General features: G+C 71.1%; 41 protein-coding genes (2 of these 41 only partly in view). 15 read left to right on the top strand and 26 right to left on the bottom strand.

All coding sequences use genetic code 11. The features are described 5' to 3' along the window. Nucleotides 1-2,455, top strand: the 3' portion of a protein-coding gene (locus tag LZ198_RS08160; protein ID WP_253971320.1) for a hypothetical protein. It extends 2,018 nt beyond the left edge of the window; the window shows 2,455 of its 4,473 coding nt (coding positions 2,019-4,473); the start codon falls outside the window, past its left edge; its stop codon occupies nt 2,453-2,455. 96 nt (nt 2,456-2,551) lie between these two features. Further along, nucleotides 2,552-8,089 (top strand): RHS repeat-associated core domain-containing protein, encoded by a 5,538-nt coding sequence (locus LZ198_RS43180; RefSeq protein ID WP_267145461.1) that lies wholly within the window; start codon nt 2,552-2,554, stop codon nt 8,087-8,089. An 88-nt stretch (nt 8,090-8,177) separates the two neighbouring features. Here the strand turns inward: LZ198_RS43180 and LZ198_RS08180 are convergent, their stop codons facing one another. The 6 genes from LZ198_RS08180 to LZ198_RS08205 form a co-directional block, all read right to left on the bottom strand. Then, nucleotides 8,178-9,110, bottom strand: a complete 933-nt coding sequence (locus tag LZ198_RS08180; protein WP_253971321.1) for a hypothetical protein — start codon at nt 9,108-9,110, stop codon at nt 8,178-8,180. Nucleotides 9,111-9,150: 40 nt separating this feature from the next. Further along, complete coding sequence (locus LZ198_RS08185) at nt 9,151-10,716, bottom strand: hypothetical protein (protein WP_253971322.1); 1,566 nt, start codon at nt 10,714-10,716, stop codon at nt 9,151-9,153. Nucleotides 10,717-10,765: 49 nt separating this feature from the next. Then, nucleotides 10,766-12,034, bottom strand: a complete 1,269-nt coding sequence (locus tag LZ198_RS08190; RefSeq protein WP_323382150.1) for a DUF418 domain-containing protein — start codon at nt 12,032-12,034, stop codon at nt 10,766-10,768. A 134-nt stretch (nt 12,035-12,168) separates the two neighbouring features. After that, nucleotides 12,169-12,630 carry a hypothetical protein gene (locus LZ198_RS08195; protein WP_253971324.1) on the bottom strand — a complete coding sequence of 154 codons (462 nt, stop codon included), beginning with the start codon at nt 12,628-12,630 and terminating at the stop codon, nt 12,169-12,171. Nucleotides 12,631-12,758: 128 nt separating this feature from the next. Next, nucleotides 12,759-14,036 carry a hypothetical protein gene (locus LZ198_RS08200; RefSeq protein WP_253971325.1) on the bottom strand — a complete coding sequence of 426 codons (1,278 nt, stop codon included), beginning with the start codon at nt 14,034-14,036 and terminating at the stop codon, nt 12,759-12,761. 267 nt (nt 14,037-14,303) lie between these two features. Continuing rightward, nucleotides 14,304-14,492 (bottom strand): hypothetical protein, encoded by a 189-nt coding sequence (locus tag LZ198_RS08205; protein ID WP_253971469.1) that lies wholly within the window; start codon nt 14,490-14,492, stop codon nt 14,304-14,306. Between the two features lie 102 nt (nt 14,493-14,594). Here LZ198_RS08205 and LZ198_RS08210 point away from each other — a divergent pair, with 102 nt between their 5' ends. From LZ198_RS08210 to LZ198_RS08220, 3 genes are read left to right on the top strand one after another with little or no spacing between them, the layout of a single operon-like run. Beyond that, nucleotides 14,595-14,990 (top strand): hypothetical protein, encoded by a 396-nt coding sequence (locus tag LZ198_RS08210; RefSeq protein WP_253971326.1) that lies wholly within the window; start codon nt 14,595-14,597, stop codon nt 14,988-14,990. Between the two features lie 47 nt (nt 14,991-15,037). After that, nucleotides 15,038-18,643 (top strand): VIT domain-containing protein, encoded by a 3,606-nt coding sequence (locus LZ198_RS08215; RefSeq protein ID WP_253971327.1) that lies wholly within the window; start codon nt 15,038-15,040, stop codon nt 18,641-18,643. A gap of 30 nt (nt 18,644-18,673) precedes the next feature. Beyond that, nucleotides 18,674-19,018, top strand: a complete 345-nt coding sequence (locus LZ198_RS08220) for a hypothetical protein (RefSeq protein WP_253971328.1) — start codon at nt 18,674-18,676, stop codon at nt 19,016-19,018. A gap of 159 nt (nt 19,019-19,177) precedes the next feature. On the opposite strand, the gene LZ198_RS08225 is transcribed toward LZ198_RS08220, so the two are convergent. The 8 genes from LZ198_RS08225 to LZ198_RS08260 form a co-directional block, all read right to left on the bottom strand. Beyond that, nucleotides 19,178-20,578: a family 2B encapsulin nanocompartment shell protein gene (locus tag LZ198_RS08225; protein WP_253971329.1), complete on the bottom strand. Its 1,401-nt coding sequence runs from the start codon at nt 20,576-20,578 to the stop codon at nt 19,178-19,180. Between the two features lie 45 nt (nt 20,579-20,623). Next, nucleotides 20,624-22,021, bottom strand: coding sequence for a family 2B encapsulin nanocompartment shell protein (locus LZ198_RS08230; protein WP_253971330.1), 1,398 nt, complete (start codon nt 22,019-22,021; stop codon nt 20,624-20,626). Between the two features lie 53 nt (nt 22,022-22,074). Continuing rightward, entirely contained in the window at nt 22,075-24,339 is a 2,265-nt protein-coding gene (locus tag LZ198_RS08235; protein WP_253971331.1) for a family 2 encapsulin nanocompartment cargo protein terpene cyclase, read from the bottom strand. Nucleotides 24,340-24,567: 228 nt separating this feature from the next. Then, entirely contained in the window at nt 24,568-25,437 is an 870-nt protein-coding gene (gene ypfJ / locus LZ198_RS08240; protein WP_253971332.1) for a KPN_02809 family neutral zinc metallopeptidase, read from the bottom strand. A 139-nt stretch (nt 25,438-25,576) separates the two neighbouring features. Beyond that, entirely contained in the window at nt 25,577-28,333 is a 2,757-nt protein-coding gene (locus LZ198_RS08245) for a M16 family metallopeptidase (RefSeq protein WP_253971333.1), read from the bottom strand. A 230-nt stretch (nt 28,334-28,563) separates the two neighbouring features. Next, nucleotides 28,564-30,120, bottom strand: a complete 1,557-nt coding sequence (locus tag LZ198_RS08250; RefSeq protein ID WP_253971334.1) for a GMC family oxidoreductase — start codon at nt 30,118-30,120, stop codon at nt 28,564-28,566. Continuing rightward, entirely contained in the window at nt 30,117-30,728 is a 612-nt protein-coding gene (locus tag LZ198_RS08255; protein WP_253971335.1) for a hypothetical protein, read from the bottom strand. Before LZ198_RS08255 ends, LZ198_RS08250 begins: the two co-directional genes overlap by 4 nt. A gap of 123 nt (nt 30,729-30,851) precedes the next feature. Beyond that, nucleotides 30,852-31,745, bottom strand: coding sequence for a spermidine synthase (locus tag LZ198_RS08260; protein ID WP_253971336.1), 894 nt, complete (start codon nt 31,743-31,745; stop codon nt 30,852-30,854). A 91-nt stretch (nt 31,746-31,836) separates the two neighbouring features. On the opposite strand from LZ198_RS08260, the gene LZ198_RS08265 reads away from it, so the two are divergent. After that, entirely contained in the window at nt 31,837-33,960 is a 2,124-nt protein-coding gene (locus LZ198_RS08265; RefSeq protein ID WP_253971337.1) for an ATP-binding domain-containing protein, read from the top strand. Here the strand turns inward: LZ198_RS08265 and LZ198_RS08270 are convergent. Further along, nucleotides 33,926-35,653 carry an ATP-binding protein gene (locus LZ198_RS08270; RefSeq protein ID WP_407667384.1) on the bottom strand — a complete coding sequence of 576 codons (1,728 nt, stop codon included), beginning with the start codon at nt 35,651-35,653 and terminating at the stop codon, nt 33,926-33,928. The two genes, LZ198_RS08265 and LZ198_RS08270, sit on opposite strands and share 35 nt — an antisense overlap. Nucleotides 35,654-35,827: 174 nt before the next feature. Beyond that, the gene (locus LZ198_RS08275) at nt 35,828-36,511 is read right to left on the bottom strand and encodes a hypothetical protein (protein WP_253971339.1); all 684 of its coding nucleotides are present in this window, start codon (nt 36,509-36,511) and stop codon (nt 35,828-35,830) included. Between the two features lie 170 nt (nt 36,512-36,681). Between LZ198_RS08275 and LZ198_RS08280 the strand changes: the two genes are divergently transcribed. Together LZ198_RS08280 and LZ198_RS08285 are read left to right on the top strand one after the other, a co-directional pair. Continuing rightward, nucleotides 36,682-37,992: a pectinacetylesterase family protein gene (locus LZ198_RS08280; RefSeq protein ID WP_253971340.1), complete on the top strand. Its 1,311-nt coding sequence runs from the start codon at nt 36,682-36,684 to the stop codon at nt 37,990-37,992. 106 nt (nt 37,993-38,098) lie between these two features. Then, nucleotides 38,099-39,151: a metal-dependent hydrolase gene (locus LZ198_RS08285; RefSeq protein WP_253971341.1), complete on the top strand. Its 1,053-nt coding sequence runs from the start codon at nt 38,099-38,101 to the stop codon at nt 39,149-39,151. Here LZ198_RS08285 and LZ198_RS08290 read toward each other — a convergent pair. The 4 genes from LZ198_RS08290 to LZ198_RS08305 all read right to left on the bottom strand — a co-directional run bounded on the left by LZ198_RS08290 (nt 39,123) and on the right by LZ198_RS08305 (nt 44,214). Next, nucleotides 39,123-40,574: a DUF1552 domain-containing protein gene (locus LZ198_RS08290; RefSeq protein WP_253971342.1), complete on the bottom strand. Its 1,452-nt coding sequence runs from the start codon at nt 40,572-40,574 to the stop codon at nt 39,123-39,125. The genes LZ198_RS08285 and LZ198_RS08290 overlap by 29 nt on opposite strands. Nucleotides 40,575-40,579: 5 nt before the next feature. Beyond that, the gene (locus tag LZ198_RS08295; protein WP_253971343.1) at nt 40,580-42,196 is read right to left on the bottom strand and encodes a DUF1592 domain-containing protein; all 1,617 of its coding nucleotides are present in this window, start codon (nt 42,194-42,196) and stop codon (nt 40,580-40,582) included. Nucleotides 42,197-42,550: 354 nt separating this feature from the next. Continuing rightward, nucleotides 42,551-43,264 carry a ribose-5-phosphate isomerase RpiA gene (gene rpiA / locus LZ198_RS08300; RefSeq protein ID WP_253971344.1) on the bottom strand — a complete coding sequence of 238 codons (714 nt, stop codon included), beginning with the start codon at nt 43,262-43,264 and terminating at the stop codon, nt 42,551-42,553. Nucleotides 43,265-43,488: 224 nt separating this feature from the next. Beyond that, nucleotides 43,489-44,214, bottom strand: coding sequence for an outer membrane beta-barrel protein (locus tag LZ198_RS08305; protein WP_253971345.1), 726 nt, complete (start codon nt 44,212-44,214; stop codon nt 43,489-43,491). A gap of 180 nt (nt 44,215-44,394) precedes the next feature. Here LZ198_RS08305 and LZ198_RS08310 point away from each other — a divergent pair, with 180 nt between their 5' ends. Next, a complete protein-coding gene (locus LZ198_RS08310; RefSeq protein ID WP_253971346.1) occupies nt 44,395-45,285 on the top strand; it encodes a LysR family transcriptional regulator in 891 nt (296 codons plus the stop codon). A gap of 31 nt (nt 45,286-45,316) precedes the next feature. On the opposite strand, the gene LZ198_RS08315 is transcribed toward LZ198_RS08310, so the two are convergent. Then, nucleotides 45,317-46,699, bottom strand: coding sequence for a right-handed parallel beta-helix repeat-containing protein (locus tag LZ198_RS08315; RefSeq protein WP_323382162.1), 1,383 nt, complete (start codon nt 46,697-46,699; stop codon nt 45,317-45,319). 48 nt (nt 46,700-46,747) lie between these two features. Between LZ198_RS08315 and LZ198_RS08320 the strand changes: the two genes are divergently transcribed. Continuing rightward, nucleotides 46,748-47,116, top strand: a complete 369-nt coding sequence (locus tag LZ198_RS08320; RefSeq protein ID WP_253971347.1) for a Spx/MgsR family RNA polymerase-binding regulatory protein — start codon at nt 46,748-46,750, stop codon at nt 47,114-47,116. Nucleotides 47,117-47,194: 78 nt separating this feature from the next. Beyond that, complete coding sequence (locus tag LZ198_RS08325; RefSeq protein WP_253971348.1) at nt 47,195-48,076, top strand: GspE/PulE/PilB domain-containing protein; 882 nt, start codon at nt 47,195-47,197, stop codon at nt 48,074-48,076. A gap of 18 nt (nt 48,077-48,094) precedes the next feature. Here the strand turns inward: LZ198_RS08325 and LZ198_RS08330 are convergent, their stop codons facing one another. From LZ198_RS08330 to LZ198_RS08345, 4 genes are all read right to left on the bottom strand, one after another. Then, nucleotides 48,095-48,730, bottom strand: a complete 636-nt coding sequence (locus tag LZ198_RS08330; RefSeq protein ID WP_253971349.1) for an SGNH/GDSL hydrolase family protein — start codon at nt 48,728-48,730, stop codon at nt 48,095-48,097. Between the two features lie 474 nt (nt 48,731-49,204). Beyond that, nucleotides 49,205-49,960: an alpha/beta fold hydrolase gene (locus LZ198_RS08335; RefSeq protein WP_253971350.1), complete on the bottom strand. Its 756-nt coding sequence runs from the start codon at nt 49,958-49,960 to the stop codon at nt 49,205-49,207. A 1-nt stretch (nt 49,961) separates the two neighbouring features. Then, entirely contained in the window at nt 49,962-50,786 is an 825-nt protein-coding gene (locus LZ198_RS08340; RefSeq protein WP_253971351.1) for an amino acid ABC transporter ATP-binding protein, read from the bottom strand. Then, on the bottom strand, nt 50,783-52,234 hold the full coding sequence (locus tag LZ198_RS08345) for an ABC transporter substrate-binding protein/permease (RefSeq protein ID WP_253971352.1): 1,452 nt from the start codon (nt 52,232-52,234) through the stop codon (nt 50,783-50,785). The genes LZ198_RS08340 and LZ198_RS08345 overlap by 4 nt, the downstream gene beginning before the upstream one ends. Nucleotides 52,235-52,437: 203 nt before the next feature. Here LZ198_RS08345 and LZ198_RS08350 point away from each other — a divergent pair, with 203 nt between their 5' ends. Genes LZ198_RS08350 through LZ198_RS08360 form a run of 3 tightly spaced genes read left to right on the top strand, consistent with a single transcriptional unit; the run spans nt 52,438 to nt 55,746 of the window. Then, nucleotides 52,438-53,136: a response regulator gene (locus LZ198_RS08350; protein ID WP_253971353.1), complete on the top strand. Its 699-nt coding sequence runs from the start codon at nt 52,438-52,440 to the stop codon at nt 53,134-53,136. Continuing rightward, nucleotides 53,133-54,491, top strand: coding sequence for a sensor histidine kinase (locus tag LZ198_RS08355; RefSeq protein ID WP_253971354.1), 1,359 nt, complete (start codon nt 53,133-53,135; stop codon nt 54,489-54,491). The genes LZ198_RS08350 and LZ198_RS08355 overlap by 4 nt, the downstream gene beginning before the upstream one ends. 22 nt (nt 54,492-54,513) lie before the next feature. Beyond that, nucleotides 54,514-55,746 (top strand): cytochrome P450, encoded by a 1,233-nt coding sequence (locus LZ198_RS08360; RefSeq protein WP_253971355.1) that lies wholly within the window; start codon nt 54,514-54,516, stop codon nt 55,744-55,746. Between the two features lie 19 nt (nt 55,747-55,765). Here the strand turns inward: LZ198_RS08360 and LZ198_RS08365 are convergent, their stop codons facing one another. After that, complete coding sequence (locus LZ198_RS08365) at nt 55,766-56,401, bottom strand: DsbA family protein (protein WP_253971356.1); 636 nt, start codon at nt 56,399-56,401, stop codon at nt 55,766-55,768. A gap of 141 nt (nt 56,402-56,542) precedes the next feature. Here LZ198_RS08365 and LZ198_RS08370 point away from each other — a divergent pair, with 141 nt between their 5' ends. Then, nucleotides 56,543-57,671, top strand: partial view of an alanyl-tRNA editing protein gene (locus LZ198_RS08370; protein ID WP_253971357.1) — the 5' portion only. It continues 68 nt past the right edge of the window; only the first 1,129 of its 1,197 coding nucleotides appear in the window; the start codon lies at nt 56,543-56,545; its stop codon lies off the right edge, out of view.

Here is a 57,671-nt window from a genome sequence, read left to right on the forward strand (position 1 = left end):
CGCCGCGCCGCCGACCCTGGCCCGGTGGGCGGGCATGGTGGAGAAGGCGGACGCGTACGCCGCCAGCTACGCCAAGTCCGGCTTCTTCCTCAGCACCGCGCGCGACGCGCTGAAGACGGGCATCGAGGAGTACAAGAGCAACTTCATCAACGACGTGGTGACGACCCGCAAGTCGGCGCTGCAGAACGCGCTGCTCGAGTACACCAACAACCGCTCCGCGCTCATCAACGAGGTGCTGGGCGAGGTGGCCAACGCCGCCAACCAGACGACGGTGAAGGCCTCGTTGCTGCGGGCGCTGACGGAGTTCTACGGGCTCAACGCGGACCTGGTGGGCCTGCAGGACAACCTGCAGAGCCAGGACACGCAGTTCAGCGACTTCGCGGCGGCCTTCAACACGGTGCTGGCGAACGAGTCGCCCCACCTGGGCACGGACATCCAGCGCGGGCCGCAGCACGTGCTCGACGTCGGCGCGGACCAGGCGCGCGGCATGCCGGGCGCGACGTTCGACATCCACGCGCTCGCCGTGCGCGTCCCGGTGGGCGGCGTGGGAGGTCCCCAGCCCTTCGCGCTGGCGGCCACGCGCGGCGAGCTCGTCAACCTCGAGGTCTCCGGTGAGTACACGCCGAGCTGCGCCCTCTCCAGCGCCATGCTGCCGCATCCGTCCTCTCCGGGAGGCTCCGCCGTCGACCTGGGCAATGGCGCGGCCCTGACGGGCCCCGGGGGCTACATCGTGACGTACACCGGCAGCGGCTACACGGCGGAGAACGCCAGCCAGTCCATGTTCGCCAAGGCCTCCGTGCAGGAGCGCGCCTGCGTGGGCGTCAAGGCGGAGACCGGGCCGGACGTCTTCGGGCAGAGCGTGAAGGCCTATGCCATGGCGGAGGCCTGCGTGGATGCCTCGGCGGGCGTGGAGAGCACCGCGTCCTCGGAGGTGGGCGGTGAGCAGCGCAGCTCCGCCAGCTACTCGCTGGGCCTGAGGCTGCCGAACACCCCCTTCCCCGACGCCCCGGTGGGCAGCCTGCTGCTGGTGTCCATGCAGCCGGGGACCACGGGCCGCGCCGGCCTCCGCGACGTGCAGGTGCTCCAGTCGCCCAACACCTCCGTGGTGGTGAAGGCGGACAGCGAGCTCTACCTGGTGGTGAACGACACGGCCTCGTGCGCGGACGACGTGTCTCACCGGCTCACGGTGAAGGCCATGGAGTTGATGCCCACGGGCGCGGCGGCCAAGGCGCTGGGGCTGGCCATGGCCACGGTGATGACCGAGCTGCGCGCGGCGACGCCCGCCTTCGTGGCCCAGGGCCGCGTGTCGGGCATCGAGCTGGAGGCGTTGAAGCAGAACGCGAAGAGCCGCCTGCTCCAGGAGTACACCCTGCAATGCCCGGGCTGCGCGATGACGGGCATGCCGGAGGTGTTCAGCGCGCTGTTCGACACCTTCGTCGCCAAGGAGCTGGCGCGCGTGGCGCGCATGGTGGAGCTGCGCAACGTGCTCCGGGCCATCGAGATGCAGTTGCTCGAAATCCAGGCGATGTCGGACGACCTCGACTCCGGTTCGGAGAAGGCGCGCCTCCTGCGGCTGCTGCCCCTGTGGCGGCTGCGCAACCTGGACGGAGAGGAGCTGCGAGAGAAGTCCCGCGCGTTGACGGGCCTGGTCACCGAGTACCTGTACCCGACGATGGACCTGCGTCACCCGAACTCGCTCGCGCCGCTGCGCACGCACGCCAGCCTGGAGGCCCTGGTGCAGGCGGACTGGTCGGATGACTTCGCCGCCCTCTCCACCAAGGCCCTCACCGCCGTGAGCGCCATCGAGAACGCGCTGGCCCAGGCGCGCATCACCGACAAGGCCCCCAAGGAGGTGGCGCTCGCCTTCGCCTTCCCCAACCCGGCGTTCTACCTGGGCACCCAGTGGCGCTCGGCCAACCTGGAGCGCTCCGAGACGGTGTGGACCACGATTCTCCAGGGCAACGGCGAGGTCGCCATCACCCTCACGCCGGACGACCTGTACAGCCAGGGGGGCCAGGGGGGCGTGCTGCTGTGCCACCACCACATGCCCATCATCAAGAACCTGGGCGTGCAGGTGGTGCGTCCCTACAGCAGCACCAACGCGGCGGACTCCCAGGCGGGCATCGCCGTGCCCATCCGCTGGGCGGACACGTTCGCCTATCCCGCGGCCGGCGTGCCCAGGAACTACGTCATGCTCAACCAGGACTTCCTGGTGGGGGCGCCGCACCTGCTGTTCGGCAACGACATCGACGTGCTGACCACCTTCGCGACGGACCTGCAGCAGCCGTTCGCCACCGTCGCCAGCAATGGCCTGTCCCCGTTCGGCACGTTCATCGTCGACCTGGGCAACGTGAATCCCCTCCTCTTCTCCGACGCCTCGGCGCTCGTCGTCACCTTGAAGGTGGACGCGCTCGAGCTGGCGGACGCGGTCTCCGGCGTCTCCGTCTGCCAGTGACGCCGGTCCAGTAGCACCGGGAGCGGCGCGTGCGACGTGGGGAAGGCCCCCCCGCCGCGCCGCCCTCGCATCTCTTCCACTCCAACAGGTCAGACCATGAAACTCCCGACGCTCTTCCGGCGGCTGGTGGGCGGCACCGCCTTGCTCATCTCGCCTCTCGCGCTCGCCCAGCCCGCGGGCTTCACCGACGCGAAGATCCAACCTCCGCAGCTCACCGCGCCCCAGCGCGGCTCCCTGGTGGGCACGTATGCCCAGACGGCCTTCGGCGCCGCGGACGTGGCGCGCGGCGGCTTCGCGCTCGCCTCGCCCTTCTCCACGCCCAAGGACCGGGGGGAGCTGCTCGCCTCCCCGTTCCCCACCTATTCCTCCGACGCGGGCCTGTCCGAGTGGGGCCACGGCTGGCAGACGCGGTTGGAGATCCGCCGCTGGCGCGTGCGCGGCGACCTCGACTACGCGACGGACGAATTGACCAGCCCCTGGGGCCGACTCATCCGGGGCAGTGATGGCTACTGGTACCCCGCGGACATGACCCCGGCCGTGCGCGTGGAGCAGACCGCGACGGGCCTCACCGCCTACCACCCGGACGGCAGCGTCTGGAGCTTCGGTGACGGCGCGGGCGGCGTGGCCGGCTCCGCGCAGGTCGACACGACGAAGGGGACCTTCGCGTGGCACCTGCGCGAAGTGGTGAGCCCCACCGGCAGGAAGACGCGCTTCACCTACGAGGCCAACTCCACCGGGCGCCTGTTCGTGAAGACGGTGCAGTACGGCGGCACGGGCAACGACTTCCAGTACCAGGTGGACCTGGGCTACGCGACGCTGGCGAAGCCCATCGACGACTTCCGCTCCAGCAAGAGGCTGCGCCTGGACCGCCGCGTGGCCTCCGTGGCGGTGAAGGCGCGCAACGCGACCTCCGGCCTGTTCGAGCCGCGGTGGCAGTACCAACTGGCCTACGAGGAGCCCGTGGAGGGCGTGGCCTTCTACCTCACGCAGGTGGACCAGACGTACGGCGCCGCGCCGACACAGACGGTGGGCCCCACGGCGCGCTACACCTATTTCAAGTCCACGGACGCGCTCCAGGCCGCGTCCTTCGCGCGGGTGACGAAGCTCGACGCGACGCTGGCCTCCGCGGGCCAGGACGCCATCCAGCCCTGGCGGGCGACGCTGCTGGACGAGGACGAGGACGGCCGGCTCGACTTCGAGCACGCGCAGGCCCAGACGCTCTACGTCCAGGAGGACACGGGCTTCCGTGCCGAACCCCTCCCGCCGCCGGACGCCAACACGCAGACGGTGTGCCGTCCCACGGCCAGCGCGAGCAACGAGCCGCGGCTCCTGGCCAAGCTGAGGCCCAACCAGCTCAAGCCGGACGTGGTGGCCATCACCGCCGTGAGCGGCGCCACGGAGGTGAAGGTGTGCGACCGCGCCGGCGCGCTCCTGTCGCAGCAATCCCTCTCCGGCGCGTGGCAGCCCGGGCCCCACACCCGCTTCGTGGACCTGAACAGCGACCAGCAGCCGGACTTCGTCCGCGTCGTTCCCGGCGGGTTCCAGGTGCGCCCCAACACCAGCACCGCCGCGCCCTCCACCAGCTTCGGCGCGACGCTCACCGGCACGCTCACCCCGAGCGTCTCCGCCACCGCGTCGTGGGTGCATGACGTCAACGGCGACAGCCTCCCGGACATCGTCGCGCGGCTGTCCAACGGCCTGCACGTGTGGCCGGGCACGGGCCAGTTCTCGTTCGACTCGGCCTCCAGCCGGCTGTACCCGGTGCTCACCAAGACGGGCGCCAGCCTGGCGCAACTGAGCACGTACACGGTGATGTTCGTGGACGTGAACCGGGACGGCATGGCGGACATGCTGCTGTCCAAGCCCGGGCTGGCGCTGCTGTTCGTCAACAACGGGACGGAGTTCCGCGAGGTCACCGTCCCCGCGCTCACGTTCTTCAACGGCACGACGAGCGCGCTGGCGCAGGGTGACTTCGCCGGCAGCGGCAACACCAGCCTCACCGTGACGAAGGGGCTGGACGCCTACAGCGCCTCGCTCGACGGCCCGGAGACGGGGCTGCTGAAGTCGGCGGACGACGGCAAGGGCACCGTGCTGGGCTTCACGTACACGCGCCTGCCAGCGGCCCCCGGGGCGCGCTACCGCCAGCCCGTGCTCGCGTCGCTGACGTCCGCCTCGTCGGGCTACGACGCCGTCACCTATGGCTACGAGTACTTCGGCGCCAACTACCACTCCCAGGGCGGCTACCTGCTCGGCTTCGACAGCGTGGTGCGCAGCGCGCCCCTGGAGCGCCACGCGGTCGACTTCCTCAACGGCGACACCTTCGCGGGGCTCCAGTTGTCGGACACGCGCACGGACGCGCTCACGCCCTTCGTCAAGGAGGTGTCCTTCCGCCAGTACGAGGACGCGACGTTCCAGGGTGTCCCGTACAAGCGCCTGAAGGAGGAGGGACAGGGCTTCCAGGACGCCCTCGTCCCGGGGGCGGCGCTCACGGAGTCCACCCGGACGCTCACCTTCGACGGCGTGTGCCCGCAGCAGCAGTCGCGCGTCACCCCCTGGGGGACCCTCTCCACGAATCAATCCCGCGCCTACCTCCCGGCGCTGGCGAAGCACCTGCACTGCCTGCCCGCCACGCTGAGCTTCACCGGGACCCACCCGCAGGAGCCGACGCTCGACTTCAGCTACCAGGGCACCCTCACCCGCAACGCGGTGGGCCTGGTGGAGAAGGTGGAGGCGCAGGGGCCGCAGGGCGCCATGCCCCTGCAGACCGTGAGCTACTGGCCGGACTACACCGTGAAGACGGTGAGCGAACCGGGCCGGGGCACGACGTCGTTCGAATACGCGCCCGGGCGCCTGCTGCTCTCCAAGGTCATCCAGCCCGACGGCATGGTGGTGGAGGTCACCGAGCGCCACCCGCTGCATGACGGCATGCTCACCCTCGTCACGCGCCACGGCGCCACCGCGCACACCGAGCGCTTCCGCTACGACGGGATGGAGCGACTGTCGAAGCGCTGGGACGCGCTGGGCACCGCGAGCGAGGTGAACCCGAACGAGACGCTCAGCTACCGCTTCGCCACCGCCACGCGCCCGGCCGGCATCGCCGTGTCGTCGCTGGTGGACGCGGCCACCCAGGCCCGCCGCTATTCGGAGGAGTACACCACCGCCGCGGGCGAGGAGGTGGCGAAGGCCCGCCTCGTCCCCGAGGGGTGGGTGGTGGACGGGCTGAGGGTGTACAGCCGCCAGCAGCGAGAGAAGGCGCGGTACGTGCGCCCCAACCTCCCGGCGGACACGGACATGGCGGCGCTCGACTACGCCACCCTGCTGGGTGGCATCGAGCTGACCGAGCGCGTGCGCACCGCCGTCTTCGGCTACGAGACGGACAAGCTGCTGCGTCACCACCCGGACGTCGAGCAGACGCTGGCCACGGGCTGGTCGCTGGAGGCGGGCCGCCTTCGCGTCCAGACGCAGGAGAGCGGCGCCGGCACGCGCAGCCAGTACCTCGACGCGGCGAAGCGCGTGACGCGCTACGAGGACGAGTCGGGCAATACCTCCACGTATACCTACGACGCCCTGGGGCGCCTGCGCGGAGTGGGCCTCCCGGACGGCGCGGGCCACTGGCTGACGTATGACGCCTATGGCCGCGTGGGCCGCGTGGAGCGGGACGGCGTGGCGAAGGTCGACTTCGAGTACACGCCCGGCACCTGGCTCATGTCCGCCAAGCGCTTCCGCACGCCGGCCGACACGCTGGTGCGCAGTGAGCTCTACCAGTACGACGGCGCGGGCCGCCGCACCGTCATCACCCACGCGAACGCGGCGGGGGGAACGAAGCAGTTCCTGCTGTACTACGACGGCGCCACGCCCTCCGCCCCCGCGAACACGAGCCTTCCGGGCCTGCTCACCGCGACCGCCGGCGACGGGTACACCAAGCGGATGGAGTACCGGGCGGACGGCCTGCTGGCGAAGACGACGGTGTCGTTCACCGGCTGGCGCACCGTGGAGACGGAGGTGGCCTACACCGAGAACGGCGAGGTGGACACGGAGGTGACGCGCGTGAAGGACGCGGGCGGCGCCGTGCTGAACACCACGACGCTCGGCTACGACTGGGATGCCTGGGGCCGGATGAGCGCGCTGACCCTGAATGGCCAGCCCTGGGCGACCGTGCAGTACAACGGCGTGGGCAAGACGGCGAAGGTGGACTTCGGGGGCGGCACGTTCGTGGAGCTGGGCTACGACGCCCTCACCCGGGAGCGCACCTCCCTCGCCCAGAAGACACCCACGTGGGCCTCGTCCATCGCGTGGAAGCTGAACACGCGCGGCCTCACCGGCACCGAGTCCCTCGACGTCGGCGGCACGCCGCTCACGCGCCAGTACGACTACTCGCCGCGGGGCTTCCTCACGGGCGCCTGGGACTCGCAGCACACCTACGCGTATGGCTTCGACGCGGCGGGCTTGCCACGCTCCATCTCCGACGACACGGGCACGCGCACGCTCGTGGTGGGCGGCAACACGCTGGTGGCCGGCGGTGTGACGTACGTGATGGACGGGCTGGGTCGCACCGTGAGCCGGGACGACCTGACCCTGACGTATGGAGCCGATGGACAGGTGGCCACGGCGCAGAAGGGCGCCCACGGCTGGAGCTTCTTCCACGACGAGGACGGGGAGCGGCTCCTCAAGCGCGATGCGTCGGGGGCCCCCCTGGCGGCCTACTTGAAGGGCGGTGGCTACCTGGACGCGACGGGCCTCACCCTGCCGGTGCGCGTGGACGGGCAGCTCGTCGGCGCGCTCCAGAACGGGACGTTCCGCCTCTCGAGCACGGACCGCCGGGGCACGGTGCTGGCGGACGCGGATGGCACGGCCCGGCTGCCCTCACCGTTCGGCGACCGCGCCATCCACCCGACCGGCTCCGCCGCGCTGGACTTCGTGGAGAAGGCCTACGACGCGGACCTGGGCTTCGTGCGCATGGGCGTGCGTGACTACGATCCGCGCATCCACCGCTTCACGACGCCAGACCCGCTGTTCCTCGAGGACCTGGAGAAGTGCCGGGAGAGCCCGGTGGAGTGCAACCTCTACAGCTACGTGAGCAACCGGCCGTTGGACCTCGTGGACCCCACGGGCACCGAGGAGAAGAAGGTGACGTCCGGCGACCCGGTGGGGAACATGGTGAGCGTGGCCGCGCCCGTCGCCGTGGCCGCGGGCGTGCGCGTGGGAGGCCCCAAGGTCGTCTCCGGCGTCAAGGCGACCTACTCCCTGGGCAAGCGCATCCTCAACAACCCCGTCGTCTCCGCGGTCCGCAAGGGCAATGCCGCCATCAAGGTCGTGAAGTTCATCGGTGGCTGCATCGACGGCAGCAACCCCTTGTGCGCCGAGCCGCCGTCCCAGAGCCGCGCGCGCTTCATCCGCGAGGGCATCCAGGAGCTGCAGCAACAGCAGAACCTCATCCACCAGGAGCTGAAGCACTACCTGGACGAGGCGATGCAATCGACCCCGGACCAGGAGCGCATGGACTTCGTCCACCAGCGCATCCAGGAACTCTACGGCCAGACGCAGGACCTCCAGCAGAAGATCGACAAGGCGACGGAGAACCTGGAGAGCGCCGAGGAGGAGACGCGGGAGTTCTACCAGGAGCACCAGAAGTAGCCCCTCGCGCGAACGCCTGAAACACGAGGGGGACCGGCGCCAGCGGCATCGGTCCCCCTTGGCTCGTCACGAGACGGGCGCGTCGGGTCTACGGTGAGCCCTTCAGCGCCTCCAGCTCGCGCGCGTTGGCGGCGCGCGTGCGCGGCTTGCCCTTCTCCAGGGAGATGAAGGTGGCCTTGCTGCCCTGGACACAGGCGACCGCGCCCTCGACGGAGGGCGACGTCTTCAAGGTGTCACAGCGCCCCAGGAAGGCCACCTGCCGCGTCGCGGGGTCCACGCCCCAGGCGATGGCGTGGAACTTCCCCGCGGCCCCCGCCTGCCCTCCTCCGCTGACGACGGTGAGCCAGGCTCCCTCCACCAGTTCGTGCGTGTAGAGCACGTCATAGCGCTCCGGCACGCACTCCGGCGGGGTGCTCCCGGCCTTGCACTTCTGCGCCGAACGGATCTTCTCGAACAGCGCCGCGTCCACCCGCGCGGAGAACGTGGGCGCGGGCAGCTCGTAGCGCGCCGGCCCCACCTTCTCCATGCCCGCGCAGCCGCGCTTGCCGTCGGAGGCGGAGATGCGCAGCGTGAGCGACACGGGCTGCGCGCCCTGGCTGGTGGCCTGCACGAACGCCGTTCCCGTCTGCGCGAGCGACTCCGGGACGGTGACGGAGAACGCCCCGATGAAGTCCGAAGGACCGTCATCCTGGTCGGTCAACATCAGTTGCAGCGAACCACCCACGCCCACCGGCAGCCAGGCCCCCGAGCGCGTCTCCGCCAGCGGCAGGCTGTTCCAGGCCAGGACGGTCGAGTCCTCCAACCGCGGCCCGATGACGGCGGGCGTCGCGCCCTCCGCGTCCGCGACCATGGCGGTCAGCTCCGGGTCCGGGAGAGAGCCTTCGTCCCATGGCGCCCCACTCGCGTTCGTCTCCGCGACCTTCGACACCAGCGGAGACACGAACAGCTCCTTGCAGGCCCGGTAGTCCTCCGCCCAGGCCCGCGTGGAGACACAGAGCACCAACCACACCCAACGTCGCATCGTTCTTCCTCTCCCAGAGCCCGGCGCTCGTCAGCCGCGGCTACAGACCCAGCGCGTATAGCTTGTTCCGATCCGCCACGTAGACCCGGTCCTTCACGATGATGGGGTCACGCAACGCACCGCCCTCCGACGTCCCCACGAGCGCCTGCTTCGTCGCGCTCCACAACGTCGTCAAGGTGGAGACGGCGATGACGTGGAGCCCCGTCCGCGAGGCGATGACCAGCGTGGGCACGCTGTTGCCCGAAGCATCCTTCGTCCCAGAGGCCGCGGCAATCGACGTGGTGCGCTTCCCCGCGTATGGCGTGGTGGAAAAATCCAGCAAATCCCTCCCGTACCAGGGAACGATGACGTCGTAGACGCCCGGGAGCGTCATCGTCAGCGGCGTGCCGCCAGAGAGCGCATCGAACGAGTAGAGGACCGTCCCCGGGTTCGCGCCGGAGCTCTCCTGCGCGGCGACGATGGCGCGCCCACCCACGAGCACGGGGGCTTGATAACCGGTGATCTGGGACGACGGGAAGGGCGCGGAGCGATAGAGGCTGGCGCCGTTGTAGCCGCCGTTGCGGATGTTGAACGTCACCGCGCCCGTGGCCAGGTCCCGCTCCAGCAGGTAGATGCGATTGGTCGCGACGCTGATGTGGCTGGCGGGCTCCAGGCTCACCGGGTTCCAGCGCTGCGCGCCCGTGGCCAGGTCCCAACCGTAGAGGCCGGTGGCGAAGGGACGAGGCTGGTTGGGGTCGCAGTTGGTGGAGCACTGGAAGTTGTAGATGGCCGCCAGGTAGATGAAGCCGTTGTCCGTGGCGATGGAGCCCAGCCGGTCCTCGGCGGTGTCCCACTGGTGCAGCGGGAAGACCCGCGTGCCCCCGTAGTAGCCATAGGTGTTCAGCTCCAGGAGCGGGACGCCGCGCTTGTCGAACGAGCGCAGGCCCAGCTTGGGACCATGGAGATGGTACTGGTTGTTGAGCCACAGCCGCGTGCCGTCCGACAGCGACTGGCCCCAACTGTCGTTACCGCTCAGCTCGTACTCCGCATAAGGGATGGTGCCCCCGGAGTAGTAGTTCGCGCCGAACTGCTGGCTCCAGAGACGGGCGCCATCGTCGTTGCGGAGGACTCCCTGGCGGGTCTCGTAGACGTTGCCCCCGATGTTCTTCTCATAGGTGAAGAAGCTGGGCCAGTGTCCCCGGTTGTCGTTGAGGAGCCGGTCGACGCTCCACACGCGAACCCCCGTGTCGACCGCCACCTTGTCGATGGCGGGGCTCCCCGCGGAGCCGACGTGCGTGGGGTTGGAGTTCCACGTCACATAGACACCCGCGGTGTCCGCGATGGCGCGCTCCATGCCCTGGACGGAGCGGTCCACGCCGGCGACGGGCGCGTACTCCCACAGCTTGCGCAGCGGATACCAGGCGCAGCCATCGGACGCCGATGAACGCCGTGCGTCGTGGCCGAGCGTGCTCCACGCGCTCGTCCCCGTGCACGCGGGCACCACGGCCGCCTCGCTCACGACAGGAGATGGGTTGCTCGGAGAAGGCTCGACCGGAATGCCGCCTCCACAGGCGACGAGCCCCACGGTGGACCCCAACGACACCACTGCCCGGATGCTTCGCGTCATGACACGACCCCCACGTAGTGGCGTGCCGATACGGGCCACGCCAGGAGACTCAGGAGACCGCCGCCCCCACCGCGCCGCCACCCGCCCCCAGGCGCATGGGCTGCGCCTTCCCGTAGGTCAGCGAGCGCCACAGCCACTCGGCCGGACCGAAGCGGAAGCGCGCCAACCACCAGCGGCTGATGAACGTCTGCACCACGAAGATGCCCAGCGCCACGCCGACACTCCAGGACGGCGGCACCTTCGCGATGAACCCCAACCCCCAGCCATTGTAGAGCCACACGCTGACCACCGACTGCGTGAGGTAGTTCGTCAGCGCCATGCGGCCCACCGGGGAGAACCACCCGAAGACCCGCTGTGACCACGGCTCACGGGAGGCCAGGGCGAAGCCCGCCAGATACGCCGCCGCCAATCCCAGGTAGCCCAGCTCCTGGAGGGTGGAGGAGAGCACCATCCAATCCGCGCCCGACACGTCCACCACGCCCTCCGCGCGCAGACGGGACGTGACCACGAAGAAGCCATTGCCCAGGATGCCCACCAGGAGGCCCCAGCGCAGCAACTTCCCGTGGAAGGCCCGGTGGCGTTCGAGGTCCTGGAGCAGCAGGTGCCGGCCCGCCAGGAGTCCGAGCAGGAAACGCCCCAGGATGAGCCCCATCCACAGCAGCCGCTGGGGACGCAGCATCCCCTCCACGTTGAAGCGGGCCGTCCCCACCAGCGAGCCCCAGAACGACTCGCCCGAGAGCGCCTCCAGGAGCCGCGCGCGGCTCGCCGTCTCCAGGGCGCGCGTCGCCTTCGCGGCGTCCTTCGCCAGTTCGGCGCCGTGCAGCCAGATGGGCACGAAGCGGTCGACGACCGCGTAGACCAGGGGGACCACCACCAGCATCGTCACCGCCCAGTAGAACAACGTCCGGTCGGAGCGGGCACGGAACAGCAACAACACGAACCCCACCAGCGCGTACGCGTTGAGCACGTCGCCACACCAGATGGCGTACTGGTGCGTCAGGCCGATGCCCAGCAGCACCAGGAGGCGCCGCGAGTAGACGGGGACGACGGAGGCGCCGCGCGCCTGCGCCCGCGCGAGCTGGATGGAGAAGCCCAGCCCGAAGAGGAACGCGAACAGCGTCACGAACTTCTGGTTCACGAAGAAGTTGTAGAGGTGGGTGACAGCCGTCTCGAACGCGGAGGCGGACAACGCCTGGCTCTGGTCGCGGGGCATCATCACGCGCCCGCTGAACCACGACACGCTGTTGGAGACGAAGACGCCACACAGGGCGAAGCCGCGCAGCACATCCACCAGGGTGACCCGCTCGGAGACATCCACCGGGCGGGCATCACCATGAGAGGCTGACGCGACAGAAGCAGGGTCGGACATGAAACAAGCAGAGTCTCACGTCCTCCCGCCGTCAACCGGAGGCGCCATTTGCTGGCGCCCGTCCGGCCATGACGCACCGCGAACTACCCGTGGCGGTGACGCACCTCGCAGCGGTCCGCGCGCCACTCGCCATGACGCTCGCGCTCGCAGGCGATCCGCTCCCGCTCCAGCCGCTCGCGGCGCTCGCGCTCCAGCCGGGCCTGACGCTCGCGCTCCTCGCGCTCCCGACGCTCGCGTTCCAACCGGACCTGACGCTCCCGCTCGGCGCGCTCGCGTTCCAACCGGGCCTGACGCTCGCGCTCCTCACGCTCCCGACGCTCGCGCTCCAGCCGGGCCTGACGCTCACGTTCCGCGCGCTCGCGCTCCAGCCGGGCCTGACGCTCACGTTCCTCGTTCGTCCGGCGGTCGTTGTTGCGCTGACCTTCCGCCCACTGCGTCACGGTGCCCGTCGACTTGATGGGGGAAGCCGCATGCACCTGCGCGAGAACCGGAGAACCCACCGAGAGGGCACAAACCACGAGGACCCGCATCAGCTTGCCGTGCATGACTGCCTCCTTCGCGGCGCTCATCGCCGCCATCTGCACAGTCTGACGCGTCCCCCCGCGCTCTATTCAGCCACCAACGCCCCGCCCCCTTCGGCGTACATCGCGACGGGGGCGAGCCACACGGGTCGTCACACTCCCGCGCCAGGAGTGGAGGTGGGCCTCGACTCGGAGGGAACCAGCCAGAGCGCGGAGGCGGCGAAGACCGACACGACGGTCCAGAAGAAGAAGCGGAACTCGGAGCTGACGGTGAGCAGCAGGTACGACAGGCCGTACAGGAGCCCCGAGGCCGCGACCCAGAACATCCGCCCGCCATCCCGCCGCCTCCGGAAGAAGCCCACGACCGAGAGCACGAGGGCGGCCACCATCCACATCCAGCCCCGGAAGAAGGACTCGGGCCACGCGTCGCGCATGGCCGCCAGCCCACGATGCACCGCGGTGTGCGACCGCACCTGGAGGCCATAGTCGTTCGCGTCGATGGACCGGTGGTACAGGTGGAGCGAGCCCCCCACGCCCAACGTGGCCGCGAAGGCCGCGAGCCGATGCGACAGATAGGCCCTGGGGTACGTGCGCACCAGCCGCGACCATTCCCGAGCGAGGGGCTCTTTCGCATCGCGCATCAGCGCGGTGGTGATGGCGCCCTTCGCGGGGTCGCCCCACAGGATGGGTTCGACGGAGTACGGGTCATGGAGCCTGGCCGGTGTCGTCCGGTCCCAGTTCCAACCCAGCGAGAACAGCGGCGAGCCCTCCATCGCCTCGGGGGCTCGGACGTAGACGCCCACCGCGTCGAAGACGAACAGCGCGCTGCTGATCGAGGTCCTGCGGACCGACGCGGCCCGCTCGACGAGGCCGGGCAGCGCGGCCAGCAGCAGCAGCGCGCCCACGCAGGCCCCCACCCATCTGCTCGTGCGCGCGCGCACGGCGGGGAAGCCGGCGACGACCCAGGGCACCAACACGGCGCTGGCGATGACCGCGTTGTGTCGGGTCAGGGCCGCCGCGGCCAGGCACACCAGCGCCCACCCCGCCCGTCCTCGCGTCCGCAGCAGCACGCCCCACAGCAGCACCACCGCGGCGAGCACGTCCTTCCAGAGCGTCACCCCGAGGGCCCACGTCGTGGGGAGCCCGAGGAAGACGACGAGCAGCACGAGCGCCACCAGGCCCCGCCGCCCCGAGGCATCCCTCAAGAGCGCCGCGCATCCCAGGGTGAGGCCCAACACCTGGACACACAGCACCGGCCACGTGGAGCCCACCAGCCAGTAGCTCTTTCCGAGCAGGAACGCGACGAAGGGAGAGTGCCAATCCGAGTATTCGCCGCGGAGCCCCTCCGTCAGCATGGAGAGCGAGTCGGACGACATCAGGCCGGGATTGAACGCGATGAAGAGGAGCAGTGCCCAGACGAGCGCCACCACGGCCCGGAGCCCTCCACCCGAGAGCCATCTTCCCCACGGCCCCATTCTCCGCCGCGCGTCCGGGGCCTCGAGCCCTCTCGACGCAGGGGTCAGGGCAGCGGTGCGCGACGCGACTTCGGGTTCAGGCTGTTGCTGAATACCGTGCGCCATACGGGAGAGCCCCCGGAGTCCGTCAGAAAGCGCAGGACTTCAACCATGTCCGCGAGGAAGCGCAACCCTCACGGATGCCTTTGCCGCACGGATTCCGGGCGACCGGCCTGGCGCCCCTCAGCCTTCCGCGCGTCCCGGCGTCTTGTCCGGGTCCGGGAATGGGTGGCTGCGGGGTGGCGCCGAGTCGTCATCCCCCTCGGCCACCCCCGGGGTGTGGCCTGGGACTTCGTCCTCGTAGGACGCATCACGGTCCGGTTCCTCGGGGGCTGGCTCGCCCAGGTCCGGGCGTTCATCGATCTCGGGCATCACGTCCTCCCTCCTCTCGACGCTCCACGGGAAAGATAGGCAGCCATCGCGTTCGGCGCGCCCCGGTATGCGATGCTCCGAGGCTCGCTCACGGAGGACTGGATGACCTACTCGAAGGACTCATCGCGAGGCCATGCGCCCGGCACCTTCCTCCGGCGGCTGGGAGCCACCGCCCAGAACGCCTTCAACGCCGCGCTGTGGCTCTACGTGGCCCTGCGCCCCGACAAGAAGGCAGATGCGCGGGCCCGGCAGAACGCGGAGCGCATCATCGACGCGTGCCGGGCATTCCAGGCCCGGCATGGCCGACTTCCCGACGCGCTGACGGAGCTGGTCCCCGACTTCCTGCCCGAGCTGCCGCCCGCGAAGTACGGCGGGCCCCATTTCGGCTTCACCTACGACGTCCATTCCGAGCGGCACGTCCTGGGCTGGACCGACCGCATCCCATTCGGCCGCCCCTACTATGTCCTCGAGGAGGACCGCTGGGGCTACCTCGACTGACACCCCCGGTGCGCACCCCTCCGCTCCCTTGAGCTAACGTACCGGGGATGCGTCCGACCCGTCTGACCTCCGCCTTGCTGCTGTGTCTCCTGCTGGCCGGGTGTGAGCGGGGCGCCTCCCCTGCGAATCCGCCGCCCGCAACGCCCCAGACAGGCGGTGCGCCTCCCGAGACCTTCGCGAAGGCGGGGCTCGTCGCGCCCATCACCGTCCCCGGCGTGAGCGACCCGGGCCAGGTGGACCTCGAGGCGCTGCGCGAGGCCGTGGCCCATCCCCAGGTGCTGTCGGAGGCCGCCCTCGCCGACCTGGAATCACCCGAGGGTTCCCTCATCGAGGAGCGCTCGCGCCCCCGTGCCCAGCTCCCGTCCGCCGCCCCGAGCGGCGAGGCGCTCGGGGCCCCGGACGTCGAAGAGGTCGCGGCGATGGAGGGTGGCCCTCCCGCCTCCCCCGCCACGGCCTTTCAGGAAGCCGAGGTACGGGACGCCCCGCGCATGGCCAACGGGCCAGCCCGCCGCCCCAGCGCGAGTTCCGGTGCGGCCGGCGCCGCCGCCCCCGCCGAGAGTGACGGGCACGCGGACAAGAGGCGGGAGGTCTTCCAGGAGGCCGAGGCGCTCGCGCGGCGGGCGGCACCCGCTCCCGCGAAGAAGAAGGGAGGCCCGGAGGCCGAGGAGCCCCTCCCCACTCCCGTCCTGCCGAAGGTCGAGGCGGCTCCACGCGCGGCGAAGGTGCTCGTCCGTGACGAGTCCGGGCGCTTCCAGCCCTTGAAGACCCGTGCGATCCGCGTGGTGACCTACATCCAGGGAGCGCGGGCACGCACGGTCGTGGACCACCTGTTCGAGAACGACACCGGTCGCTCGCTCGAGGGGACCTTCTACTACCCGCTGCCGGGTGGCGCGACGGTGGCGGGCTTCGCGCTCTACTCCGGCGCGGTGCCCGTGACGGGCCCTTCCTTGTTCCAAGCCTCGGACCTGCTGCCACCGTTGGATGACGGCTCCGCGCGCGTGGAGTCCCTCACGGCCTCCGCGCCTCCGAGCCCGACCGGCGCGAAGCGCTCCTGGGGCGCCCCCCAGGAGGCCCGTGTCGTGGAGCAGAAGCGGGCCCGCGAGGTCTACGAGGACATCGTCCGCAACAACGTGGACCCCGCGCTGCTGGAGTGGGCAGGCGCCTCGACCTTCAGCGCGCGCGTCTTCCCCCTGCCGCCCAAGTCGCTCAAGCGGGTCGTCATCGCCTACGAGCAGACGCTCCTCCACGATGGGAAGCACCTGCGCTACACGTGGCCACTGCCGGCGGGCGCGGGCAAGGCCGTCCAGGTGTCCGCGCGCGTCCACGTCGACCCTCGACAGGCGGGCGCGGTGACCGTGTCCCCCGACCCGACACAGAAGGCGCGGAGCGTGGGGACCTGGCGCGCCTACGACTTCGCGAAGCTGGAGGGCGACGGCGGATTGTCCGTGGCGCTCGAGCCCCGCCGCCCGGAGGCGGACGTCCTCGTGGGGCGCGACGACGCGGGCTATCCCGGCCAGGCCTTCCACGCGCGCATCCGCCTGCCGAAGGACCTCACCAGCGAAGCCGAGGGGCCGCCCACGGGCCGCGCGGTGCTGGTGGTGGACACGTCGCTGTCCTCCGAGGATGGGAATGCCTGGGCGCTGCAGGCCGCGATGTTGCGCGCGCTCCTGGAGAAGGACGCGACGCTGAAGGAGTACGCGGTGCTGCTCTTCGACGTGCGCCCGCGGTGGCTGCACGGCCAGGGCTGGCGCGCCAACGACGCCGCGAACCGCCAGGACACCTTCGCCCAGTTGGAGCGCATCTTCCTGGAGGGCGCCTCCCACGTGGACGGGATGCTGGACGAGTTGGACCGGGCGTCAACGGACTGGCTCAAGCCCGCGAAGCCCGGCGAGCGCGTCACGGCGTTCCTCCTGTCGGACGGCAACGTCACCTGGGGCCAGAGCACCGTCGAGTCGCTCATCGCCCGCCATCCCTGCGCGGAGGCGCTGCGGTGGGTGACGTACCGCTTCGGTGAGTCGGCGGTGAACACGGACCTGTTCGACGCGCTGGCGCGCGCCAGCGGGGGCCGGGGCGTGAGCGTGCTGTCCGGCTCCGGGGTGGACGCGGCGGCCATCGCCCACCGCGCCGCCGCGGTCGTCCTCGCCCGGGTGGAGGTGAAGGGCACGGCCGTGAAGGACCTGATCGTCGCCAGCCGCCCCCACCTGGTGTTCCCCGGGCAGGAGCTGGTGGTGGCCGGACGCCTCCCAGAGCCCGGCGCCGCGGAGCTGGAGGTGGTGACGCGCGTGGGCGAGGCGGAGCGCACGCTGCGCGTGCCGCTGTCCCGCGACGAGGAGGCTTCGTTCGCGCCCCGCGCCTGGGCGGAGGTGTTCGTGGCGCGGCTGGTGGCCCTGGACGACGAGCGGCTGGACCGGATGGCGGTGGCGCTCAGCCAGCACTACCGGCTGGCCAACGCCCGGGCCTCCTTGCTCGTGCTGGAGTCGGAGGGGGACTACCAGCGCTTCGCCATCCGCGACGAGCGCGTGGAGCTGACCGACCTGGAGACGCTGCGCAAGCGCGAACAGGACCAGCGGCGGGACAAGCTCCAGGGCATCGCGCTGGACGAGGTCCCCGAGTCCGGACGCGCGGTGGTCCGCGCGCTCCAGGAGCACCGCGCCGCGCTGACGCCGCTGCTCCAGCGCCAGCCCCTGCAGGACGCGCCCTACGCGGGAGGAGACCTCCGCCTGCAGGCGGAGCAGGACTACCGCAAGGCGCGCCGGGAGAACCGCGACGACGTCATGGTGTACGAGGCCATCGCGCGCAACCGCGCCTTCGCGGGAGACACCTGGGGCGCCCTCCGGGCCCTGTCCTCGCCGGTGGAGCTGCGCCCGAAGGACGCGGAGGCCTTGCGGTTGGTGGGCTATGGCCTGCTCGCCCTGGGCCAGTACCCCGCCGCCGCGGAGCTGTTCGAGCACGTGCGGCTCAACCGCCCCTTCGAGGGGCAGGCCTACCTGGAGGAGGCCCTCGCGCTCGACGCGGCGGGCCGCTACTCGGAGGCCGCGCGCAACTACGAAATCCTCCTGGCCCGCCCCTGGGCGCGGCATGCAGAGCAACTGCGCGTGGTGGCGCGCTACCACTACGCACGCTCGCTCATCGCGCTCGCGAGGGTGCCCCGCGCCAAGGCCGTGGCCGCCGTCCTCACGGCGAGGGTGGACGAGCTGCGCGCCTCCTCCAACAACTCCGGAGAGGGCGCCCCGCTCGACGCGCCCATCGACTACCAGCTCACCACGCACTGGAACATGGACAGCACCGACATCGACCTGTGGGTCATCGAGCCCGGGGGCGAGCGCTGCTTCTACCAGCACATGCAGACGCGCAGCGGCGGGAGGCTCTACTGGGACATCACGGATGGCCTGGGGCCGGAGCTGTACCACGCGCGCAAGGCGATTCCGGGGCCCTACCACGTCGTGGTGCACTACTACGGCAACCGCTCCCCGCGCCTCGCGGTCCCCACCGCCCTGCTGCTGGTGAGCGACCGGGGCGTGTTCACCCCCGAGGACACGTACCGCCGGCGCTTCCAGTTGCGCATCCTGCCCAAGCAGGACGCCCGGCTGCTGCTGCGCCGCGAGGAGCTCATCGCCGGAAAGTCCACCCTCGCGGTGCAGCCGACGCCGTGACGTCTCCCCTCCCCCTCCACGAGGCCCGGCATGAGCCACGGACGTAGCCCCCGAGGTCCCATCGGTCGTGTCAATGGCCTGCGGCGCGTGGAGGGCGCGGACGGCGTGCTTCGCGTCAGCGCGCTGGAGCGGGTCTCCGGCCCGGAGCGCGTGGAGGCCGCCGACCCCACGCGCCGCACCTTCGCGGAAGCGCTCGACCGCGCCTCGCGCGGGCTCCACAGCACGGAGCCACTGCCCTCCGCCCCACCCCGCAGGACCTCGCCGCCCACCCCGCGGAGGAGCGAGGACGAGGACGAGTCGATGCGTCCCCCCGCGCCGCCCCCCGACACGTTCCTGGGGATGCTCTGGTGGAAGATGAAGAAGGGCGAGCGATAGTCCCCTGCCCGGAGGGCGACGCACACGCGGAATCGAGGGCCGCCCCGCCGCAGGCGGACCGGGCCGCATTCGGGCCTCCCGCCACGCCGTGAAACACGAACGGGCCCGGCGCGATGGACGCACCGAGCCCGCTCAGGACCCACGACTCGACGAAGCGCCTCAGCTCCCGAGCGCCACGTTCTCCAGCACACCCAGCGCGTCGGGGACGAGCACGGCGGCGGAGTAGTAGGTGCTCACCAGGTATTGGGTGAGTGCCTGGTCGTTGATGGCCATGCGCTTCACGGTGAGGCCCGGCTCGACCTCGTCCGGGATGCCGGCGTTGTGCAGCCCCACCACGCCCTGGTCGTCCTGCCCGGTGCGCATGGCGAGGATGGCGGTGGTGTTCTCCCGGCTGATGGGCAGCTTGTCGCACGGGAGGATGGGCACCCCGCGCCACGCCTGGAACTTCGCCCCGCCCACGTCCACCACCGTCGGGTACAGGCCGCGCCTGGTGCACTCCCGGCCGAACGCCGCGATGGCGCGCGGGTGAGCCAGGAAGTAGCGCGTCTTGCGGCGCCGCGACACCAGCTCATCCATGTCGTCCGGCGTCGGCGGACCCGAGCGGGTGTTGATGCGCTGCTTGAGGTCGGCGTTGTGCAGCAAGCCGAACTCCGGGTTGTTGATGAGCTCCCACTCCTTGCGCTCCTTCAGCGCCTCGATGGTCAGCCGCAACTGCTCCTGCGTCTGGTTCATCGGGTCGTTGAAGATGTCCGACACGCGGGTGTGCACGCGCAGGATGGTCTGCGCCACGCTCAGCTCGTACTCGCGCGGCTTCAGCTCGTAGTCCACGAAGCCGCCCTGGATGACCGGCTCGCCGTGGTGACCCGCCGTCAGCGGGATGGCCGCCTGGCCCGCCTTGTCCTGGGGCTTCTTCAGCTTGGCCTTGTAGCGCTCCACGTGCGCCGCGAGCGCCGGGGACTGGACGATGAGGGACTCGAACACGTCCTGCGGCAGCGCCATCACCGTGCAGGCCGTGAGGGCCTTCACGGTGAAGGGCCACACGTCGTTCGACTCCACCACCGCCTGGTCGCCGAAGTGGTCGCCGTCCGCCAGCGTGTCCAGCACGACGGGGTCGCCGTACTTGCCGGACGTCAGCTTCTGCGCCTTGCCGTGCGCGAGGAGGAACACGTGCTCGGCGGACTTGCCCGCCTCCACGATGGTGTCCCCGGCCTTGAACTGCTGCTGGGTGAAGCGGCCCGCCAGGGTGCGGATGAGCAGGTCATCCACGTCCTGGAAGCCCCGCATCAGCGGCAGCTTGAGCAGCTCCTGGGGGATGACCTCCACCTTGACGCCGATGTTGCTGAAGTTCAGCCGGTCGTCGCCCACGGTGTACGTCAGCCGCCGGTTGACGCGGTACGTGCCGCCGGACACCTGCACCCAGGGCAGGATGTTCAGCAGGTAGCGGGGCGAGATGCCCTGCATCACCGGCTGCGTCTTGGTGGTCGTCGCGAGCTGGCGGGCGCCGGCCGTGCTCAGGCTGGTGCCGTCGTGCGCCGCCTGGTCCTTGTCTGGATTCGCCATGGAAATGCCTTCCGTTCGGATGCGAAATCAGGGGAGCGGCGAAGACTACGAGCGGCCCAGCTCCACGCTCTCCAGGATGCCCAGCGCGTCCGGCGTGAGCACCGCCGCGGAGAAGTACGCGGTCACCAGGTAGTTCATGATGGCCTTCTCGTTGATGCCCATGAACCGGACGTTGAGGCTGGGCTCGATCTCATCCGGGATGCCCGCCTGGTGCAGGCCGACCACGCCCTGGTTCTTCTCACCCACGCGCATCAGCATGATGGACGTGGTGCGCGACTCGGAGACGGGGAGCTTGTTGCAGGAAACGATGGGGATGCCACGCCACGCGGGCACGTGGTTCCCGTTCATCTCGATGCTGGTGGGATAGATGCCCCGCTTGTTGCACTCCTGACCGAACGCGGCGATGGCGCGCGGGTGGGCCAGGAAGAACGACGGCTCCTTCCACACCGTGGCCAGCAGCTCGTCCATGTCGTCCGGCGTCGGCGCGCCGGAGCGGGTGTGGATGCGCTGCTTGAGGTCCGCGTTGTGCAGCAGGCCGAACTCGCGGTTGTTGATGAGCTCGTGCTCCTTGCGCTCCTTCAGCGCCTCCACGGTCAGACGCAGCTGCTGCTGGGTCTGGTTCATGGGGTCGTTGAAGAGGTCCGCGACGCGCGTGTGGATCTGCAGGACCGTCTGCGCGATGGCCAGCTCGTACTCGCGCGGGTGCGTCTCGTAGTCCACGAAGGTACCGGGCAGCACCGGCTCGCCGTGGTGGCCGGCGGCCAGCTCGATGGCCTTCTGGCCGGAGGTGTCCTGCTTCTTCTTGGAGCGGGCCTTGAAGTTCTCGATGTGCTTCTGGAGCGACGGGACCTGCGCCACCACCGTCTCGAAGGCGGACTGCTGGAGGACGAGCGCGATGACCGGCGTCACGGCCTTGGCCGTGAACTGCCAGTAGTCCTGCGACTCGAGCAGCGCCTGATAGCTGTAGTGGTCGCCGTCCGCCAGCGTCTCCAGCACCACCGGCTCGCCGTACTTGCCGGTGCCGATGCGGTTCACCTTGCCGTGCGCGATGAGGACGATGGAGTCCGCTTCCTTGCCGGCCTCGGTGATGACCTCACCCGCCTTGAACTCCTTCTGCTCGAAGCGGTTGGCCAGCGCGGTGAGCGCGTCCACGTCGTCGTAGCCGCGCAGGAGCGGCAGCTCGCCCAGCTCCTGGGGAATCACCTGCACCTTGGCGCCCGTGCTGGTGAAGGTCACGCGGCCGTCGCCCACCGCGTAGGTCATGCGGCGGTTGACGCGGAACGTGCCGCCGGACACCTGCACCCACGGCAGCAGCTTGAGCAGCCACCGCGAGGAGATGCCTTGCATCTGCGGCTCGGACTTGGTCGTCGTCGCGAGTTGACGCGCCGCCTGCGTGCCGAGGCTCTGGTTGTTGTCGTCGAACTTCTTCGAGTCGTTGGACATGGGTCACCCTTCTCCAGGTTGAAGCTTCGAAAAGCTCCGGATTGCGGTTGAACTCAGGGCTTGTCGGCGCGGAACAGCTCGGCGACGCGCATCGCGGAGGTCCCCAGGCGGGAGTGGTTCCCGACCTCGACCTTCGGCGACGCGTCGTGGATGAGCTCCTCCTCCGTGTAACGGGTCACCGCCGCGTGCCACCGGGGGATGCCCGCCATCCACTGCTGGAGCTGCTCCACGTACTTGTGCAACTTCTCCTGCGCCTTCGCGTCCAGGCCGAAGGTGCGGATGACCGCCGGCAGCTCCTTGGCCACGAGATGCTGGAACTGCTTCATGCGCGCGGTCATCATTTCGTTGACCACCAGCACGGCCGCGTCCTTGTCCACGCCCAGGAACTTCTGGACCACGAGCACGCAGTTGTTGAGCTCGCCCTCGAACTGGATCTCCTTCTGATAGGAGAAGAGGTCGTTGACGAAGCAGGCGTAGTCCGCGGCGGAGTTCTCCAGCCCGCGCAGCGTGCGGGTGTTGAAGACGTCCTCCGGCACCGCGTCCCCCTTGGAGAGGCGCGACAGGCTCATGGTGAGGTCCGAGCCGAACGTCTTGCGGCGCATCTCCACGTAGTCCACGGGGTCCGGCACGCGGTTGAGGAGCTGGTTGTTCAACTCCCACACCCAGCTGTCCGTCATGTCCTGGATGGCCTTGCGGAACAGCTTGCGGCCGCGCGGAGACAGCGGGCCCGCGGTGCGCTTCCACAGGTCCACCAGCCCCAGCTCCACCGGGTTGGTGGGCACCGCGGCGTTGGCGGCCTCCACGTCATCCGGCATGAACTGCCCGAGCCGCGCGGTGAACGTCTTCGCGCCCGCCATGTCCCGCGTGCGGGCGTAGAGCAGGGGGAAGTAGTCGTCCGCGTAGGTGCCCCAGACGAGCCAGCACGCCGTCAGGTCCAGCTGCTCCGGGGTCGCGTCCGGGTGGATGAGCGCGCCGCACAGGGCCACGTCCGCGGCGTCGAACTTGTGGTCGTCCCAGACGTAGAACCCCACGACGGGGACGACCTCCAGCATGCCCACCCGGCGCGCCCAGTCCTTGGAGTTCCTGCGCGCCCGGTCCAGGTGGGGGCTCAGGTACGTGCTGTAGGGCATGTAGAACTTCGGCAGCTTCGTGGGGCCCACGTGCTGGCGGGGCACGTGGCTCAGGGAGCGGGCGCGAGGCCCCAGCCCCAGCGCGCCGGCCGTCAGCGGCAGCCGCAGCGCGGAGGTGCCCAGGCCGGCGGGCACCGGGATGGACAGCGCCGGGCGCTCCTGCGCGTGCTGGTTCATGTAGCGGTTGGAGCGCATGTGCCACTCGTGACCGCCGGACTGCCAGTCCTGGAGCCCGCGCAGATAGGTGAGCACCTGCGCCTGCTCCACCGCGTTGAGCCCGTACTCCGCGAAGAGCCACGGCAGCTCCGTGGCGAAGGTGGTCTCGAACTGCTGGAGCCGCGACGTCAGCAGGTCGTTGACCAGGTCCGCCGCGCGCTGGGTGTCGCAGTCGAGGAACTTCTCCACCACCAACACGCCGTTGGAGAGCTCGCCCTCCTCCAGGATTTCACGCTCGTAGGAGAACAGGTCGTTGCGCAGGTGCACCGCGTCCGAGAACGTGTCCTTGAAGACGCGCATCGGCCGGCTCTTCACCACGCGGTCCGGAATCTCCGCGGCGACCGCGTGCTCCACCAGGTCCGACGACCAGGGCGCGCCGCCCACCTTGCGGCGCATCTCGATGTACTCGATGGGATTGGAGACGCGCGCCTCGCTGATGTTCGCGATCTCCCACATCGACTCGTCGAGCAGGTGCTTGGTGTTCTCGAAGAAGCGGCGGCGCCAGTCCATGGACATGGAGGGCACCGTGCGCTGCCACAAATCCCAGAGGCCGCGCTCCACCGCGTTGGTGGGCTCCGGCGGCGTCTGGGACATGTCCAGCGGCATGAACAGCGGCAGCCGGTCCAGATAGGCCTGCCCGCCCTTCACGTCTCGCGAGTACTTGAAGACCTCCAGGAAGTGGTCGTCGAAGTAGAAGACCCAGACGTACCAGTCCGTGATGAGGTCCAGCTCCGGCCCCGGCGCCTCCGGGTGCGTGTACGCACAGAGCAGCGCGTAATCCATGCCGTCGAAGCGGCGCTCGGACCAGACCTCCCGGTCCGTCCCGTCCCGGGGAGGCCCCAGGATGCCCATCTGATAGGACCACGCCTTGGTGTGTGCGCGGGCCGATTCCAGGTTCGGGTTCAGGCGCGCCGGCCACGGCACGTAGAACTCCGGGAGTTGGAATGGTTGCTTCTGCCGCCCCTTGGACATGCTCGCCCCTCGTTGGCCCTCCCGGAGCTTGTACTTTCGCCCAGCGATCACTTCCACGAATAACAGTTTGAGCTGGAATAAATCGATTCATCCGACAAATAAGGCTTCGCGGGGATTTCCCCTGACCCACCGTTCGACAGCGGATGAGAAGAAGAGAAGCCCTCGCGCGGGGAGGTCCGCGGCGCGAGCGGGCCCCGCGCCAACACCTCACGACGCGGCGCGAGATGCTCAGCGCCGCCGACCGGGAGCCCCCGCGCGGAACGTGTCGCACGCCGCCAAGGTGCCCTGCGTCATGCCCCGGCGGAACCACTCCACCCGTTGGGCCGACGAGCCATGGGTGAAGGACTCGGGCACGACGTAGCCCTGGGTGCGTCGCTGGAGGGTGTCGTCGCCGATGGCGGAGGCCGCGGCCAGCCCCTCCTCGACGTCGCCCTTCTCCAGGACGTTCCGCTCCTGCTGCGCATGGTGGGCCCAGATGCCGGCGAAGCAGTCCGCCTGGAGCTCCTGGAGCACGGACAACGCGTTGGCCTCCTCGGGCGACGCGCGACGTCGCGCGGCGAGCACCTGGTCGGAGATGCCCAGCAGGTTCTGCACGTGGTGCCCCACCTCGTGCGCCACCACGTAGGCGCGAGCGAAGTCGCCTGGGGCGCCGAAGCGGCGCTCCAGCTCGTCGAAGAAGTCCAGGTCCAGGTACACGCGCTGGTCGAGCGGGCAGTAGAAGGGCCCCACCGCGCTCTCCTGCATGCCACAGGCGGACCGCACCGCGCCGGTGAAGAGCACCAGCCGGGGGTCCACGTAGCGCACGCCCTCGGGCCGCAGCAGCTCCGGCCAGGTGTCCTCCGTGTCCGCCAGGATGACGGACACGAAGTCCTTCATCTCGTCCTGGCGCGGGTCCACCGGCTGACCGGAGCCGCCCATGCCCACGTCGCGCGCGCTACCGGACCGCGACGTCACCACGGAGGGGTCGCCGCCCAGCAGGAGCACCAGCAACGCCACCACCAGCGAGGCGGCGCCACCGCCCACCGCCAGCGGCCGACCGAACCCCTGCCCCCTGCGGTCCTCGATGTTCGAGCTGCGACGCCCTCCCTGCCAGCGCATGCGTCCTGCCCTCCCGACGGGCGCCACGTCCCGTCGGGAGAAGGTAGTCAGCGTCGCCCGGCGAGGGCGCGGACTCCGCGTCCCCCGCCCGGCCCGGGAGCGACCGGGCAAAGGGGCGCTCGCGCCCCGCCGCGACGGCCTACGGCGCCGACAGCGCCTGGAGGGCGGTGCGCGCCTGCCCCTCGTCCGCGACGACCCCCACGACGAGCCGCTTGCGGCAATCGTCGAACTCCTTGCGCAGCGCCGCCGGCGTCACCGCCTGGAGGTACGCGGGCCGGTTGGCCAGGTCCTCCGGGGAGAAGCCCCGCCGCCGCGCCGCCAGGAGCGCGTCCACCCACGCCTCGGAGGAGATGTAGCCGACGGCCTGACGGGCCAGCAGGCGCGAGCGGGCCTGGGCCAGCTCCTCCTCGCCCAGGTTCGCGGCGAACGACGACATCATGTCCTGGACGAACTTCGCGCCCTCGGCCATCCGCCGCGCATCCACCAGGCCCTCGACCATGAGGTGCGACGCGCCGCCACGGGCGATCCACGGCTGCGCGCCGAAGCCATACGAGGCGCCCGTCTGGGCGCGCATCTTGTGCGTGGCGCGCAGCTCCACCAGCTCCGCCATCAAGGCATAGCGGGCCTCCGCCGCGGGCGTGGCCGTGGGGAGACGGCAGGCCAGCTCGAGGTGGCCCTGCGAGGCCCCGGGGCGCGCCATGACGAAGGTGCGCGGGTTGGCGGAGGGCGCGGGCAGCTCCGGCGCGGGCGGCGTCGTCACGGCGGTGGTCGGCCCATGCTTCCAGCCCCCGAGGTACTCGCGCACCAGCGGCTCCACCGTCTTCACGTCGAACTCCCCGGCGATGACGACCACGGCGTTGCCCGGGCGGTACACGTCGCTGATCCACGCCTGGGCCTCGGACAGGGACACCTGCTCCAGCTCCGCGCCGGTGGCGTCGCGGCCGTAGGGGTGGGTGCCATAGAGCGCCTGGTGCATCGCGCGCTCGGCCTGGACCTCCGGGTGCAGGTCCGTCGCCTTGCGACGCGGCAACACCTGCTCACGCAGGAAGCGGACCACGTCCTCGCTGGTGCGCGTGCTGGACAGCCACTCGGTGAGCATCGCGAGCATGTTGCCCACGTTGCCGGCGGTGCCCGCAACGGCGAAGCGGGTGTTGTCGCGCGACATCCGGGAGCCCGTATGCAGGCCCCAGTGGCTCGGGTGGCCCTCGAACCACGCCTCACGGAAGGCCCCGGAGGACGCCAGCTCCGCCACGCCGTTCTTCTCGCCGTAGGTCGAACCGCCGCCCAGCATCGCGCCCACGCGCACCACGGGCAGGCCGGGCCTGGGGACGAGCAGGACCTCCATGCCGTTGTCCAGCTTCATCACCTGGACCGGCGACGTCAGCGCCGACAGCATGGACGGCGTCACCCGACGCGACGGCGCCACGTTGGAGGTGTCCTCCGGCAGCGCCGCCGGAGCGGCGACGGCGGCCCCCGCCTGCTCCCCGGGCCGCACCAGGATGACGCGCGCCCGGTCGCGCTGGAGCCACTTGTAGGCGAAGTCCGTCACCCGGCCCCCGTCGATGGCCATCAGCGCCATCTGCGACCGGGAATAGCCGCGCACGTCGAGCATGAAGTGCGTCAGCTCCGCCCGGCGGATGGTGCGCTCCAGCAGGTCCTCCGACTCCAGCACCATGCCCGTGATGACGTTGCGGCGCAGGGCCTGGAAGTCGTACTCGCGCCCCAGCACCTTGCCCGCGTCGATGTCCTGCTTCCACGTCTGCATCACCTGGTCCAGCACCTTGTCCGCGGAGCGACGCGGGTTGGCGCCCGTGGAGAGCTCCACCCGGATGACCAGCAGCGACGCCCGTGTGCCGGCAATCAGGTGCGAGGAGAAGCCGGCGATGTCCCCGTCGTTGCGCTGGGAATCCGTCACCGACTCGCGGAGGTTCACGCGCACGAAGTCGTGGATGGCGCTGGCCTCGTCGAAGCCACGCGGCAGCACCCAGGAGATGTACAGCTCGGGCGCGGCGACGGAGGCCTGGAACTCCGGGATGGTGGCGGGCGCGGGCCGGACCGGGGGCTCCGGCACCTGCGGCAGGCGCGTGCCCACCGCCAGCGGCGCGCCCGTGCCCACCCAGCTCGGGGGCAGGTTCTGCGTCAGCACCGCCTCCACCGCCGCCAGGTCCACGTCACCCGCGATGACGAGGGTCATGTTCTCCGGCCGGTAGTGGCCCCGCGCGAAGCGCTGCGCGTCCTGGAGCGTCAGCGCGGACAGCGACTCGTGCGTGCCGATGACGGGCCGCGAGTACGGGTGCTCGGCGGGGAACGCCGCCGCGTGCATCCAACTGAAGACCTGGCCGACGAAGCCCGTCTCGTTGCGCTGGCGCAGCTCGTTGCGGACCACCTCGCGCTCCACCGCGAAGACCTCCGGGGAGATGCCCCCCAGCGGGGCCATCAGCCGCTGACCTTCCATCTTCAGGAGCTCGGGCAGCGACTCCTTCGGGGCGAGCGTCTGGTACAGCGTGTAGTCCAGGCTGGTGAAGGCGTTGGCGTGGCCCACGCCCAGCTCCTCCTGACGGGTCAGCACCGAGGGCCCTCCCGCCGCGCGCGCGCGGAAGGCGAGGTGCTCCACCACGTGCGCCAGGCCCTCCTTGCCCTCGGGGTCGCTGGAGCCGCCGGCGCCCACCACCGCCACCACCGCCACCACCGGCGCGCGCCGGTCCTGCTCCACCACCACGCGCAGGCCGGAGGCCATCCTGAAGTCGCGCAGGGGGAAGGAGACATCACGCATCACCACCTGTCCGCGCGGCGGCAGCGACGCGCACGCGCACAGCAGGGAAGCGAAGAGGACCAGTCCCCCGCGCCACCACCGGTGACCGGCGGAGGGGGGACGAAGCAGGCGCTGGGATTTCATGCGGCTCCGGAACACGGGGGCCAGCACGCGCAAACCCACACGGCCAGCCCGACCTCTAGTGGTTTCGAGACAAACGACCCGCCCCGCCAAAGACTGACACACCCTCCAGGTGGCTCGACCCGACGGAGCAGGACGCGGCGAGAGGAGTTAGCACGGCGTCAGTCGCCAGGCCAAGCGTTCCCGGGGACGAGCCGCGACGATGACGTGACTTCCACGCGGACCTGATTGTTTCATGCCTTGACACCCACGGCCGCGGCGACGTGCTGGCTGCCCCACCGGGCGACGCCGAGGATGGTCTCCATGGGGTTGACGCCCAGGGCGGTGGGGAACACGGAGCCGTCCACCACGAAGAGGTTGTCCGCGTCCCAGTAGCGCAGCGTGCTGTCCACCACGCTGGTGTCGGCGCTGCCGCCCATGGCGCAGCCGCCCATCTGGTGGGCGCTGAGGACGCGGCACATGAGCGGCGCGTAGGGGGCGTCGTCCAGCTTCGCGATGTCCTTCTCCTCGCGGATGAGCACCGCGTCCGAGTGGGGGCTGATGACGAGCTCCGCGCCGGCCGCCAGTTGGATGCGCGCCGCGACCTTCAGCGCTTCCCGGAAACCCTCCCAGTGGAATGCCTTCAGCGGATAGTCCAGCCCGAGCCGCGAATATCCACCGTCGCGCAGGGCCACCGTCCCGCCCGGGTCGCCGTGTACGCCATCCAGGCAGATGGAGAGGACGGCATTGGCGTACGGGAGCCGGGCCATCAGGTCCTGGTGCGCCGGACCAAACCCAGACAGCGTCACCGCGCCCAGCAGGGGGAGGATGGGTGGCACCTCGATGAGCCAGCCCAACCGGCCCGGTCCCCGGTCGATGAACTGCCGCGAATACACGGTGAGCGGGGCGCCCATGTACGCCTCCACGCGCTCGGGGAAGCGGGCGTTGGAGACGACGACGGGGTGGAGGAAGAGGCGCTTGCCCACGTGGCCACGCCCGGTGAGCCCGCTGCGCAAGAGGAGCGCGGAGGAGTTGATGGCGCCCGCGCAGACGGCCGTCACCCGGGCCTTCACCGTCAGCCGCTTGCCGCTGGGGCGGTCCGTCCTGGGGTCGAGGACGTCCGCGTGCACGGCCGTCACGCGCGAGCCCGACATCTCCAGCCGTCGCGCGGTGACGTTGGCATACAACCGCAGCCCGAGCGTCACCGCCTCCGGGATGAGCGTCACCAGCGTGGACTGCTTGGCGTCCGTGGGGCAGCCCAGGCCACACGCGCCCAACGCCGCGCAGGCCTTCACGTTGCGCTTCACCGTGCCGCGCGAGTAGCCGAGCCGGCCCAGTCCCTCCCAGAGAATCTGGTTGTTGCGGTTGGCGCGCTCGATGGGCCAGTCGCGGATGGTCAACCGCTCCTCCAGCCAGTCCCAGTGGGGCGCGAGCGCCTGCGTGTCCAAGCCCTTCACGCCGTGGACGTCCCGCCAGCGGTCCAGGATTTCGGGCGGCGTGCGGAAGCTGGCGCACCAGTTGACGGTGGTGCCTCCGCCCACCGTCCGCCCCTGGAAGATGCCCACCGACAGGTCGTCCGTGGCCCGGTTGCCCTGCTCCTGGTAGAGCGTCGTGTAGGCGCGCAGCTCGTTCGAGTCGAAGTCGCGGCGCGTGTGCAGCCCGCCCTCCTCCAGCATCACGACGTCCAGGCCGCGCCGGGCCAGCTCCAGCCCCAGCACGCCACCGCCCGCGCCGCTGCCGACGATGCACACGTCGCAGGTGAGGACGCGGTCCTCGGTCAGCTCGTCCCCCGTGAAGATGCGGCCGCTCATGGCGTGGCCCCTCCCTCGCTCGTGGTCGTCGTGTCCTTCGCCTCGCGCCAGACGGGGGCGTTCGGGTCGTGGAAGCCCTCGGAGGCGACGAAGCCCGTGGCCGCGATGGCGGCGGGGTGGGCGTAGTAGGCGGAGTAGATGAGCGCGCGCAGCGCGTGATAGCCCGAGCGCCGGAACACCAGCCGGGAGGTGCGCCAGCCCTCCAGCACCACGTCCTGCGCCCCGGGCTCGAGCAGCGAGAAGGGCGTGACGTGGCCGGTGAACAACAGGCCGGCGAGCGCGTTGTCGAACAACCCCAGCAGCGCCTTCACCTCCTTCGCGGCGGACGGGTCCGCGCGCGCCAGCAACCCATCCGCCGTGGAGGCCACGCGCGCCACGTCCGCGTCCGGCCACCCCGGACGCGGGGGGAAGGCCCGCCGCGCCACGGCCTGGAGCGTGGCGTACTCCCGAGGCCCCAGCACGCGCAGCCCCTCCTCGGGGAGCGGCAACACGAGCCCTTCGCGGAAGGCGAGCACGCCGCTGCCGCCCAACGCCAGCAAGGCCCCGCCCGCCAGCCCCCGCTGGAGTAGCCCCCGGCGCGACAGCGAGGCCGGTCCGACGTGAGACACGGTCATTGCATCCTCCGAACCCCGGACGGGCCCCGCCAGGAACACAACGCGCTGCGAGTCGGCCCGGAGTCTATTCCTCTCCACCCCGCCGAAGGCAACCTGTCAGGGGATGCACACGCCCGCTCAGGGCGGCGGCGCGGACGCGGGCACGAGCGCGTCCCGGAGGACGACTCCGGGTGGCTGCTCGCGCGCCGTGGCGTCCTCGTAGCCACGCGCCACCAGCTCGCTCAGGGCGAAGGGGACTCCGCGCTCCCCCTCCTTCGCCCGCGCGCGCGCCTCCAATGCCTTGCGCGACTGCTTCTCCGCAGAGGGCACGCCCACCAGGATGCGATTGGCGCTCCCCTCCACCTCGAATGTATAGAGTTGGGTGAAGGCCGCCTGCCAGGTGCGCGCCATGGAGCCATAGCGGGAGTTGGGAGGGTCCGCCCAGACGTTGCCCACCGCCGCGCCCCGGCCGGTCAGCCGCGCGCGGACCGCCGCGAGGAACTCCACCGTCGCCAGGTGCTCCGGGATGCTGTCCGGGCCATACGCGTCGAGGAAGACGAGGTCGTACGCGGGGCGTTGGGCCTCGATGAAGGCCCGGCCATCCGCGACGTGCGCCACCAGCCGCGAGTCCTCGTGGAAGCCGAAGTAGCGCCGCGCCACGTCCACCACCACGGGGTCGATGTCCACCACGTCGATGCGGGCGCGCGGCAGCACGGCGCGCAGGAACATGGGCATCGCGCCGCCCCCCAGCCCCACCACCAGGATGCGCCGGGGCTGGGGCACGAACGCCAGCCCCACCATGGCCACCCGCGTGTAGGCCAGCTCGAGCCGCCGGGGCGCTCCCGGCTTCACCACGCTCTGGAGCGCGCCCGAGTCGTCGAACTGGAGATAGCGCAGCCCCGCGCCGTCCTCCTGGACGGAGACACGCGCATAGGGTGACTGCTTCTCGAAGAGGACGACGCGCGAGCCGTCCGCCGCGCACGTCAACAGGGCCAGCACCCACGGCGCCAGCCATGAACCCCAGCGCCGCATCCGTGCTCCTTCCGACGCCCCTCAAAGTAGCACTTCCTCCAAGAAAACCAATGGGTTGACCTGTGCAACGCCAGGGTTCACCTTGGCGCGCATGACCCACCCCTACGGCAACCTCCCGGAGGAGCTGCGCACCCTCGTCATGGAGGAGGAGGCGCTGCTGGCCCGCGTGCAGGCGACCCTGGAGGCCGCCCGGCGCAAGGCCGGCAAGGGCCAGGACACCCAGGGACTCATCGCCCAGCTCCAGGTGCTGCGCGACGACGCCTCCACGGCCGCCGAGGCGGACCTGCCGCACCTGTTCACGCAGATGCACTACACGCGCACGCTGCTGGAGCGGCAGGAGGCGCTGAAGCTGCCCGACGCGCAGGCGCCCTACTTCGCGCACCTGCGCCTGGAGGGCGAGGCGGGTCCACGTGACTACCTGCTCGGCCGCACCACCTTCGCGGACGTGGGCGAGGGCGTGCGCATCATCGACTGGCGCTTCGCCCCCGTGGCCCGCGTCTTCTACTGCTACGAGGAGGGCGACTCCTACGAGGAGCAGTTCGGCGAGCGGCTGGCCGAGGGCACCGTGGCCACGCGTCGGCTGGTGGTCATCGAGCGGGGCGTGCTCACGCGCATCATCTCCGGCGGCCGGGTGCTGGAGCGCGGGGCAGACGGGGCGTGGCGCAGCGTGGGGCGGGACGTCACCCACTTCCAGGCGGGTGGCGCGGGCACCGCGGCGCGGCCGGAGTTCCTGGGCACGGGCAAGGGCGCCCAGCGCACCGAGGACGCGTTCGGCGTCACCGCCCTGCTGGACGCCGAGCAGTACGACGCCGTCAGCGTGGAGTCCGAGCGCCCCCTCCTGGTGCTGGGGAGCGCCGGCAGCGGGAAGACGACGGTGGCGCTGCACCGGCTGGCGAAGATCGCCTTCGACGACCCGGAGCGCTACCCGCAGTCGCGCATGAAGCTCATCGTCCCCGAGGAGGGCCTGGCCCGGCTGTCCCGCCGGCTGCTCGCGCCGCTGGGCCTGGGGCGCGTGTCGGTGGAGACGCTGGACCACTGGCTGCTCGCCACCGCGCGCTCGGCGTTCGACCTGCCGGGCATCAAGCTCAGCCCGGAGACGCCGCCCCTCGTCGCCCGCCTCAAGCGCCACCCCGCCCTGCGCCGGCTGCTGCTGGGGCGCATCGGCGCGCCGAAGACGGAGGCCGGCACCACGCTGGAGCGGCTGCACCGCCGCCTGGCGGACGCGTACCTGGACCGGCGCTTCCTGGAGGACGTGGTGCGCGAGGCGAAGGGCGAAGTGCCGCGCACCGCCATCGACGAGGTCCTGGAGCACACGCGGCTGCAGCGCTCCACGCCCCTGGAGAAGGAGCTGAGGGACATCACCGACCCGGAGCGGCTCATCACCGTCGACGGGCGCGCCATCGAGGCCGACACGCCCTACGCGCTCGCGGGGACGGTGGACCTGGAGGACCTGCCCATCCTCATGTTCCTCAAGGCCCAGCACGGCCCGCTCGGCCTGGACCGGCTGGCCCACATGGTCCTGGACGAGGCGGAGGACTTCTCCCTCTTCGAGCTGTTCGTCGTGCGCAAGCTGCTGGGCAAGGGCAGGAGCTGCACGCTCGCGGGGGACGAGATGCAGCAGACGGAGGCCGGCTTCGCGGGCTGGACGGCCGCGCTCGACGAGCTGGGCATCCGCGACGCGGCCACGTGCCGACTCCAGGTCTCCTACCGGTGCCCCGCGCCCGTGGTGGAGCTGGCGCGGCGGGTGCTCGGCGACCAGGCGCCGGAGGCCTCCTCGCGGCCCGCGCGCCCGGGCGCGCCGGTGGGCTTCCACCACTTCCCGGACGAGGCGCAGGCCCAGCTGTTCGTCGGCGAAGCCCTGCGCGACCTCGTGGAGCGCGAGCCCCATGCGTCCGTGGGGGTCATCGCCAGCAGCCCCGAGGCCGCGGACGCCGTCTACCGCGTCGTGGCGGACCAGTCCTGGGCGCGCCGGGTGAAGGACGGCGAGTTCTCCTTCGAGCCCGGCGTGGACGTGACGGACGTGAGCAGCGTGAAGGGGCTGGAGTTCGACTACGTCATCCTGTCGGACGCCACCGCGCGGGCGTGGCCGGTGGACGACGAGTCGCGCCGGCGCCTGCACGTGGCCATCACCCGCACGTCCCACCAGTTGTGGGTGGTGTCGTCCGGCGCGCGCTCGCGCCTCATCCCCGCGGAGGGCGCGGCAGCTCCACGGTGAAGGTGGAGCCCTTGCCCGGCGCGCTGCGCACGAGGATGCGCCCGTCCATGGCGTCGACGATCTGCTTGACGATCCACAGGCCCAGGCCCAGCCCGCCGTAGTGCCGCTCGCTGGCGAGCCGCTCGAAGCGCTGGAACAGCCGGTGCTGCGCCTCCGGCGCGATGCCCACGCCCTCGTCCGTCACGGACAGCCAGGCCCGCGTCTCGTCCGCCCCGACGCGCACGTCGATGGGGCGCCCGCGGCCGTACTTGATGGCGTTGGACAGGAGGTTCTGCAGCACCTGCTCCACGCGCAGCCGGTCCCAATGCCCCGGGGCGGGCTCGGACGCCTCCAGGCGCAGCGCGCAGCCGGCCCGCGCCAGCTCCTCCGCGAAGCGCGGCACCATCTCCCGCGTCAGCGCGGCCAGGTCCAGGTCCTCGCGCTCCAGCCGCAGCCGGCCCGCCGTGATTCGGGAGACGTCCAGCAGCTCGCGCACCAGGCTGGACAGGCGCGACAACTGCCGCTGCACCGCCACCACCTTCGCCGTGGTGGAGTCCGCGCCCGGCACACCCGAGTCGTGCCAGGGCTCCAACTGCTTGCGCAGCGCCTGGACGTTGAGCGTGAGCGAGGTGAGCGGCGTGTTCAGCTCATGGGACGCGACGGAGAGGAAGGAGTCCCGGGCGCGCACCGCCTCCTGCGCCTCCGTGTACAGCCGCCCGTTGTCGAGCGACGACGCCGCGCGCCGCGCCAGGTCCTCCGCCAGCCGCACGTCCGCCTGCGTGTAGCGCCGGCCCGGCGTGGTGTTGACGAGCGTCAGCGCCCCGAGCACCTGGCCCCGGGTCATCAACGGCACGCTGATGTACGCGGTGACGCCCAGCTCGCTCATCGCGAGCCCGTGGTCCGCGTCCCGCGCCAGTTGCGACACGTGCTCCGGGCGCAGCTCCGACACGAACTCCGTGACGCCCGTGCGCAGCACCTTGCCGATGCCCGCGGCGTCGTCGAGCCGGAGGGGATGGCGCTCGTGGAACACGCGCGTGCGCGCCACCACCTCCGGGCGGATGTGCGCCATGGCGACGCGGCGCACGCGCCCGTCCAGCATGGGCACGTCCACGCAGCACCCGTCCGCCAGCGGGGGGACGGCGAGGTTGGTCAGCCGTTGGAGGATTTCGTCGTGCTCCAGCGAGGACGCCAGCACCTCGCTCGCCTGGGCGAGGAAGGCCGCGTGGCGTTGGGCCCGCCGCGTCTCGTCATAGAGGCCCCGGAGGATGGCCTCCTGCTTCTTCTCCCCGGTGATTTCGCGCGAGATGACGTAGACGCGCCCGTGGCTGCGGAACAGGCGCTTGACGAACCAGCGCTCCCGCGGCGCGAAGTGCCACTCGAACTCCGCGGACTCGCCCGTCGCGGCCACGCGCAGGAAGCGCTCCTGGAGCTGGGGCTTGAGGGACTCCGGGAAGACATCCCACAACAGGCGACCCAGCAGCTCGCCGCGAGGCCGCCCGAAGCCGCGCTCCAGCGCGGGGTTCACGTACAGGCACACCCCATCCGCCGCGCAGAACGCGACACTCTCCGGGAGCTGCTCCCACAGGACGGTGTCGAGTCCCTCCGCGTCCGGAACGCACGCGTCGTTGCTGCTGGCAAGCCCTTGTCCGGTCAAGAGAAGTGGTCCACGCGTCGGGTGCGGGTACGGGTCCAGACCCCCACTTCCGCTTAGCATCTACCGACCCACGCCCCACCGCCACTGCCCGCACGTCTGCCCAGCATCGAACACTCGCGGACGCCCCCGAGGCCTGCCCGCCCGCCCCGAGGATGGGGACGGAGGGTGCGAGCCGACGCGGGCGCCCGGTGAAACCCGCGTCCCCCGCCGAGCAGGCCAGGCCCAGGGACACGCTCAGGGGGGCGACGGCTGCCCCTCGCGCCACTGGGTGCGGAGCGCCTCCCGCTCGCGCCGGCGCGCCTGCGCCTCCTCTTCCTGGCGCGGGTACTCCGACAGGCGGGTGCGGTGCATGTTGATGCTCAGCTCGTACAGGCCCCGGTCGCGCTCCGGCAGCTCGCCGCCATGGTCCGCCATCACCGTCGTGGCGAACTGCACCATGTCTTCTGACACCTTGCGTCGGTGCGCGTAGTAGTCGCGGACCTCCTGCTCCGTGGCCTCGCCGGACTGGATGCGACCGAATGCGTCATTCCAACGCCGCGTGTCATCCTCGCGCTTCTTCAACACCTCCGCGTCCGTCGTCGGCGCCGCCAGCGACCAGTAGAGGTTGTCGGGCAGCTTCGCGCGCAGCTTCTCCAAATCGATGGGATAGGGCTTGGCGGGCCCGTCCTCCCCCTGCGCCACGTCGACGGTGGGAGGCTTGAGATAGTCTTTCATGACGCTCCCCGTCACGGGCGCGGCAGCGGGCGCCGTCGAGGGAGGCGTGGCGGGCGCCGCGGGCGCGGAGGGCGCCGCCGCGACGGGGGGTGTCTCGGATTCGGGCGTCGGCGCGATGAGCACGTATGCGAGCGCGGCGACGAGCACGAGCGCCGCCAATCCCACCAGCCATCCCAGGCGCGTTGCGCCAACGTTGTCGGACATTGCGTCCGAATACCGCGCGCCTCCCGCGGATGGCAACCAACGCCTGTCATGGCGCAATGCATCACAACGACGCGCAGGTGACCAAAACATGAAACAACACATTCTCCTCCTGACTCGCGTGTCAACGTGGGCTATAGAACCGATTTCCCCCCAAACCCGGAGGAGTCAGCATGAAGCGCGTACTCTTGGCCTGCCTCGCGGCGGTGGCGCTGGTGCCCAGCGTCTCTCGCGCGGAGGTCATCGTCTCGACCATCGTCAGCGTGCTGGTGGACGGCGGTAACAACTACAACTGGCAGAAGGTGGAGCTGCCTGGGACGAAGTGTGGCAATGGCTCCCAGTTCAAGTTCTTCGTCCACAAGACCAACTCGCCCAACGTCATGATGCTGCTCGAGGGCGGCGGCGCGTGCTGGGACTACGACACGTGTAGCGGACGTGCGGGCATCCTGGGTGCCGCCAACCCCAACGGCATCGCCGACGACTACATCACCCAATTCACGGCGAAGTACGTGTCGCCGCTCGTCAACGGCGCGGACCCGGGCCTGCCGGGCCGCAGCAAGACGGACCTGGTGACGAAGGACTGGAACATCGTCTACGTGCCGTACTGCACGGGCGACGTGCACATCGGCAACAACGTGAAGACGTACGCGGACCCCACGGGCGCCAACCCCCCGCTCGTGTGGCACCACAACGGCTACAACAACACGCTGGCGGTGGCGAACTACGCCAAGACGCAGTTCCCCAACATCCAGAAGTTCCTGATGACGGGCTACAGCGCCGGCGGCACCGCGACGTCCGCGGGCTACTACTACGCGCGCAAGATCCTGAACCCGGCCCGTGGCTACCTGCTCAACGACTCCGGCCCCATCTTCCCGGCGCCCAACGCCAACTGGAAGTCGCGCGCGCTGCACGACAAGATCCGCACCTCGTGGAACCTGGACTCGTCCTTCGCCGCCCTGCCGGCGTCGTTCGACCGCAATGACTTCGGCACCATCAACCGCATGGTGGCGCAGGAGTTCCCCAACGACCAGCTCGCGTACACGGGCTATACGCGCGACTACAACTACTCGCGCTTCTCCTACGAGCGCTTCCACACGCCGAACGACGAGGAGTCCGTGCACGGCTACTGGAAGGTGGACCAGGACGCGATGGTCGCGCAGCTGAACCAGTACAACAACTTCAGCTACTTCATCCCGCACCACCGCGCCATCAACGCCAGCCACTGCAGCACCATCATCACCTTCATCGGCTCGCACGCCTGCCAGCAGATGGAGAAGAAGCGCTACTGGTACGAGTACCTGGAGATGCCGTGGGGCCAGACGTACAAGTGCTACAGCGAGATGGTGGGCATGGACGTGTTCCTGTCCCGGTGGATCAACGGCAACCAGCGCGTGCGCATCTACGAGCCGGTGAACTGGTACAACAACGAGGACCCGGGCATGCAGATCGTCGCGCCGCTCATCAACGGCGCGCTCGGCGGGTAGCCCGGCACCTGTCTCGTTGAAGTCGTCCGACTGGCGGCGGGGCGAGGGACCTCTTTCGCTCCGCCGCTGGTCCTCGTGAGGTGGAAGCGCTAGACGCATCCAGCGCATGGACAACCTCACCCACGGCCTGCTCGGGCTGGCCATCGGCGCGCTGCGCCGCCCGGACGTGTCCCCCGGCGCCCCCGCGCGCCCCTCCGCCACGGACCGCGCCACGCTGGTGGCGAGCGTGCTCGCGGCCGAGTTGCCGGACCTGGACACCCTGTTGGCGCGCGGCGACGCGGTGACGGTGGCCCTGCACGCGCACCGGGGCCTCTCCCACGCGCTCGTCTTCGCCCCGGTGGTCGCGCTCGTCGCCACGCTTACCGCCAAGGCCCTCTTCCGGGGCGCGCGGTGGGGCCCCCTCCTCCTGACGAGCCTCGCCAGCACGCTCTTCGCGCACCTGCTCCCGGACCTGTGGACGGGCTGGGGCACGCGTGTGCTGCTGCCCTTCTCCGACGCGCGCCTCAGCCTGGACTGGACGGTGGTGGTCGACCCGTGGGTGACGCTGCCGCTCGTCGTGGGCACCGCGCTCGCGTGGCGCTGGCGCGCCTCCCTCCGCGCGTGGTGGGCGCTCCGGGTGGGGCTCGCGGGCTCGGCGGCCTACGTGGGCGCGCGCGTCGTGGTCTGGGCGCTGCTGACGCAACGGGTGGCCGCGGCCCACCCCCAGGCCGAGCAGGTGCGCGTCTTCCCCGCGCCGCTCGCCTTCGGGACGTGGCGCTACGTGGCCCGACTGCCCGGGGACCTGCTGGCCGCGGGCGACGTGACGCTGACCGGGCAACCCCAGGAGGCGCGCAGGGTGCACGCGCCGGCCGCCGCCCTCCCCCGGGAGCTGGGCGAGGTCCCCACGGTGCGCGAGGCGCTGGCCTGGGCGCGCTTCCCCGTGGTCACGGTGGCGGCGGTGGAGGGCGGCAGCGAGGTGCGCATCGCCGACCTGCGCTACCACCTGCGCGGCGAGCCGACGCTCACCTTCGTCGTGCGGGTGGACGCCGCGCGGGCGGTGACGGACGCGCGGCTGGAGCGCGGCGGCAGCGCGTCCGAGCTGCTGCGCCGGTGGCGCGGCGGAGAGGAGCCCCCGCCGCGCCCGGAGGACGTCAGGTCAGGCCCGACAGCGGCCCCTTGAAGTCCGGGTGGCCGAAGGTGTTCACGTTCACCCCGAAGGCCTGGGCGATGGACACCAGCAGCTTGTTGTGGGCGACGGCGCCCGGCAGCGGCGTGCCGGGGCCACCCCAGCTGCCGAGCGGGTTGGAGTTGGCCGGACGCAGGCGCAGGAAGCGGCCCATGCGGAACTTCCCACCCGCGCCGCCCGCGAGCACCGTGGGCACGCGCACGTTCATGTGGCCGGAGGCGTCCCCCAGCTCGTTGCCCCAGAGGATGAGCGTGTTGTCCAGGGCGGTGCCGCTGCCCTCGGGGATGGCCGCCAACTGGTTCATCAGGTAGGCCACCTGCTCGGCGTACCAGCGCTGGACCTTCACCATCTTGGTGCGGATCTCCGTGCGCAGCGGCTCGGTGGTCACGTCCAGGCGGTGCGCCAGGTCGTTGTGCGTGTCCTCGGTGATGCCCAGCCAGGGCATGGACGGGCCGGGGATGGTCATCGTCACCACGCGCGTCAAATCACACGCGAAGGCGCGGGCGATGAGGTCCATGTGGAGCTTGGTCAGCGTGGGCATGTTGGTGAGGTTGCCCAACTGGCCCACGTCGTACGCCGGCGGCGGCGTGCCGGGGGAGCACTCGGCCTCCTGCATCGCGGAGACGGAGCCCTTGGCGGCGACGTGGGGGGTGCCCAGCCCCAGCGTCGTCAGGCGGCGCTCGATGTCGCGCAGCGACTCCAGGTGGGTCTCCAGCTTCTGCCGCTCGGCGCCCGCCAGCCGGTTCTGCAGGCGCGTGGCGTCCTTGATGAGGAAGTCCAGCACGCTCTTCTTGCGCGCGTTGTTGCGGGTGCCCTCTCCGGGGTCCGAACCGGGGGTGGAGGGGGCCGTGCCGAACAGGCGCGAGAAGACGCCCGCGGGGTCGCGCTCGAAGGGGACGCGGCTGCCGTTGGCCGTGAAGCTGATGCTGTTGTAGACGTGCTGGCCGCCGAACTGCTCCCATGCGTTGAGCTGCAGGGAGCGGAACTTGGTGGCCCCGCCGATGCTCTGCGCCAGCACCTGGTCGAGCGAGGCGCTCTCCGGCAGGTCGTCACCGCTGGCGGTGTTCACCTTGCTGCCGGTGAGGAAGGTGACGGGGCCGCCCTCGTGGCCCGTCAGGCCGCGCTCGTAGAGGACCTGGTAGTCCAGGCCGTCCAGGATGAGCAGCTTGGAGCGCAGGTCCTGGAGCGGGCTGAGCATGGAGTTGGCGAAGTCGAGCGTGAAGCCCGTCTCCGTGCCCTGGGGGTTCCAATACTCCGGCAGGCAGCCGTGGGAGGTGAACAGCGCGATGAAGCGCAGCGGCGGCGTCGTGGCCTGGGCGTAGGCATCCGTGGTGCCCAGCAGGTTGGCCAACGGGAGCGCCGCGGAGGAACCAGCGAGCGCCTTGAGCAGGGAGCGACGGGAGAGTTCGCGAAGCATGGTGGCTACTCGGGGGAAAGGGTGCGCCGGTGGACGAAGTACGGGGAGCGGACGAGGCCCACGAGGGCGTCGCCCAGCTTCAGACGCGGGTCCGCGCGGAAGCGCGAGCGCATGTCGGCCAGCGCCGGCGCGTCGACGGTCACCTCGTCCCGGCCCATGACGTAGCGGAACAACTGGAGCGGCACGCAGTCGGCCACCTCGGGGCTGTCGGCGAGGAAGCGCGCGAGCGCGGCGCCGCCGGTGAAGTTGAACGTCCCGCTCGAGTGCTCGATGGAGCCCGTGGCGTCCACCGGGAGGCCGTTCTCCGTCGCGCGCAGCTTGCCCACGCCGTCGTAGTCCTCCATGCCGAAGCCGATGGGGTCCAGGGTGCGGTGGCAGCCCGCGCAGGCCGGGTTGTTGGTGTGCGCGGCGAAGCGGGCGCGCGTGGTGCTGTCGGTGGTGACGGCGGGCGGGATGATGGGGATGGTGGCCGGCGGCGGCGGGACCTCCTGGCACAACAGCCGGGTGAGGACGAACTTGCCGCGACGGATGGGGGAGCTGGAGTCGAACAGCGAGTACGTCGCCAGCAGCGCCGCGTGGGTCAGGATGCCCACGCGGGAGTCGGGCAACTTCACCTTGCCGATCCGTCCGTCCGGCGTCGTCTCCGTGCCGTAGAAGAAGGACATGCGCCCGTCCGCGAACGTGTAGTTGGCCGTCAGGAGTTCCTTGATGGAGGCCTCCTCGTTCTTGACCACGTGCGCGATGAAGGTGTTCGTCTCCGTGCGGCTGGAGTCCTTCCAGGGCTCACCGAAGTCGGTGAACACCTGGTTGTTCTTGTTCATGTTGGCCATGCCCGTGAGGCCCAGCCACTCGACGATGAAGCGCTGGAGGTAGGTCTGGGAGGCCGCGGTCTTCAGCAGCCGCCGCGCGTGGGCCTCGCGGTTGTCGGCCGACTTGAGCTCGCCGTTGGAGGCCGCCGCGAGCAGCTCCGCGTCCGGGGGGGCCCCGGAGATGGCATACGACAGCGCGGTGGCGATTTCATGCTGCGTCAGCCACACCACCTTGTTCGCGCCCGCGCCGGGCTCGCCCAGCTCCGTGCGGTACAGGAACGAGGCGGAGGTGATGACCGCCTGGACGACGAACTGGGCCGCCGTCTTGGGGTCGTATTCCTTGCGCACCCCCGACCAGAGCTCGAACAGGTCGGCCTCGTCCTCCGCCGTCACCGCGCGACGGAAGGCGCGCTCCGCCAGGCCGCGGATGAAGGCGCGCGCGCAGTCCTCCTCCTTCTTGCCGGCCGCGCACTCCCAATCGCTGGTCAGGTTGACCGCCGCGATGGGACCCCAGTTGCGCTCGGCGATGCCGTCGAGCTGGTCGGCGAACAGCGACGTCACCTGGAGCCGGTCGTGCGTCGTGAAGCCGAGGATCGCGTCCTCCGGCGCGAGAAGCTGCGCCATGGGCACCGGGGTGGGGTTCTTCACCACGCCATAGACGCTGCTGTCGAACTCCGCGCGGGTGATGCGACGCACGCGCGCCGCGGATGCCTCGGAGACCTCGGGAGGATCGCCTCCTCCCTGTGTGTTTCCAGAGCAGGATGCGGACACGAGCAGCAGTGCCGCGGGGATGACGGAACGAATCATTCGCATACGGAAGGCACCCTCGAACCCAGCAGCCCCTGAAAACCCCCTCTGAAGCGCTGGCGCGTCGAGCATTCTAACCGCGCGCGGCGACCACCACTGCCCCTTTTTGCCGCACCTCGTCGTCCGTCGCGACGTGCAGCCGCTTTGTAGAGATGGAGGCGCGATTGGGGGCTGCGCTCCACGTTCCTCCAGCCCCGTGAGAATCACGCCCGACAGCGGCCTACGTCTCCATCGACCTGCACACGCGCGATCACGCAAGTTCTGCGCGCGAGCGAGGTGTAGCGCGTGACCCACGCGACACACGCGCACTGACTCCAAGTGCAATTGCCAGCTCGGACAGAGAGCGGACGTGCGGGTCGCTCACGCCGGGCGCGCGCGCATCACGAGTCCCTCGGGGCCGGACACGACGAGGTCGTGGACCATGTCGAGGAAGAGGCCATGCCCCACGAGGCCCGCGCGCGAGCACAGTCGCGAGGCCAGCGACGCCGCGTCTTCGATGGGGCCGAAGGCGCAGTCGAGCACGAGGTTGCCCTGGTCCGTGAGGAACAGCGCCCCGTCCACGCCGGGCCGGGGCGTGACGCGAGCGCCGAGCGACTCGAGGAACCGCCGCTGCGAGCGCCAACCGAAGGGCAGCACCTCCACGGGCACGGGCCAGTGCGTGCCCAGCCGAGGCGACAGCTTGGCGCTGTCCGCGACGATGACGAGCCTGCGACTGGCCTGGGCGACGATCTTCTCGCGCAGGAGCGCGCCGCCGCCGCCCTTGATGACGGAGAGGTCCGGGGCCACTTCGTCCGCGCCGTCGATGGTCACCTCGAGTTCGGGGGCGTCCTCCAGCGTGGTGAGCGGCACGCCCAGCTCGCGCGCCAGGGCCTCCGTGGCCCGCGACGTGGGCACGCCGACGACGTCGAGCAGCAGGCCCTCCGCGCGCAGCTCCGCCAGCCTGCGCACCGCGAAGGCCGCGGTGCTGCCCGTGCCCAGCCCCACCCGCATCCCGGGCTGGAAGAAGCGGTCCACGGCGGCGGATGCCGCCTCGCGCTTGTAGCGGACCGTCTCTGCACTCGCGTCGCTTCCCATCACACCGCTCCTCGCGCCAGGGCCCTCGCGCGAAAGGTACATCCCTTCGCGGTGGGCGGGTGGAGACGACGAGCGGGGGGACCTTCGTCCGCCCAGCGCCCCTTCGGCGGCCCTCACGGGGGCACTCGCGCCAGGGGGCGGACGACGCGCGGGGCCCGGGGAGGGCTCGCCGCGCGCCTGACTCCCGGGAGCCCTGGATGGCGACCAGGGCTCCCGGGGAAGACTCAGGGGTTCAGCGTGGCACGGAAGCCCAGCATGATGGCCAGGTTCGGGCCATTGTCCGCGTACGTCAGCGGGGACTCCGTGGACTGGTTCACCGGCGCGGGCAGCGACACCTTGGTGGTGCCGGAGCGCGCCGTGTAGCTGGCGTAGCCCGCGGTGAGGTACGGCCCGAAGGAGAGCGAGTTCCCCAGGCGCCACTTGCCACCCACCGTCACGTTGACGAACTCCGGGCCTCGCGTCTGGCTGTCGAGGTCGAAGCCCGCGTTGAGCGTGCCAGCGGGCGTGGGCACGGGGATGGTGCCGGAGTTCTTCACGTTCAGGATGGCGATGCCGAAGCCCAGGCCGACGAACGGGTCGAACGAGGCCTCCGGTGAGAAGTGATACTGCACATGCGGACCGAACCGCAGTTGCGTGGCCGTGCAGTCGAAGCCCGACGGGCACGAGTACGGGTTCTCCTTCGTGAGGATGTACGAGAACTGACCGTACGCGCCCACGAACCACTTCGGACTGAGCCGGTACCCCAGCTCCACGAGCACCGGCACACCGCCGTTGGCACCGTCGCTGAGCTTCACGTCGCCCCGCGTGTTGTCCAACCGCTCTCCGTTCTTGTAGACGTAACCCGCGCCCGCCTGGAACCCCAGGCCCACGGTCAACTCCAAGCCGGTCGGATCACTGAACTCCTGCTTCGACGTCTGGACTTCCTGCGCGCCTGCCACCGCGGAACCCAAGACAACCGCACCTGCCAGGGCCCAACACAGCCTTCGCGACATAAACCCCTCCATCGAGTGGAGTGTTCACTCTAGGGCGTCGCGTGTTTCACATGTAAGTCGCGGCGCGTCAGAACCGACGCGGTTCGTCGAAGCGCAGGTGGGTCCGCTCGGACTGTCAGGAGCGTGCACAATGTGCCCATGAACGTCACGTTGGAGCAGGCCCGGGCGCTCGATGCGCTCGCCCGACACGGCACCTTCACCGCCGCGGCCCAGGCGTTGGGCAAGGGGCACACCGCGGTGCTGTACGCGCTGCGCACGCTGGAGGAGCAGACGGAGCTGGAGCTGCTCGACCGGCGCGGCTACCGCACCCGGCTCACCTCCGCCGGGGAGCGCGTGTTGGAACACTGTCGAAAACTGCTGACAGCGGAACGCGAGCTGGAGGCCACGTGCGCGGAGATTCGGGCCGGCTGGGAGCCCACGCTGCGCATCGTGTTCGATGGCGTCTTCCCCGCGGAGCCTCTTTTGCGGGTGGTGAAATCGCTCCGGACGGAGGGAGCGGGCACGCGCTTCCACGTGTCGTCGGAGTTCCTGGCGGGGGTGGAGGCGGCGTTCGTCCGGGACGAGGCGGACCTGATGGTGTCCGTGCTCCCGCCGTCGTTGCCGGGGCTGCGCAGCTACGCGCTGCCGGAGCTGAAGGCGCTGCTGGTGGCCCACCGCAGCCATCCGCTCGCGCGCAGGCGGCGGGGGGCGCTGAAGGAGGAGGAGCTGGCCGAACACCTGCTGCTCACCGTGCGCGGCTCCGACCCCCGGTTGCAACTGAGCACGGTGTCGCTGGAGCTGCGCTCCACCGTGCACCTCAACGACTTCGCGGCGAAGAAGGCCGCCATCCTGGAGGGGCTGGGCTACGGCTGGCTGCCGGAGCACCTGGCGTCGCGCGAGCTGCGTCGGGGCGAGCTCAAGCTGCTCAAGCCCGCGAGCGGCTCCACGCACGCGTTCCTGCCCAAGCTGTACCACCGCTCGGGGGTGCGCCTGGGCCGCGCCGCGCGCCGGGTGGTGAAGGCGCTCACCGGCCTGGAGCCGCCCCAGTAGCGGGAGGGCTCCAGGCGCCGGCGCCCGGGTGCTACTGCGCGGCCGTGGTGCAGTCTCCCGACACGTTCGCCGCCGCCTTGCCATTGGCGGTGTTGCCGGTGAACACGTTGTCCGTGGCCACCACGAGCTCCACGCCGCCGCTGCCCCGGTTGCACACCACCACGCCGCCGGAGCCCGCGCGGTTCGAGGTGAAGCGGTTGCCCCGGAGCGTGACGCCACGGGTGCCCACGTCCTCCACGTAGATGACGGACGCCGGTCCCTGCGTCACGAAGTTGCCCTCGAAGACGTTGTTCTCGATGAGGTCGTTGCTCGGCTGGAAGTAGTGCAGCGCGCCGCCGCCGCCCAGGTCGTAGGTGTTCTGCGGATTGGGCCACGCCAGGATGGCCCGGGGCGTCAGGTGGTCCGTGACGGCGCCACCGAACGCCTCCAGCCCGTTGTTCCGGAAGACGTTCCTGCTCACCACCGAGTCACGACCGTGTGTCACGCACATGGCCCCACCGCCCGCCATGGAAGACGTCCCCGTCTGGGCGAAGCGGTCGATCTCCGACGTGCGGTTGTTCTCGAAGGTCGAGTCCTCCACGTGCGAGGCCACCGTGAACATCAGGTCCAGCGCGCCGCACTTCGCCGCCGACACGTTGTCCCGGAAGAGCGCGTGGCGGATGGTCACCGGCCCCGGGTAGTAGGCCCACAGCGCGCCGCGCGTCCACTCGCGGGTGCCGTTGTATTCGTTCTTGCGCACCTTCTCGAAGATCATGTGCTCGAACACCGGGTCACCGTCTCCCACGGAGTCGGCCCCGTAGAAGTTCAGGCCCCACCAGCCATACGGGTTGGTGGAGGTGAACACCACGGGCGCCTCCGCGGTGCCACGCACCTGGATGGCGCCGTACACGCGCATCTCCACGCGCCCCTTCTGGTGGTTCATCACGCTGTTGGGCGCCTGCGCCTCCACGTCCGCCTCCGTCACGTCCGGGCGACCCACGAAGTCGATGACGACGCCGGGCTGCACGGTGAGGACCTGGCGCTTGGGGATGACGACGATTCCGTTCGCATCGCCGATGACGCGGTAGGGAGAGCCCGCCACCGTCAGCGTGCCGGCCAGCGTCCCGGTGACGACAGTGCCACCGTCCCCGGGCACGACGATGATGGGGCCGCCGTCCCCGGCGTCGGAGACGCCTCCGTCTCCCGGGTCGGGGTCGCCGCCGTCGCCCGGGCCCGGGTCGCCGCCATCGTCCGGGGGCGGGCGGCCGCCATCGCCCGCGTCGGGCAGGCCACCATCCCCCGCGTCGGGCAGGCCACCGTCGTCGACGCCGGGCTCGTCTGGCGAGGAGGAGCAGGCGACGACGAGTGCGACGAGCGCGAACGACAGCACCACGGACCTGGAGCGGAAGAAGACCATGGAAACGCGCGCTAGCACGGCGTCCCTTCCGCTCGCAAACGACGTCCGGCTTGATAGAAGCGCTCCATGTCGAACGAAGTCCTCGTCCTCGCGTATTCGGGATGTTCCACCTGCAAGAACGCCCTGAAGTGGCTCCAGACCCAGGGCATCTCCGCCCGGGTGCGCCCCATCGTCGATGAGCCCCCGACGGAGGCGGAGCTGGCGCAGTGGATCGACCGCAGCGGCCTGTCCGTGCGCAAGTGGTTGAACACCAGCGGCATGAGCTACCGCGCGCTCGGGAAGGCCAAGGTGGACTCGGCGACAGACGCGCAACTGCGCCAGTGGCTCGCGGCGGACGGCAAGCTCGTCAAGCGCCCCGTCCTGGTCGATGGACAGAAGGTGCTGGTGGGCTTCAAGCCCGAGGCGTGGGCCGGACACTTCGGCTCGCGCGGCTGAGGAGCGGGCGACGGAGCGGGCGGCCCGGCGGTCGCCCCTGGCGGAACGCGCCACAGCGTGAAGATTCATTCTTTCGCGATGGAATCTGGCGCCAGGAGACCGCTCGGGGAAATCCTCGTGGAGATGGGGGTGCTCAACCGCGCCCAGCTCCGGCTCGGGCTGGTCCACCACCACGAGACCCACGTGCCGCTCGGGCGAGCGCTGGTGCGGGAGGGCGTGTGCTCGGAAGCGGACGTGCTCCGGGGCCTCGCCGTGCAGTTGGGCGTGGAGGCGGTGGACCTGGAGCGTCAGGTGCTCGACCCGGCCATGGCCGCGCTCATCCCCGCCCGCATCGCCCGGCAGTACCGCGCGGTGCCGCTGCGCATCGAGCACGTCGCGCTGGAGCAGGGGGAGCGCGAGGTGCTGCACATCGCCCTGCCCGCCCCCGTGTCGCTCGAGGCCGTCGATGCCGTGCGCGCCGTCACCGGCAAGCCACGCGTCGAGGCCCACGTCGCGTCCGACACGGCGCTGACCCACGCGCTCGCGCGGCTGTATGGCATCGACGAGCCCGCGGAGCCCAGCACGCCGGCGGCGCCCTCACCGGGCGGACCGCTCCTGCTCTACGGCTGGCCCCCCGTCACGGCGGTGCTCATCTCCCGGCAGTTGGCGCGACACGGCTATCAGGCCCGCGTCGCCACACCGCTCGACGTGCTCCACACGCGGCCGGAGGACGTCGTGCTCGCGCCCATCCAGGCCATGGAGGGACTGCTGGCCGGGGAGGTCCGCATCGAGGGCGCGCTCATCGTGCATGGGACGTCGGATGACGAGGGCTTCGAGCGGGCGCGGCAGTTGGGGGCCCGGGGCTTCCTGGCCAACCCGCGCGACGAGGAGCTGCTGCTGCGCGCCGTGCGCAGGCTGCGGGGACGCGGTCCCGGCTCGTCGCTGGCGGGCGACTCCGACTCCTCACACCACTCGCCCTGAGGCGACGCGGCCCGCGCCCTACCCTTGCGCCAGGCCGAGCGCGCCCAGCACCTCCGGGTACACCTTGCTCGCGAAGTACCGCCCGCCCGCGATGGTGAAGTGGACGCCGTCGTCCATGCGCAGCTTCATGGGTTTGCGGAACCCCTCCACGCGCGCGTGCAGCAGCGCGCGGCCCTGGGCGTCCGTGAAGAAGGCCCGCGTGTCGACGTAACGCGCGTCCGCGCGCGCGCCGATGACCTCCCGCTGGAGGTCCCGGATGACGCCCAGCTTCTGCTCGAAGCGCTTGAGGCCCGTCGCCGGCAGCTCCAGCCAGACGATCTTCCGTCCTGGCGCGGAGATGACGCTCGCGAAGGAGTCGAGGCGCCGCCGGTAGGCCTCCTCCCACTCGGGCTTGCCCCAGTGCACGGGCTTGCCGCCGCTCCGCTCCAGCAACGACTGTCCGTCGTTGCCCCCGAGGATGACCACCACCACGTCCGGCTGATGGCGCTTCACCTCTTCCTCGCCCACCGCCATCCAGTCGAAATAGTCCGGCCGCGCCAGCCCCGTGGAGGAGCGCGCCCGACGCGAAGCGCGGATGAGGGGATGCGCCTCCAACCTCGCCAGGAGGTAGTCACCGAAGCCCGTCGCGATGAGGCTGTCCCCCAGCAGGAGCACGGAGTGCGGACGCTCCGCTGGAGCGGCGGGCGCGGAGGTGGGTGCAACACCGGCGGTCGCCGAGGGCGTTGGCTGTTGTGCCGTGACCGGTGCAGCACCGGTGGCCGACGAGGGCGCTGGCTGTGCCGGGACCGGTGCAACGCCAGCGGGCGCCGAAGGCACGGACTGCGCGGGGGCGGCTGCAACGCCGGAGGAGGCCGACGGCGCTGGCCGTGCCGAAACGGGTGCAGCGCCGGCCGACGCCGAGGACACGGGCGCGGAGGTCCGCGCTTCAGCCTCGGGGCGCACCGGGGCGGGGGCAACGGACGCGTCCGGCGTCTGCGCGTGGACGGACGCGGTGGACAGGACGGCGAGGACGACGAGGGCACACGTGAAGCGGTTCTGCATTCGCGGCGCACGCTACCGGGCCGCGACGGGCAGGTACATCCCCCCTTTCGTCCCCTTGCGCGTCACGCGGGACGAAGGGCCCTCGCGTCATGCGACCGACACGCGTTCCTCCGTTGACAGCGCGCGGAGCCACGGCTCCAGCAGCGCCGCGCACTCGCGAGGATGCGTGAAGTAGGGGACATGACCCGCCCCACGCAGCAGGTGCCGGGGAGTCCCCTCGGGCAGCACCTCCGCCAGACGGTCCATCGTCACCGGGGGCACCAGCACGTCGCGAGCCCCCTGGATGCAGACGCAGGAGACGCTCAGGTCGCGCAGCGTCGGTGGCGGCGGTTCGGAGTGGATGGCCCTCGCGCGGTGCCAGGTCGTCTCGCGCTCCAGGGGCGTCATGGGCACCACGTCCGGCGCCCGTCCCGAGGTCACGAGGCGCCACGCCGCGAGCCCCGCGGCGACGACCCCCGGCCGCCCCCACACCGCGATGGGCCCCATCATCCCGATGAGCCGCCCCCGCACTCCCAGTTGGGACGTGTGCGTGAACGAGCCCAGGAACGCGACCCCACGCGCCGCCCCCGCGGCGGCCAGGTGCGCCGCCACCATGCCCCCGAAGGAGCTGGCCACCACCGCGTCCATCTCCCGCGCCGCGCGCCACACCTGCCTCGCGAGCCCCGCAGCGCCCACCGCCGCGTGCCGCCCCTCCGGGTACTCGACGAGGACGGGACGGCAGACGTCCGCCAGTCGTTCGGCGAGCGCGCGGAAGCCCACACCCCGGGCGCCCAACCCTGGCAGCAGGAGGACCCTCGGTCCCCTGCCCTGCTCCCACTCCGTCAACTGGACTTCCGAGCGCATGTCATTCCCCCGCGGACGCGGCGGGAAACACCGGGGCCACGCCTGTTCTGCCCAACCCGAGCGACGGCACCACGCGCGACGGCGGGCTCACCTGCCCCAGCCCGAGGAAGGCGCGCGTGCGCTCGTGCCGAGGCTGGTCCAGCACCTGGTCGGGTGGCCCCTCCTCGAGGATGCGCCCGCCGTGCAGCACCAGCACCCGGGAGGCCAGCTCGCGCGCGAAGCGCATCTCGTGTGTCACCGCCACCAGCGTCAGGCCGTCGTCCCGCAGGCGCGCCAGCAGCGACACCAGCGAGCCCACCCGCTCCGGGTCCAGCGCGCTGGTGGGTTCGTCCAGGAGCAGCGCCTCCGGCTCCATCGCCAGCGCCCGGGCGATGGCCACGCGCTGCTGCTCTCCGCCCGACAGCTCGAACGGGTACGCACCCTCGCGGTGCGACAGGCCCACCTTGTCGAGCAGCGCGCGCCCCAGCTCCGTCGCGTCCTTCACGCCCAGCCCCCGCACGTGGATGGGCGCCTCGATGACGTTGCCCAGCGCGGTGCGGTGCGCGAAGAGGTGCCACTGCTGGAAGACGAAGCCCACCCGGCGCCGCAGCTCACATACCCGCCCGCCTCCCGCGCGGACGCGGCCCGGCTCCAGCACGTCGTTCCCTATCCGGATGGAGCCTCCGTCGAAGGGCTCCAGCCCGTTGAGGCAGCGCAGCAGCGTGCTCTTGCCACCTCCGGACGGCCCCACGAGCGCCACCACTTCTCCCGTCTGGAAGGTCGCGTCGATGCCATCCAGCACCGTGCGCCCGTCGTAGCGCTTGCACAGGTCCTTCACTTCAATCATCCGCGTTCGAGCCTCGCTTCCAACCGCCGCGCCAAGCGGGACAGAGGGTAGCTCATCGCCAGGTAGAGCGCCGCGCACAACGCCCCCGGCAACAGCCAACTCCGGACGTCCACCGCCGTAATCGTCATCCGTTTGGTGAGCTCCACGACGGAAATCACGGAAACCAGGGAGCTGTCCTTCAACAATGCGATGAAGTCATTGGTCATTCCGGGCAGCGCCACGCGGAAGGCCTGGGGCATGACGACCCGGCGCAACGCCAGCCGCGTGTTCATTCCCAACGCCAGCGCGGCCTCGAACTGTCCACGCGGCACCGACAGCACGCCGGCCCGATAGACCTCCGCCTCGTAGGCCGCGTAGTTCAGGCCCAGCCCGAGGATGGCGGCGCTGACCGCGTCCAGCCGGAGGATGCCCGCCAGGCCGTAGTAGAGGACGTAGAGCTGCAACAGCACGGGCGTCCCCCGGAAGAGCTCCACGTACAGCGTGGCCAGCCGCCCCAGCCACGCCGGCCCGTACAGTCGCGACAGCGACAGCGCCATGCCCAGGGGGACGGCGAGCACCATGGCCCCCACCGACACGAGCAGCGTCACCACCGACGCCTGGAGGAACAGCCACAGCTGGCCCCAGCCCAGCCGCGGCGCGCGCGTGGTGGACAGGAGTTCGCGCGTCTGCGCGTCCGTCCACTCCACCATCCGCTGCTCCGTCGGGTTGTCGATGCCCCAGCGCTGGAAGATGGCGCGCAGCTCACCCGAGCGGGCGATGCGCCCCAGCGCCGCGTCCAGCTCCTCGCGCAGGGACTCGTCACCCGGGCGCAGCGCGATGGCGTAGTAGCCCTCGCCCACGTCGCCCACCACCCGCAGCGCGGCGCGCGGCATGCCGTAGCGCTGGGCGATGATGTCGTCCATCAGCACGGCGTCCAGCCGCCCCTGCTCCAGGTCGATGTAGGGCTCCTCCACGCCCTCGTACGGCACCGCCTGCACGCCGGCCCCCTGCAACTGGTCCCACGCCTGGGAGTTGGCCAGCGTGCCCACCCGCCGACCGCGCAGCGACTCCATCCCGGTGACGGTCGCGTCGTTCGCCCGCGCCATGAGCCGCAGGTGGAACAGGTAGTAGGGCCGCGTGAAGAGCACGCGCCCGCTGCGCGCGGGCGTCACCTCGATGCCGTTGAGCGCGATGTCGAACGAGCCCCGCTCCAGCGAGGGAATCAGGTTGGACCAGTCGTTCTGGTAGAAGCGCGAGCGCACGCCCAGCTCCCGCGCCAACGCCTCCGCCAGCTCCACCTCGAAGCCGCGCATGCCCCCGGGCGCGTCCGGGTCCTCCATGGCGTAGGGCTCACCGCCCTGCGCGTCCGCGCCCCACGTCAACACCCCGGTCCGCCGCACACGTTCGGCGCCCGAGCCGCGCTGCTCCGCGACGCACGACAGCATGACGACCACGAGCGGCAGCCACATCCACCCAGGATTTCCGGGGAGCGTGGTCCGTCGTGGCGGTGACAGCGGAAGGTTTCGCATGGAGCGTCCGGCCTGTCCCTCGTTCACGAGCACTTCGGAGAACTCCCACCCTGGCGCAGGTGCAGGCATGACCCGCTATTCAGGTCCTGACACTTTCTCCGGGACCGCGACTAGAGTGCCGCGCCACAGGAGCCAAGGCCGTCATGGAAGCATACAAGGTGCTGGTGGTGGACGACGAGCCGCAGGTGGCGCACGCGCTGCGGCGCCTGCTGCGGCGTGAAGGATTCGACGTCCAGCTCGCCTTCAACGGGGAAGAGGCGCTCGAGCGTCTCAAGGTGTTCAGTCCGGACATCGTGCTGACGGACTTCCGGATGCCGGGGATGACGGGCAGCGAACTGCTCCAGCGCGTCAAGCGCAGCCATCCCCTGGCGCTGCGGCTCATCATCTCCGGCTACGCGGACTTCAAGTCGGTGGTGGCGTCGGTGAACGAGGGGGAGATCTGCCGCTTCATCAGCAAGCCGTGGGATGACGCGGAGCTGGTGGCCTACCTGGTGGGCCTGCTGCGGCACCGCGAGACCCTCGCCCAGTTATACGCGCCGTTCCGCGCCGCGCCCCAGGGCGTCAGCGCGGAGGTGAGCCCCACGGACGCGGCGCTCGTGCTGAAGGTGCAGGTGGCGGACCCGTCGTTCCCGGCCGACCACGCCGTCTCCATCATCGAGCGCTTCGCGGGCCTGCTGGCCGACGACAGCATGAAGGTGGTGGGTGGCCTGCTGGAGCGCTTCGGCGGGCGGCTGTCGTTCGTGGCGGAGGTGGGCGGACCGCAGCGCCTGCGCCTGGAGCTGCCGGTGCGCGCCGAGACGGCCGCCGTTCCCCAGGCGCGCCCTGGAGTCGGCGAGGCATGACGTCGGGCCCGTCCACGGGGGGAATGGACGCGCGGGCGGATGCGAGCTGGATGAACAGCCAGCTCAAGCGCTTCACCCTGTTGGCCTGCATCCTCATCCACGGGCTGCTCGTCTCCTCGCTCTGGGGACGCTGGCACGACATCGCCGTGCTGACGGTGGGCTTCACCACCGTGACGACGATCAACGTGGTGCTCGCCCGGGACTTCTTCTCCCGCCACTCGAAGGCCACGGAGTCGGCGCGCTTCGTGCTGAACATGGTGGCCACCGTCTTCTACGGCGTGGTCAGCGACTGGGAGCTGCCCATGTGGCTGTACCTGCCGCTCAACGCGCTGTGGGCGGACCGCTTCGTGGACCCCAGCGCTCGGCCCAGGCTGGTGTCGATGCTCGCGCTGGTGGCGGGCGCGGCCCTGCTGGACGGCTGCCCTCCGGAGGTGCCCATCAGCTTCGTGCTGCTGTCGCTGCTGACCTACTTCATCTCCGAGGGACGCGTGGTCCTCACCCACCACGCGATGCAGGAGCTGGCGCGTCAGCACGAGCAGTTGGCCCACGCCCACGCGCAGTTGGACCTGGCCCACGCGCGCGCCCGGGAGCAGGAGCGCCTGACCAGCCTGGGCATGCTGGCGGCGGGCGTGGCGCACGAAATCAACAACCCGATGAGCTACGTGAAGAGCAACGTCAACGCGCTCCTCATCGACCTGCGCGCCTGCAAGGAGCTGCCGCCGGAGCTGCGCGAGTACGTCGACGACGTGCTGCCCGCCACCGCGGACGGCATCCGCCGCGTCGTCTCCATCGTCGCGGACCTGCGGCGCTTCGCGCGCGGGGACCCGGGCGCCATGGAGGAGTACGACCTCAACGAGGAGCTCGCCGTCGCGATGCGCATCACCCACAGCCAGCTCAAGCCCCGCTGCGAGGTGCAGATGGCGCTGGGCGAGCTGCCGCGCCTGCTGGGCCGGCCGGGACAGCTCGCACAGGTGGTGGTCAACCTGCTGATGAACGCGGCGCAGGCCATGCCGGACGGAGGGCGCATCACCCTGTCCACGCACATGGAGGGGGACGAGGCGGTGCTGCGGGTGAGCGACTCCGGCGTCGGCATGTCGCCCGAGGTGCTCGCCCGCCTCTTCCAGCCCTTCTTCACCACCAAGCGCGCGGGCGAGGGCACCGGCATGGGCCTGGCGGTGGTGCACGGCATCGTCACGTCCCACAAGGGGCGCATCGCGGTGGAGAGCCCGCCCACGGGCGGGACGACCTTCACCATCCACCTGCCCCGGATTCCCCCCCTGGACCTGCGCCTTCCGGACGCGCCGGATGGCGCCCTGCCGCCCCTGCCCACCCGCTCCCGGCCCGACGCCGCGTGAGCGCCCCGAGTCCGGAGTCCCCATGTCCGCCCCGTCCCCCACCTTCGTCAGCCGCTTCGAGCCCCCGTACGTGGAGGACCCGTATCCGCTCTATGCCCGCATGAGGGAAGAGGCGCCCGTCCAGTACAGCCCGGAGCTCCAGCTCTGGGTCGTCTCGCGCTACGAGGACGTGAAGGCGGTGGTGCTCAACCCGGAGGACTTCCGCTCCGCCAACGCCTTCCGCAACCCGGTGCCGCCCGCGCCGGAGGTGCTGGCCGTCCTGGCGGAGGGCTCCCCGCAGGTCCCCGCGCTGGTGGATGACGACCCGCCCAACCACACGCGCATGCGCGCCATCGTCTCCAAGGCCCTGGCGCCCCACCGGCTCAGCGCGATGGAGACGCCCGTGCGGGCAATCGCCCGGGAGCTCATCGACGACTTCGCGCGCGACGGCCACGCGGACCTGGTGGAGCAGCTTTGCTTCCCGCTGCCCGCGCGGGTCATCGGCAACATCCTCGGGCTGCCGGACTCGGACCTGCCCCGGCTGAAGCGCTGGACGGAGGACCTGGCCACGCTGTCCGCGGGCAACGCGCCGGTGCCCCGGCAGGTGGAGTGCGCCCGGGGCCTCGTCTCCGTCCAGAAGTACCTGGCCAGCCACATCGCGGACCGGCGACGGCAACCGAAGGACGACCTCATCAGCGCGCTCATCCAGGCGCGCCACGAGGACACGCCCCCGCTGAGCGACGTGGAGCTCATCAGCCTGCTGGCCATGCTGCACTTCGCCGGGCACGAGACGACGGCGAACCTGTTGGGCAACCTGCTCGCGTGGCACCTGCGCGAGCCCCAGCGGCTGGCCGCGCTGCGGGACGACCCGGCGCTGCTCCCCCGCACCATCGAGGAGACGCTGCGCCTGGACGCGCCCGTGCAGGGGATGATGCGCACCACCGCGCGCGCGGTGACGCTGGGGGGCGTGGAGCTTCCCGAGGCCGCCCGCGTGCTCGTGCTCTTCGCCTCCGCCAACCGCGACCCGGCGGTGTTCCAGGCGCCCGACGAGGGCCACCCGCGTCGTCCGGACCAGGGCCGGCACCTGGGCTTCGGCATGGGGCTCCACTACTGCATCGGCGCGCCGCTGGCGCGGCTCGAGGTGCGCGTCGCCATGGAGCTGGTGCTGGAGAAGCTGCCCGGCCTGCGGCTGGCGCCGGACAGCCCCCTCCTCTACCTGCCCAACTTCCTGCACCGGGGCCCGCGGCGGCTGCGCGTGGAGTGGGACCCGGCCTGACGGCGCGCCGTCTCCGGCCTCAGCGCGCCAGCTCCGCGTCGATGAGCTGGGTGAAGGTCTCCAGCGGCTGCGCCCCCATCACCGCGGCGCCGTTGACGAAGAACACGGGCGTGCCCACCACGCCCCGGCGCTGGGCCTCCACCACGTCCGCCTCCACGTAGGCGTCCCAGGCGCCCGTGTCGAGCGCGCGGCGGAAGCGCGGCAGGTCCAGGCCGAGCGTCCGGGCATGCTTCTCCAGCGACGCGCGGTCGAGCGCGCCCGGACTCGCGAAGAGCAGGTCGTGCATCTGCCAGAAGCGCCCCTGCTCGCTCGCGGCCATGGACGCGGCGGCGGCCAGGCGCGCGTCGCGGTGCGCGGGCAGCGGCTGGTGGCGGAAGACAATGCGCACCTGGTCTCCGTACCGCTCGCGCAGCGACGTCAGGAGCGTCGCGCCGCGCGCGCAGAAGGGGCACTGGAAGTCGGACCACACCTCCACCGTCACCCGCGCGTCGCGGGGCCCCAGCGTGGGCGCCTCCGCGCGCGGCGTGGCGGCGATGAACTTGCGCTCGGGGGGCTTGGGGCACGTCGGGTCGCCGGTGGGCTCGGCGGCGAGTGCGGCGGACGACGAAAGCAACAGCAGGCCTGCCGCCACGTGGGCGGAGCGCAGGGGCTTCATGAGGGACCTCTTCGATGGATGGGAGCTGGGAACGCCGGGCCTCCCGCTCGGGGGGCTGGCGACACGGGGGACTTCCGCCCGCGCGCCAGGATGTGGCGCGAGCCGGGCACAAGTTTCAGCACGCCGTGCTATCCCCTGCCCATGTCCACCGAGCGTCTCTACTTCGACGACCCGTTCCTCCACCGCTTCTCCGCGCGCGTCGTGGCCCACGGCGCCTGGGCTGGCGCGCCCTCCGTGGTGCTCGACCGCACGGCCTTCTATCCGGAGGCGGGGGGACAGATGGCGGACCACGGCGTGCTCGGCGGACTGCCCGTGCGCGACGTGCAGGTGGATGACGACGGCGTGGTCCACCACCTGCTCGCGCTGCCAGAAGGAGGCGCGCTGCCGGTGCCCGGCGCCTCGCTGGAAGGCGAGGTGGACCGGGCCCGCCGCCGCGTCCACATGGCGCTGCACACCGGCCAGCACATGCTGTCGCGCGCGCTGGTCGACGTGGCCGGCGCGGCCACGGTGTCCTCGCGGCTGGGCGCCACCTGCACCATCGACACGGACCAGGACGCGCTGGACGAGGCCCGGGTGGCGGAGGCCGAGGCGCTGGTGAACGCCGTCATCGACGACGACCTCCCCATCCGCGCCTTCTTCCCCACGCCCGAGGAGCTGGCCGCCCTGCCCCTGCGCCGCGCACCCAAGGTCACCGCGAACATCCGCGTCATCCAGATGGGGGACTTCGACGTCTCCCCGTGCGGCGGGACGCACTGCACTCGCTCCGCCCAGGTGGGCCTCGTGCGCGTGCTGGGCGTGGAGCGCTACAAGGGCAAGGGCCGCGTCCTCTTCTCCGCCGGGCCCCGCGCCCGCAGGGAGCTGTGGGACGAGGCCGGCACGCTGCGCGCCATGGGCCGGGCCTTCACCTGCGGCGCCGCGGAGGTGCCCACCGTGGTGGACAAGCTGCGCCGGGAGCTGACCGAGGCCCGCGAGTCCCTGGGCGCCGCCCGCGCGAAGCTGGCCGAGCACACCGCCCAGGAGCTGGCCGCGGCGCTGGACGCCTCCGCGGACAAGCACGTCGTCGCGGTGCTGGAGGGCGCCGGCCCCGAGCAACTGCGCGCGGTGGCCGCCCGCCTCACCGCCCAGCCCCAGGCCGTGGTGTTCCTGGCCGGGCGACTCCCGGAGGGCATGGCCGTGCTCATCGCCCGGGGCGCCGCCTCCGGCTTCGGTTGCGGCGCGTTCCTCAAGAAGGCCGCCGAGGCCGCCGGTGGACGGGGCGGAGGACGCCCGG

Origin of the sequence: Myxococcus dinghuensis, assembly GCF_024198235.1 — a bacterium.
Lineage (GTDB): Bacteria > Myxococcota > Myxococcia > Myxococcales > Myxococcaceae > Myxococcus > Myxococcus dinghuensis.

Bases quoted from the DNA above. Each gene is read 5' to 3' on its own strand.
- LZ198_RS43180 (WP_267145461.1), top strand. From the start codon at position 2,552: ATGAAACTCCCGACGCTCTTCCGGCGGCTGGTGGGCGGCACCGCCTTG.
- LZ198_RS08180 (WP_253971321.1), bottom strand. From the start codon at position 9,110: ATGCGACGTTGGGTGTGGTTGGTGCTCTGTGTCTCCACGCGGGCCTGG.
- LZ198_RS08185 (WP_253971322.1), bottom strand. From the start codon at position 10,716: ATGACGCGAAGCATCCGGGCAGTGGTGTCGTTGGGGTCCACCGTGGGG.
- LZ198_RS08195 (WP_253971324.1), bottom strand. From the start codon at position 12,630: ATGCACGGCAAGCTGATGCGGGTCCTCGTGGTTTGTGCCCTCTCGGTG.
- LZ198_RS08205 (WP_253971469.1), bottom strand. From the start codon at position 14,492: ATGCCCGAGATCGATGAACGCCCGGACCTGGGCGAGCCAGCCCCCGAG.
- LZ198_RS08210 (WP_253971326.1), top strand. From the start codon at position 14,595: ATGACCTACTCGAAGGACTCATCGCGAGGCCATGCGCCCGGCACCTTC.
- LZ198_RS08215 (WP_253971327.1), top strand. From the start codon at position 15,038: ATGCGTCCGACCCGTCTGACCTCCGCCTTGCTGCTGTGTCTCCTGCTG.
- LZ198_RS08220 (WP_253971328.1), top strand. From the start codon at position 18,674: ATGAGCCACGGACGTAGCCCCCGAGGTCCCATCGGTCGTGTCAATGGC.
- LZ198_RS08225 (WP_253971329.1), bottom strand. From the start codon at position 20,578: ATGGCGAATCCAGACAAGGACCAGGCGGCGCACGACGGCACCAGCCTG.
- LZ198_RS08230 (WP_253971330.1), bottom strand. From the start codon at position 22,021: ATGTCCAACGACTCGAAGAAGTTCGACGACAACAACCAGAGCCTCGGC.
- LZ198_RS08235 (WP_253971331.1), bottom strand. From the start codon at position 24,339: ATGTCCAAGGGGCGGCAGAAGCAACCATTCCAACTCCCGGAGTTCTAC.
- ypfJ (WP_253971332.1), bottom strand. From the start codon at position 25,437: ATGCGCTGGCAGGGAGGGCGTCGCAGCTCGAACATCGAGGACCGCAGG.
- LZ198_RS08245 (WP_253971333.1), bottom strand. From the start codon at position 28,333: ATGAAATCCCAGCGCCTGCTTCGTCCCCCCTCCGCCGGTCACCGGTGG.
- LZ198_RS08250 (WP_253971334.1), bottom strand. From the start codon at position 30,120: ATGAGCGGCCGCATCTTCACGGGGGACGAGCTGACCGAGGACCGCGTC.
- LZ198_RS08260 (WP_253971336.1), bottom strand. From the start codon at position 31,745: ATGCGGCGCTGGGGTTCATGGCTGGCGCCGTGGGTGCTGGCCCTGTTG.
- LZ198_RS08265 (WP_253971337.1), top strand. From the start codon at position 31,837: ATGACCCACCCCTACGGCAACCTCCCGGAGGAGCTGCGCACCCTCGTC.
- LZ198_RS08270 (WP_407667384.1), bottom strand. From the start codon at position 35,653: ATGCTAAGCGGAAGTGGGGGTCTGGACCCGTACCCGCACCCGACGCGT.
- LZ198_RS08275 (WP_253971339.1), bottom strand. From the start codon at position 36,511: ATGTCCGACAACGTTGGCGCAACGCGCCTGGGATGGCTGGTGGGATTG.
- LZ198_RS08280 (WP_253971340.1), top strand. From the start codon at position 36,682: ATGAAGCGCGTACTCTTGGCCTGCCTCGCGGCGGTGGCGCTGGTGCCC.
- LZ198_RS08285 (WP_253971341.1), top strand. From the start codon at position 38,099: ATGGACAACCTCACCCACGGCCTGCTCGGGCTGGCCATCGGCGCGCTG.
- LZ198_RS08290 (WP_253971342.1), bottom strand. From the start codon at position 40,574: ATGCTTCGCGAACTCTCCCGTCGCTCCCTGCTCAAGGCGCTCGCTGGT.
- LZ198_RS08295 (WP_253971343.1), bottom strand. From the start codon at position 42,196: ATGCGAATGATTCGTTCCGTCATCCCCGCGGCACTGCTGCTCGTGTCC.
- rpiA (WP_253971344.1), bottom strand. From the start codon at position 43,264: ATGGGAAGCGACGCGAGTGCAGAGACGGTCCGCTACAAGCGCGAGGCG.
- LZ198_RS08310 (WP_253971346.1), top strand. From the start codon at position 44,395: ATGAACGTCACGTTGGAGCAGGCCCGGGCGCTCGATGCGCTCGCCCGA.
- LZ198_RS08320 (WP_253971347.1), top strand. From the start codon at position 46,748: ATGTCGAACGAAGTCCTCGTCCTCGCGTATTCGGGATGTTCCACCTGC.
- LZ198_RS08325 (WP_253971348.1), top strand. From the start codon at position 47,195: ATGGAATCTGGCGCCAGGAGACCGCTCGGGGAAATCCTCGTGGAGATG.
- LZ198_RS08335 (WP_253971350.1), bottom strand. From the start codon at position 49,960: ATGCGCTCGGAAGTCCAGTTGACGGAGTGGGAGCAGGGCAGGGGACCG.
- LZ198_RS08340 (WP_253971351.1), bottom strand. From the start codon at position 50,786: ATGATTGAAGTGAAGGACCTGTGCAAGCGCTACGACGGGCGCACGGTG.
- LZ198_RS08345 (WP_253971352.1), bottom strand. From the start codon at position 52,234: ATGTGGCTGCCGCTCGTGGTCGTCATGCTGTCGTGCGTCGCGGAGCAG.
- LZ198_RS08350 (WP_253971353.1), top strand. From the start codon at position 52,438: ATGGAAGCATACAAGGTGCTGGTGGTGGACGACGAGCCGCAGGTGGCG.
- LZ198_RS08355 (WP_253971354.1), top strand. From the start codon at position 53,133: ATGACGTCGGGCCCGTCCACGGGGGGAATGGACGCGCGGGCGGATGCG.
- LZ198_RS08360 (WP_253971355.1), top strand. From the start codon at position 54,514: ATGTCCGCCCCGTCCCCCACCTTCGTCAGCCGCTTCGAGCCCCCGTAC.
- LZ198_RS08365 (WP_253971356.1), bottom strand. From the start codon at position 56,401: ATGAAGCCCCTGCGCTCCGCCCACGTGGCGGCAGGCCTGCTGTTGCTT.